This is a genomic window from Acidovorax sp. NB1, assembly GCF_005405905.1.
In the GTDB taxonomy this organism is placed as follows: domain Bacteria; phylum Pseudomonadota; class Gammaproteobacteria; order Burkholderiales; family Burkholderiaceae_C; genus Acidovorax.
The window spans coordinates 222,150-279,820 of sequence record NZ_BJHU01000057.1 but is presented as its reverse complement, the minus strand read 5'-3'; the positions used below and the strand labels follow the sequence as shown (position 1 = coordinate 279,820).

Genomic DNA, 57,671 nt, shown 5'->3' with positions numbered 1-57,671 from the left:
CCATGAAGAACAAGGTACGCTGGACCGCTGGTTCACCAAGGTGATGCCTGCAGGCGAAACGGTGCCTGAGCGCGAGAAGCTCCACATCCCGCTGTTCAAGCTGCCCGCCCAGTCGCAGCTGCAGATGCATTACTACTACGACGTGGTCAAACAGGGCGCCTGCAAGGACGTTCCGCTGGACAACGTGCGGGGCTCGGTGGAGGCCGATTCCACCATCGACATCTCCGGCTTCCCGCACTTCATCGCCATGCCGGACCTGGCCGCGTTCGGCAATGCCGGTTTTCCGTTCACCCGCATGGCCGACCTGTCGGAGTCGGCCGTGGTCATGCCCGACAGGCCGGGTGTGCAGGAGCTGGGCACCTACCTGGGGCTCATGGGCCTCATGGGTCGCGTCACAGGGTTCCCGGCCCTGGGCGTGACCGTGGCGCAGGCCCAGCAGGTCGAGCGCCTGAGCGACAAGGATCTGCTGGTCATTTCCTCGGGTGGTGGCAACCAGCCCCTGCTCAAGCAGTGGGCCAGCGCCATCCCGGCGGCGCTGCAGGGCGAGGCCAAGAGTTTCCAGCTGGCTGACCTGGCCCAGCGGGTGCTGCGCTGGTGGGGCTTCGAGGATGAATCGGGCACCCGCGCACACCGCAGCCAAGTGGCGTTCTCCAGCAGCAGCACGGACGCGTTCATTGCGGGGTTTGAATCGCCCCTGCGCAACGGCCGCAGCGTGGTGCTGGTGGCCAGCAACCAGCCTGCGGGCCTGGGCCAGGTGATGGATGCGCTGCTCGATGCCGATGCGGTCACCAAGGTGCAGGGCAGCACCACGGTGATCCGGGGCAAACAGGTGGACAGCCTGGTGGCCGAGAAAAACTACCATGTGGGCAAGCTGGGACCGCTGCTGTATGCGCAGTGGTACCTCTCGCGCAATCCGCTGCTGCTGATTGTGCTGGGGGTGTCGGCCGCGGTGCTGGTGGCCATCATCATGTACCTGTCGCTGCGGGCCCGCGCACGCGCCCGGTTGAAGCAAAAGGGCTGAGGCCGTGCCCGGCACGCCCCGCTGAGTCGGAATCACGCAACACCCTCCCGGCCCCGGTGGCCGGGAGACTCGCAGGAGAAGGAAGGCATGTCCTCCAAACGTCGTCACCACCACACACTCGCCATGGGGCTGCTGGCCTCGCTGATGGCACCGGCTGCTGCCTGGGCGCAAACTGGGGCTGAACAGACTCTGATGGACCAGGGACAGTACTGGCAGGAGCGCGGTGACACTGAACGCGCGGGAGAGGCCTGGCAGAAGCTGCTGCGCCTGAACCCCCAGAACGCCCAGGCCCTGTATGGCATGGCGTTGGCCGAACTCAACGCCCAGCGCCCCGAAGGCGCGCAGCGCTACCTCACGCAGCTGCAGGCGGCCCATCCGCGCAGCCCGTTGGTGAGCCGCTTGCAGGAATCCATCCGCACGGGGCGCAGCGCGCCCCAGATCGAAACCGCACGCCAGCAGGCCCGCAGCGGCCAGGCCAGCCAGGCGCTGAGCACCTACCAGGCTGCGCTGGGTGAACGCCCACCCACCGGGCCGCTGGCCCTGGAGTACTACCAGACCCTGGGCGCCACGGCGGGTGGCTGGGATGAAGCCCGCCGGGGCCTCAGCCGCCTGGCGCAGGAGTCGCCCGAAGACCCGCAGATCGCACTGGCCCTGGCCCAGCACCTGACCTACCGCGAATCCACGCGCCGCGATGGCATCGCGCAGCTGGCGCGCCTGGCGGGCCGCCCCGATGTGGGCAAGGCCGCGACGGAAAGCTGGCGCAAAGCACTGGCCTGGACCGGCAACCGCTCGGCCGATATCCCGCTGTACCAGGAATTCCTGCGTGCCAACCCCGGCGACACCGCCGTGCAGACACGTCTGACCCAGGCCCAGAACCTGCAAAAACAGAGCCAGGCCGCCGCCCGCCCGGTGGCGACAGACCCGCTGCGCTTGCGCACCACCGCCGGGTTCCAGGCGCTGGAGGATGGGGAGCTGGACGCGGCAGAAGCTGCGTTCCTGCAGGTGCTCGAAACGCGTCCCAGCGATGGGGATGCCCTCGGTGGCCTGGGGGTCCTGCGGCTGCGCCAGGAGCGTTTTGCCGACGCCCGGGGCCTGCTGGAGCGTGCCTCGCGCGCGGGCTCGGCCGCCCGCTGGAAGCAGGCGCTGGAGAGCGCCACCTACTGGAGCCTGGTCGAACAGGCCACCAGCGAGCGTGAGCGGGGCGACACCGCCGCCGCGCGCCGCACGCTGGAGCAGGCCGTGCGCCTCAATCCCGCCGAAGTGACGGCCGAGACCGACCTGGCCGACCTGCTCGTAGAGGCCGGGCAGTATGACGCGGCCGAGGCGGGCTACCGCCGGGTGCTGGCGCGCCAGGCGGACAACCCGGACGCCGTGCGTGGCCTGGTGGGCGTGCTGGCCCAGAACAACAAGGCTGCCGAGGCGTTGGCACTGGTCGAGAAGCTCTCGCCCTCACAGCAGGAAAAGGTGGGTGCCCTGGGGCGCCTGCGCGCTGCGCAGGCCCTGGGCCAGGCCCGCGCCGCCACGGAGCGCGGCGACCTCGCGGCCGCGCGCGCGGCGCTGGAAGACGCGCTGCTGAACGACCCCGCCAGCCCCTGGGTACGCCTGGACCTCGCCCGCCTGTACCTGCGGCTGGGCGCCGTGGCCGAGGCCCGGGGCGTGATGGACGGCTTGCTGCTGTCCAACCCCAACATGCCCGAGGCGCTCTATGCCAGCGCGCTGCTGGCGTCCGAAGCCAGCGACTGGCCGGGCGCCCTGGCTCTGCTCGACCGCATTCCTGAAAAACACCGCACGCGCGACATCGCCGCGCTGCAAAAGCGGGTCTGGGTGCATGTGCAGGCGGCTGCCGCATCGGCGCTGGCGGCGGAGGGCCGGCAGTCTGAAGCGCTGGCCACCCTGGCCCAGGCTGAATCGTTTGCCACGCAGGACACCGAGCTGCTGGGTGCACTGGCCCTGGCCTATGCCGATGCGGGCGAGCCGCAGCGCGCGCTGGGCATGGTGCGCCAGGTGCTGGCGCGCACGCCCCGGCCCGATGTGGGGCTGCGGCTGCAGTACGCGGCCACGCTGCTCAAGACCCAGCAGGACGTGGAGCTGTCGGGCATCCTGCGCCAGCTGCAGAACGCACCCATGAGCGAACGCGAGCGCCGCAGTTTTGCTGATGTCCGCCGCGCCTACATCGTGCGCCAGGCCGATGGCCTGCGCGAGGCGGGCGACCTGGTGGCGGCCTACGACACCATCGCTCCGCTGCTGGCCGAGCAGCCCGACGAGCCCCAGGCGATGACGGCCCTGGCCCGCATGTATGCGGCCAACAACGACTACGCGCCCGCCCAGGCGTTGTACGCGCGCCTGCTGGAGCGATCGCCCACTGACGTGCCCCTGCTGCTGCAGACAGCGGCCATGGCCACAGGGGCCAAGGACTACGCCTATGCGGAGTCGCTGCTGTCCGTGGCGCTGGCGCGTGCGCCGCGCGATCCCGAGGTGCTGACGGCGGCCGGGCGCCTCTACCGCGCGCAGGGCAAGAACACCAAGGCCACCGAATTCTTCACGGCTGCCGTGGCTGCCGAAAACGCCCAGCGCGATGCCGTGCTGGCCGCCAGCGGTGTGGCTGCAGGGCCTGCGCGCGCAGGCAACCCTTTTGCACAGCGTGCGTCTGGCCAGCAGCGCCCGAACAACGGCCTGTCGGTGCCCCTGGCGGCGTCGCCCGGCGGAGCGGTAGCGCGTTCCCCCGTGGGCTACACGCCCATGCAGTACGCGCCGCAGCCTGCGGCCCGCAGCAATGCACCGGCGGGGCTCTTCATCCCCGACCCGGCCGGGGCCAACCGCTTCGCCCAGGCGCTGCCCCTGCCCTTGCAGGCGCCGCCCATGACCCCTGCCAGCTACTACCCGGAAGTGGCCAGCCCGGCGCTGGCCACTGCTCCGGCGCCCACAGCCAACGGCCAGCGCAGTGCCGGGACGGCCTCCCGCGCCGCCACCGCACCGGCAGCGCGTGTTGCACCCGCCGCTTCGGCCGCAGGGCTTGCCGCGCCCGTGGCACCGGTGGCGGCGGCCGTGCCCATGGGGTACATCGCACCTGCACAGCAGGCCCCGGTTGGCTATGGAGGCATGCCTTTGCCCTCCGCCCTTCCGGCGCAGCGTGCAGCGGCCGTGGCGCCACAGCCCTCCGCCTGGGCCACCGCAGGCACCCTGGGCACCGTGCCCGACCCGACACGCCCGCGCACGGTGCGCGATGAGCTGCGCGAGGTGCAGCAAAGCCAGATCTCCACGTTCTCGGTGGGCATCGCGGCACGTGCGCGCCAGGGCGAGGCGGGCATGAGCCAGCTGTCCGAGATCGAAGCCCCCGTGCAGCTCAAGATGAGCGTGGGCGATGGCCACCTGATCCTGGGCGTCACGCCCACCGGGGCCAGCGCGGGCTCGCCCGGCACGCCCTACGGCACCCTGAGCCGGTTTGGCGGCGGCCCCGTCACGGCGCTCGACATGCCGCTGCGCGCGCCGGGTTCACAAAGCGACAGCGGCATCGGCGTGAGCGTGGGCTACGAATCCGGTGGGCTCAAGGCCGACATCGGCAGCACCCCGCTGGGTTTTGGCCAGGCGGATGTCACGGGTGGTGTGCGCTACCGCATGCCCATCAATGACCAGCTGACCATGGCCGTGGACCTGTCGCGCCGCCCTGTGAACGACAGCCTGTTGTCGTTTGCCGGCGCGCAGGACGCCCGCACCGGTGACCGCTGGGGTGGCGTGTCGGCCACGGGCGGCCGTGTGGACATGACCTGGGATGACGGCGAGCTGGGCTTGTACGGCTATGGCTCCCTGCACGGCCTCACCGGCACGCGGGTGCGCAGCAATGCGCGCGCCGAGCTGGGCGGCGGCATGTACTGGCATGTGCACCGCACGTCCAACGCCGACCTGACCGCCGGGATGAGCTTCACCGGGCTGTCCTACCAGCGCAACCTGCGCTACTTCACGGCGGGCCATGGGGGCTATTTCAGTCCCCAGCAGTTCGTGTCCTTTGGGCTCCCTGTGGAATGGGCCCAGCGCAATGGCCGCCTGTCCTACCAGCTCAAGGGCTCGGTGGGCGTGCAGTATTTCAAGGAGGACGCGGCCCCCTACTTCCCCAACAGCCCCTCGCGCCAGGCCGCGGCCGTGCTCGCGGCCAGCGATGCCCTGGCGTTTGGCGAAACCGGCGCCACGGCCATGTACCCCGGCCAGTCGCGTACCGGCCTGGGCTACAACCTGGGCGCGGCCATGGAGTACCAGATGCATCCACAGGTGTTCCTGGGGGGGCACCTGGCGCTCAACAACGCGCGCAACTACCGCGAGTTTGCGGGTGGCCTGTATGTGCGCTACGCCTTCCAGCCCTACAACGGGCTGCAGGTGTTCCCGGTCAACCCGCTGCGCTCGCCCTACGGCAACTGAGCCTGGCCCGGGCTTCGGCCCGGCTGCCCACATCCAAAGAAAAGGCCCGTTGCGCGGTGTGCGCAACGGGCCTTTTCTTTTGGCTCAACCCCCCGCCGCAGGGGCGGGGAGTTGGACCTTTACGGCGTGACCTGCTTGGCGCCCACAAACACCGTGCGTGCCCGGGTGCCTGCCACCGAGAGCCCGGCGGTCAGGATGCGCAGGCCGATCACATTGCCATTGGCATCAAACTGCGCCGATGCCGATCCGGACTGGGGTGGGCCCGATGCCAGCTCGCAGGTGATGGGGCCGTTGGGGCTCTTGAGGTAACCAAACGCCTCGACGCGGTACAGGTTCAGCCCGCTGCCCAGTTCACCCAGCAGCTTGCCCGCCACCTCGCAGCCACTGGTCGTGAGGCCGGTGATGGCGCCGTCGGCAAACACCTTCAGCGTTGTGGTATCCCCGCCGAAGCCCGTGCCCGCCATCTTGTAGGTGCCCACGATCATGGCCGTGGTGGCAACCTTGCCTGCAGGCAGGGCGTACAAAGGGTCGGGGGTCACGCTGAAGCGCGTGGGGAAGCCGCCCGGCTGCGTGGGGTAGCTGAAGCTCCCGCTGAACAGGCTGGCGTTGCCCGAGCCGTTGCTGCTTTGCAGCGTGCCATCGATCAGCACGGCCTCGTTGTAGGTGCCCGTGTTGCCCAGCAGGCGGTTGAAGAACACGCCGTCGTTCGCGGTCACGAAGCGGTTGTTCGTGGCGTTGTTCTCGTAGCGGATGAGTCGGCCATACAGCGCGTTGTGGTCCAGGCTGCTGTTGGTATAGAAGAACAGGCCGCCGTCCGGCAGCACGCTGCCCCACACCGTGGTGTCACCAATCACCCCCGTGGGCAGTGTGAACGAACCCTGCCAGTTGCCAGCCACCGACAGCGGCGTGGCCGACGGCGGCACGGTGGTGCGTGGGTCGGCAATGCCGTTGAGGGTGTAGGTGTTGTCGGTGCCCGTGGCATTGCGCGTGAACGCCCAGATGCCGTTGGGCACCCCGGCAGCGTCGTAGCGCAGCACCGCAATGCCGGACTGCTGCGTGCCCGTGGCGCCGCAAGAGGTGGTGTCGCCCGACAGATTGATCGTGAGCGAGTACAGCGGTGAACCGGCCGCGCGCGGCGTGGCCGAGCCCGTGGCCAGGCAGCCGCCGATGCGGCCCGAGAGCTGGCCCTGGGGCGTGACGGTCAGCACCCAGCCGCCGCCAAACAGGCCCGTGCCCCGGTAGGTGCCTTCGATCAGGCTGGGGCTGGCGGTGTGGAAGTTGAGGCTGCTGTACGCCAGCTTCAGCGGCACCGTCGCCCCCGAGGCGGCGGCCGTCTGCACCGGGTCGCTGTAGTTGCCGCTGATGGCATCGGTGCGGCCAATCTTGCCGCTGTTCGAGGCCGTGCCGCGCAGGGTCAGGCCCGTGGCGAACTTGCCGTCCTGCACCGAGAAATACGTGACGCCCGTGGCCAGCACCGACGTGACGCTCACGTTCAGGCGCCCGTACAGCGCATCAAAACCTGCTGCGCCCGGGGCTTCGCGGGCCAGGTAGAACTCACCCCCGGTGCCCTGTGGGCCTGGGTCGATGTAGCCCACCACCTGGCGCTGCGCTGCGCCTGTGCCCACCGTGCCTTCCCACACGCCGCCGGGGTACTGCTGCACACCGGGGGCCGGGCCCACGTCTCCGCCATCGGACGAACCCCCGCCGCAACTGGCGAGCAGCGCGGCACAAGCCAAGGAAAACCAGAAGTATTGACTACGCATGTTGGACAAAGACAGGGTCAGTAGGTGGTGATGGGAAGAAGGCGCCAGCCCCCGCCGTGGCGTGGACCGTGGTGCAGGGCTCGCACGCTGCGTGCCTGCGGCCATCGGCACGGGTCCACAAGGCCCATTCGGGCGCAGGAGGGAGTCGCCTGACTGTGTCGAATTGTGCCAGCAGTGGCTGGTGCGGCCTGGGGCGTGGAGTGCGGCGGGTTGCCTCTTCGCCTGCAGGAGTTCAATTGCTATGTATTTGGTAGCGTGAAAATGATATTGGTCGCGCGCAGAGGCCTTTTTTTATTCACATTTCGCAGGCTCAAATGCAAAAAGCCGGAACCCATGGAGGACTCCGGCTTTTTGACTGCAGGCGCCCGGCGCCGGCGCTGCCGTGGCTTCAGTCGTCGTTGGTGGCCAGGCTGATCAGGATGCGCAGCACATACCAGAGCATCAGCGCGATCGAGGCAAACAGGTGCAGCGCTGCGCCTGCGGGGCGGTCGGCGGGGTAGTCGTGGATGATGCGCGAGGTGTCGTACAGCACGCAGGCGCCCGCAAACAGCACCATGATCCCCGAGAACCAGATGCCCAGCTTGAAGCCGAAGATGGCGCCCGCAACGATGGTGCCCAGCGCCACCAGGCCACCCACCTTCAGGATGCCGCCCAAAAAGGAGAAGTCCGTCTTGCTGGAGAACGCCGTCCAGGTGAGCGCGCCCACCAGCAGCAGCGTGATGAAGCCCGCCGCGCCAATGGCGCCGGGCGCCACGAGCTGGGCGATGCCGAACATGGGCGCAAAGATCAGGCCCTCGGCCAGTACATAGATGCCCAGGCCCATGAGCTGGGTCTGGGGGTTCTCGGCGTTGTCGGCCAGGTGGGAGGCCAGCCAGCCCACCAGCATGAAGGCGCCCATCACGCCCAGCCAGATGAACTTGTTGCCGCTGGCCATCAGCATCTTGGCCGTGGCGTTGGAAAAGCCGCTCATCATCAGCACGGCCGACAGCACGACAAAAGCCAGCATGGCCGCGCCCAGGTGCTTGTAGGTCGAAACAATGAAGTCGCGGCGCTCCATGGGCGCGCCGGACGGGGTCTGCGGTGAAAGTGCGTTGGGGTTCATGGTGCGGTCCTCCTTTGGATTTGCGTGTGCAAAAAACTCAGGAGGAGCGCCACGTGGGCGCCCCTCCCTCCCTCTCTTTGTTATGGGGTGTGGCCGTCAGGCGGCGGCCAGTTGCTGGGCCTCGTCGGCCGCGCGCAGCTTGCGGTTGGACCAGACGCCCGCCGCGCCCACCAGCGTCAGCAGGATCGCCAGGACCCAGGTGCCTGCGCCGCTGAAAGACTGGGCCGACGACGTGGCCTCGGCCTGCAGGCGCTGCTTGGTGGTGTCGTAGCTGATGACGGTCGCTCCGCCTGCCGACACTTCATAGACCAGGTCGTGATCGCTGCTGTCCACCAGGGCGGTGACCTTTTCATCGATCAGGTTGCCCACCAGCTGCTGCGGCGTGCTGTAGTCGATGCGCAGCTTGCGCACCTCGGCACCGGCGGTGTCGGGCTGCACGCTGATCTCGTAGTAATGCTTGGTGGAGCGGCGCTTGCGCTTGACGGTGACCTCGGCCGCCTGCGTCACGGTGCCTGAGACGGTCTGCAGGCTTTCGCGTGCCACGTAGGCGTGGTCCCCCTCGGCCTTCCAGCCGCTGTACACCGACAGCCCGATCAGGCCGGGCCCGGCCAGCAACAGCAGCCAGGCATAGCCGGTGATGAAAATCAGAATCTTGCGGACGAATCCAGGCATGGCAACCCTCTCTCTTCAGTTGGAATATTGATTTTTGGTAACTGCTTGCCGCCGGGCTTTGCGCCTCTTTGCGAGCAAGGCCGCGATGATCTGCGAAATTTCCGTATCGAATGTAAGAAGTTGTTGATCCGTGGCGGCGCTGCCGCACTGGACACATTGGAGAAGTGGCGCGCCTGTGCTCCGGTGTAAAAGCACGCGGACGGCGCAGGGAGCGCGCTGTTTGGCACGCTGTTTTTCCGCACCCTGCGAAGTGATTCTTGTTGCGAGTTGCTACGTTTTGAAGTGCAGCGCCCAAAGAAAAAGGCCCACACCTTGCGGGTGTGGGCCTGGGGTTCGACGCGTTGCCGGGGGGTCAGAACGGAATGTCGTCGTCCATGTCATCAAAGCCGGACGCTGCGCGCGGGGCCTGGGCCACCGGTGCGGGGGAGGGGCGGGGCGCGGGCGCTGCCATCGGCCGGGGTGCAGGGGCTGCACGGCGCGGGGCCTGGTCGTAGCCGCCCTGGTCGCCGCCGTAGCCGTCGTCATAGCCGCCGCCTTGCTGGCCACCGCCACCCTGGCCGCCACCGCCCATGCCCTGGCGGCTGCCCAGCATCTGCATCTGGTCAGCACGGATCTCGGTGCTGTACTTTTCCACGCCGCTCTGGTCGGTCCACTTGCGCGTGCGCAGGCTGCCTTCCACATAGACCTGCGAGCCCTTGCGCAGGTACTGGCCGGCGATTTCGGCCAGGCGGCCGTTGAAGACCACGCGGTGCCACTCGGTGGCTTCCTTCATTTCGCCGGATTGTTTGTCTTTCCACTTGTCGGTGGTGGCAATCGTCACGTTGGCCACCTGGTCGCCACTGGGAAAAGTGCGCATTTCAGGGTCGCGGCCCAGGTTGCCGACGATGATGACTTTGTTTACGGATGCCATGGTGCTGTCTTTGCCTTAAAAGGAGGAAAGCGCCGGATTTGGAGAGGGATTCCGGGCGCCAAACGCGCCATTGTGCCGCAACCGGGGGTGAAAGGGGCACGCCCCGGCCGGGCGTGGGCGCCGGTTTCAGTGCCCGCCGCGTCCTACAGGGCGCAGCGGCCAGGTCAGCACCAGCCACAAGGCCGTGAGGGCGGCGGTGGTGGCAAACAGCCCGGGGGCTCCGGCCCATTTCACCAGTGCGCCGCCCAGGGCACCCCCCGCAAACAGCCCGAGCGACTGCAGGGTGTTGTAGGTGCCCAGTGCCGCACCACGCAGCTGCGGCGGCGCCATGCGCGACACCAGGCTGGGCTGGCTGGCCTCCAGCGCATTGAAGCCGCAGAAGAACACAAACAGCAGCGGCCCCAGCACCCACAGCGTGGCGGGAACCCCGCTGGCTGCCAGCAGCCCCAGCCCCGCCTGCACCACCAGCACCAGGGCAATCGCCCCCAGCAGGGCAGCGCGCAGGCGCCCCGCGCGCTCCAGTGCGAACAGCCCGCCCATGGCCACAAACGACAGCACCACGGCGGGCAGGTACACCTGCCAGTGCGCGTCCTTGGCCAAGCCCGCCTGTACCAGCATGGCAGGCACGGCCACCCACATGGACAGCTGCACCGTGTGCAGCACAAACACGCCCAGGTTCAGGCGCAGCAGGTCCGGCTGGGTCCAGACATCGGCCAAGCGGCCCCGGGCCGCGTTCTGGTGCTGAGCAGGTTCGGGGGGCACCCACCACACCACCACCGCCACACCGGCCAGCGCCAGCGCGCAGGTCAGGCCAAACAGCCCCGCCAGCCCGATCCGGGCGGCGAGAACGGGCGCCAGCACCAGTGCCACGGCAAACATCAGGCCAATGCTGCCGCCCACCAGCGCCATGGCCTTGGTGCGCACGGCGTCCCGCGTCTGGTCCGCCAGCAGGGCCGTGACGGCGGCCGACACCGCCCCCGCGCCTTGCAAGGCGCGGCCCAGCAGCAGCCCGGTGAGCGAATCGGCCAGCGCCGCCAGCAGGCTGCCCGCCGCAAACACCAGCAGGCCGAGCACGATCACGCGTTTGCGGCCAAACCGGTCTGACGCGATGCCCAGCGGCAACTGCAGCACCGCCTGCGTCAGGCCATAGATGCCCATGGCCAGGCCCACCAGCGCCGGGTCGTCACCCCCGGGGTACTTGCGGGCTTCCAGCGCGAACACGGGCAGCACCAGGAACAGGCCCAGCATGCGCAGCGCAAAAATGAGGGCCAGGCTGACGCTGGAGCGGCGCTCCAGCGCGGTCATGGGGGTGGCAGGGGCAGAAGGCTGCGGGGCAGCTGCGGCTGGCAGGGAGGAAGAATCCGGCACGGTGTGCGCTAAGGCCCAAAAAAGCAAAAGCGGGATTTTCGCCCATTGGCCCCCGGGCTGCCGATCAGAGCCGACCCGGCGGCTCGGGCTTTCAGTGTTTGTCCCGCCCTGGAGGGTGATCCATCCACCGATCCATCCACACCACCCAGGCGGCCAGGGCGGCCAGCAGCCCCAGCGCCCACGGGTTGTCGATGGGGGTGGGGATGTGGGAGCCGTTGTGCGACCGGGGGCCACCGCTTGCCTGGGGTGCCTTCAGTGCACGGGGCTCCCCAGCTGCCGAGCCTTCGGGGGTGGACAGCAGGGCGACCGTAGTGTTTTCAAGGGGCGGTGGGGACGCTGGTGGGGTCTCGGCCCGGGCCCCTGCCACCAGGGCCACGCACAGGACCACCACGGCGGGCACGCCCACCCATGCCCGGGGGCGGCCATACAAGGCGGTGCATGCACTGCAGCGGGGGTGTGGCGGGGGCGACGGGGCAATGGCGGGGGGCATGGGGCAGGTCGGTAGCACAGGGCTTGGCCCATGCTAGGGGCGGCGCCCGGCTGTGGTTTGCCCCTGCGTTTGCGTTTTGTTGACCTTGTGTCCCACCTCTGCCTGGCCCCGGTGGGCGTGGAGCCGGGTCAGCCGACGGCGGCGCCCGCCCCTTGCAGGCCCCGCACCCAGGCCGCGTACTCGGCAGAGCTGCCCTGTGCCCCGGGCTGGTGGGCCTCCCCGGCGCCCATGCCACCGGGGGCCCGCACATCCGACGGCGCGATGCCAAACGCCGTGCGAAAGGCGCGGCTGAAATGGGCATTGCTCGCAAAACCCACCCGCGTTGCCACCTCGGCCACGCGCAGGCGGTGGTTGGCCGGGTTGGCCAGTGCATGGTAGGCCGACAGCAGCCGCCGCTGCTGCACATGGTGGGCCACCCCACCCAGGGGTTCAAACAGGCGGTACAGCGCACTGCGCGACAGGCCAAAAATGCGGCACAGGGCATCGGCGCTCAGGTCCGCGCCCAGGTGGCGGTGGATGTGCCGCTGGATGCGCTGCAGCGTCACACCCTCCAGGGCGCCCTGGGCGCCGTGCAGCGTGTGGGTGCTGGGCAACACGCAGGCCGCCAGCATCTGCACGCTGGCACGGGCGACGGCGGGGGCGTCGTCCAGCGCAACACCGGGCAGGCGGCGCTGCAGCGACAGCAGGTGGTCGCTCAGCAGGCCGCCCAGTGCCGAGCCGCCGCGCAGCACCGTGCCGTGCAGGTCCGAGTCGCGCACCCCCAGGGCCTCGTGGAGCAGCTCGCGCGGCACGATCAGGGTCATCACATGCGAGGGGCGTGCAAAGGTGCGCAGGGTGCGGCCCAGGTCCAGGATGGCGATGTCGCCGGGGCGCACTTCAAGGTCCGTGCCGCCATCGCGCTGGCCCACAAAGCCGCCCGTGCGGTACCACTGCACCAGGTAGTGGTCGAGCCCATCGCGCACCACCCGGGGCTGCGAACGCAGAAATTGCTGCCCCGCAAAGTGCAGATCGCCCACCAGCAAATGCCCCAGATGGGTGGCCTGCACCGACGCCTGGAACGCCGCAATGCCTTCCGGCGCCAGCGGCGCCACGTCAAACACCACCGAGATGCTGTTGCGCCATGCCTCAAAGCGGGCCTCACCGGCTTGCTGGTCGGTGGTGAACAGGGTGGAGGGCAGGGGCTGCGGGGCGGTCATGGCGCGCCCATTATGTGGGGGCTGCGCGCCAAGGGCGGGTGACCTATCATGGTGGGTTTTCCTGCACCGAGCCCGCCCGTGACCCCTCCCCCCGTTGCCGACGACCGATCCGCCGATGGTGTCTACCTCGCCCGCGCCCTGCGCGAGCAGCGCATCAGCATCCGTGGCGCGCGCACGCACAACCTCAAGAACATCGACCTCGACATCCCGCGCAACCAGCTGGTGGTGATCACCGGGCTGTCCGGCTCGGGCAAATCCAGCCTGGCGTTTGACACGCTGTATGCCGAGGGCCAGCGGCGGTATGTAGAGAGCCTGTCGGCCTACGCGCGGCAGTTCCTCGGGCGGCTGGACAAACCGGATGTGGACCTGATCGAAGGGCTGTCACCAGCGATTTCCATCGAGCAGAAGGCCACCAGCCACAACCCGCGCTCCACCGTGGGCACGGTGACCGAGATCCACGACTATCTGCGCCTGCTGTACGCCCGCGCCGGCACGCCGTTCTGCCCCGACCACGGCCTGCCGCTGGCAGCGCAGACGGTGAGCCAGATGGTGGACGCCGTGCTGGCCCTGCCGGAGGACACCAAGCTCATGGTCCTGGCGCCCGTGGCGCGCGAGAAGAAGGGCGAGTTCACCGAGCTGTTCACGCAGATGCAGGCGCTGGGCTACATCCGCTTCCGGGTGGATGGCCAGATCTACGAACACGAGAACCTGCCCGCGCTCAAGAAGACCGAGAAGCACGACATCGACGTGGTCATCGACCGCGTGAAGGTGCGCGCCGACCTGCAGCAGCGCCTCGCCGAAAGCATCGAGGCCGCCCTGCGGGTGGGCGGCCACGACGGCAATGGCCGTGTGCTGGCGCTGGAGATGGACACGGGGCAGGAGCACCTGTTCAGCAGCAAATTTGCGTGCCCGGTGTGCAGCTACTCGCTGGCCGAGCTGGAGCCGCGCCTCTTCTCCTTCAACTCGCCCATGGGCGCCTGCCCCGCGTGCGACGGCATTGGCCAGCGCGAAGTGTTCGACCCGGCGCGTGTGGTGGCCTTCCCGTCCCTCAGTTTGGCCAGCGGCGCCATCAAGGGCTGGGACCGGCGCAACGGCTACTACTTTGCGATGTTGGAGAGCCTGGCGCGGCACTACGGCTTTGATGTGGAGGCGCCCTTCGAAACCCTGCCCGCCACGGTGCAGCACGCCGTGCTGCATGGCTCGGGCGAGGACGAGATCGCGTTCAGCTACATCCTGGACAGCGGCGCCAACAAGGGCAAGGTCTACACCAAGAAGCATGCGTTTGAAGGCATCCTGCCGAACATGGCGCGGCGCTACCGCGAGACGGATTCAGTGGTGGTGCGCGAAGACCTGGCACGCTTTCGCAGCACCCAGCCTTGTCCCGAATGCCACGGCGTGCGCCTGCGCCGCGAGGCCCGCCATGTGAAGGTGGGCGAGGGCGAACAGGCCCGCGCCATTTATGAAGTGAGCCATGCCACGCTGAGCGACGCGCATGGCTGGTTCCAGGCGCTCACGCTCACGGGCGCCAAGGCCGAGATCGCCGACAAGGTGGTGCGCGAGATCACCACGCGCCTGCAGTTCTTGAACGACGTGGGCCTGAACTACCTGAGCCTGGACCGCAGCGCCGAAACGCTCTCGGGCGGCGAGGCGCAGCGCATCCGCCTGGCATCGCAAATCGGCTCGGGCCTGACGGGGGTGATGTACGTGCTGGACGAGCCCAGCATCGGCCTGCACCAGCGCGACAACGACCGGCTGATCGCCACGCTGCAGCACCTGCGCGACATCGGCAACAGCGTGATCGTGGTCGAGCACGACGAAGACATGATGCGTGCCGCCGACCATGTGATCGACATGGGCCCGGGCGCAGGCGTGCACGGCGGGCGGGTGATGGCGCAGGGCACCTACGACGAAGTGCGCGCCAATGCGCAGTCGCTCACCGGCCAGTACCTGTCGGGCACGCGCACCATTGCCGTACCCCAGCGCCGCACGCCCTGGCTGCCAGTGCTGGACCAGCCTGCGCCCGTGGTGGAGGCCAAGACCAAATCGCGCTTTCCGCAGACCGAAGCCAGCAAGCGCCGCGCCGAGCGCATGGCCGAGCACCATGCACGCCAGGGCGCCGTGCAGGCGCTGCGCGTGGTGGGCGCCACGGGCAACAACCTCAAGGGCGTGACGGTGGACTTCCCGGTGGGCCTGCTCACCTGCGTGACGGGGGTCTCGGGTTCGGGCAAGAGCACGCTGGTCAACGACACGCTGTATGCCGCCGTGGCGCGGCAGATTCACCGCGCACACGAGGAGCCTGCCGCGCACGAAGAGATCGTGGGCATCGAGTATTTCGACAAGGTCATCAACGTGGACCAAAGCCCCATTGGCCGCACCCCACGCAGCAACCCCGCCACCTACACCGGCCTGTTCACCCCCATCCGCGAACTGATGGCCGAGACCAACACCGCCAAAGAACGCGGCTACGGCCCGGGGCGCTTCAGCTTCAACGTGTCGCAATCCTCCGGCGGTGGCCGCTGCGAGGCCTGCCAGGGCGACGGCGTGGTGAAGGTGGAGATGCACTTCTTGCCCGACGTGTACGTGCCCTGCGATATCTGCCACGGCCAGCGCTACAACCGCGAGACGCTGGAAGTGCAGTGGAAGGGCAAGAACATTGCGCAGATTCTGGAGCTGACGGTGGAAGACGCGGCGGCGTACTTCAAGGACGTGCCCACCATCGCCCGCAAGCTGCAGACGCTGCTGGATGTGGGCTTGAGCTATATCCGTCTGGGCCAGGCCGCGACCACGCTCTCGGGCGGCGAGGCGCAGCGCGTGAAGCTGGCGCAGGAGCTGAGCAAGCGCGACACGGGCCGCACGCTCTACATCCTGGACGAGCCCACCACCGGCCTGCACTTTGCCGACATCGACCTGCTGCTCAAGGTGCTGCACCAGCTGCGCGATGCGGGCAACACCATCGTCATCATCGAGCACAACCTCGACGTGATCAAAACGGCCGACTGGCTCATCGACATGGGCCCCGAGGGCGGCGCAGGGGGTGGCACCGTGGTGGGTGTGGGCACGCCCGAAGAACTGGCGGCCAACCCGGCCAGCCACACGGGGCGGTATCTGGCGCCGTACCTGCAGTCAAAATTGCAATAAAAAAGGCCGTTTGCGCGCGTTGGGCTTACTTTTTAAGCTATCAAAATGATAGTTTTTACGCCCTGCCTCAGGGCAGGCGCCGCGCCACCTCGGCATCCAGCGAGCCCATGAAGGCCTCCACCGCCCGGGTGTAGGGGCTCTCCAGCCCCAGCTGGGCGTTGATCTCGCCGTGGCTCAGGTCCTGTGGCAGCACCTCGGCGCGGCCGCCCAGGCTGTGTACATGGCGGGCCAGGGCCTCGGCCTGGTGGCAGGGCTGGTCGGCGCGCTCGGTGGAGCACACCATCTGCACCGGCGGGGCGCCCGCCGTCCACTGGTGCAGGGGCGACAGCAACCGCCAGTAGGCCGGGTCGGCGCCAAACGCGTCGTCGTACAGCGGCATGTGGGGTGCGCGCATATAGGCGGGCACGTTCATCACCGCGCTGTCGAGCACCACCGTGCCCAGCCAGGGCCAGGCGCCTTCGCGCAGGGCCTGCGGCGCGTGGGCATTGAGCAAGGCCACCAGGTGCGCCCCTGCCGAGTGGCCCATGAGGATGAAGCGGCCCGGGTCGCCGCCCCAGGTGGTGGCCCGCTGCTGCGCGGCCATGAGGGCGGCCTGCACATCGCGCTCCTGCACGGCCACGGGGGCATCGGGCAGCATGCGGTAATTGATGGAGATGAGGATGAAGCCCTTGGGCACCCAGCGGTTCACCTTCTCCTGCACCACGCGGCCCATGGCCTTGTCGCCATGCCGCCAGCCGCCGCCATGCACCATGAAGATGACGGGCGCGCGCACGGTGCTGGCCAGCAGGCTGTTGGTTCCTGTGGTGGGGCTGGTGGGCACATACACGTCCATGCGCTGCGCCGGGTCGGTGCCATAGGGCACATCGGCAATGCGCTGCACGCCGGTGGGCAGCGCGGCGGCCTGTGCCTGGGCCTGCTTCTGGGCGATGAGCGCGCGCAGGCGCCCGCCCTGGGGTGCGTCGGACGGCTGGGCCTGGGCGCAGGCCGTGGCGGCCAGGGCCAGGGCGGCGACGAGGGACAAGGTGCGGTGGGCCGTGGGCATGGGCAAAACTCCTGCAAAAGTGGTGGGGGCTGCGGCCTGGTGCTGCCGATGCCCCACTGTCGCACCGGTGGATGTGCCCAACGTTGCAGCGCCGCGCCCAATGATGACAAAGCGTGACAAACGCGCAGGGCTTGTCACAGGCTGTCATCACCCCGGCCCTGGCGCTGCGGGGGGCCTGCCCGGGCACTGCGGGGCGCGCCGTACCATCGGGCCTGTGGCCTGCCTGGCCGAGAACCCCCGCCCCATGACCGACACCCTCGCCAAGATCCTGGTTGCCGACGACGAGCCCGAGCTGCGCGCGCTGCTGCAGCGCTACCTGAGCGACCAGGGCTACACCGTGCGCACGGTGGATGGCGCGGGCCCGCTCGATGCGCTGCTGCAGCGCGAGCGTTTTGATGTGCTGGTGCTCGACGTGATGATGCCCGGCGAGGACGGCCTGGCCATCTGCCGCCGCCTGCGCGCGCAGGGCGAGACCATTCCTATCCTCATGCTCACCGCGCGCGGCGACCCGGTGGACCGCATCGTGGGCCTGGAGATGGGCGCCGACGACTACCTGCCCAAGCCCTTCAACCCGCGCGAGCTGCTGGCCCGCATCCAGGCCATGGTGCGCCGCCAGCGCCTGCTGGGCGCACACACCGGGCCGCGCCAGGCGGGCGGCTGCATCACCTTCGGCGCGTTCACGCTGTGGCTGGACGAGCGGCGGCTGCAGCGCCACGGCGAAGACCTGCCCCTGACCACGGGTGAATTTGCGCTGCTGCAGGCCCTGGCCCGCCAGCCCCACCGGCCCCTGGGGCGCGACCGCCTCATTGCACTGGCCTATGGGCCCGACCACACCGCCACCGACCGCAGCATCGACGTGCAGGTGATGCGGCTGCGCAAGCTCATCGAGGCCGACCCGGCGCAGCCGCGCCACATCCGCACCGTGTGGGGCGTGGGCTATGTGTTTGTGCCCGACGGCGCAGCGCCGGGCTGCGGAGGCAAAGCATGACACCCTCCGCCACACTCAACCCCACCCGGGGCTGGTGGCCGCGCAGCCTGCTGGGCCGCAATCTACTGCTGATGGCGGTGCTGATCGTGCTGGGCCAGCTGGTGGCGGCCATGCTGGTGCGGCAGATGATCTTTCAACCCCGCGTGGCGCAGGTGGCCGACGGCGTTGCGCGCAACGTCGGCGCGCTGCGCGCCGGGCTGCAGGCACTGCCCCCGGCACAGCGGGCCGCATTCGTCGAGGCCTTCAACCAGCAATCGGTGCGGTCGGCCCCGCCGGTGGCGGCGGAAAGCGCTGCGCGGCGTGCGCTGCTGTCGCCCATGGAGCGGCAGTTTGTGCAGGCGGTGTCGCACCGCCTGGGAGTGGACGATGCGGCAACACCAATATCGCAGTCATCACAACCCGTATGGCGCCGTGACAGCACGGGCGTGCTGGCCCTGCGCATAGTGCACCAGGGGCCGGAGGGGGCAGAGACCTATTGGCTGAACCTGCCCAGCGTGTTCCCCACACGCGCCTTCACCGGCGCCTGGCTGGCTGCCACGCTGGCCAGCATGCTGCTGGCGCTGCTGGGCGCGTGGTGGCTGCAGCGCCACATCCACCGCCCGCTGGCCCAGGTGGTGGGGGCCGCGCGCCAGCTGGCGCAGGGCCAGGCCCCTGACGTGCTGCCCGAGGCCGGGCCGGAGGAAATCGCCACCGTGGCCCGCAGCTTCAACCACATGGCGCAGAGCCTGGCCGCTGCCGACCACGAACGGGCGCTGATGCTGGCGGGCGTGTCGCACGACCTGCGCACGCCGCTGACCAAGCTGCGCCTGGGGGTGGAGATTGCGGGCGCACAGATCGATGCGCCCCTGGCCGCCAGCATGGCGCGCAGCATTGACGAGATGGACGGCATCGTCGGTCAGTTCCTGCAGTTTGCGCGCAGCGCCGAGGCCGAGGCGCCCACCCGCGCATCGCTCAACGACCTGGCCCAGGCCGTGGCCGAGGCCCAGGCCGACCATGGCCGCGCGCTGCCCCTGGAGCTGGTGCCCTTGCCCGACGTGCCCGTGCGCCCCCAGGCCCTGCGCCGCGCGCTGGACAACCTGGTCGAAAACGCCTGGCGCCACGGCGCGCCGCCCGTGGTGCTGCGCACCGGGGTCGATGCCGACAGCGTGTGGCTGGAGGTGCAGGACCAGGGCCGGGGCATTGCCCCCGCCGACCTCGACCGCATCCGCCAGCCCTTTGCGCGCGGCGATGGGGCGGCGCGGTCAGGCGCACCGGGTGCGGGCCTGGGCCTGGCCATCGTGGAGCGTGTGGCGCGCAGCCACGGCGGGCGGCTGGAGCTGCACAGCGCACCCGGCCAGGGCCTGCGGGCGCGGCTGGTGTTGCCGGTTCAAGCAAAAAAGGGCGCTACCGTCTGATGGTATTGCCTCAATAGCTATCAAATTAATAGCTTTTAAATCAACAGCTATGGGGTGGAACGCCCGCCCAGCTTGCGGTACAGCGTCTGGCGGCTGATGCCCAGCTGGCGCGCCGCCTGCGACATGTTGCCGCGTGCGGCCTGCAGCGCCTGGTCGATGGCGGCCTGGGAGAGTTGCTGCAGGTTCAGCGCGGCCGGGTTGGCAGCCGATTCGTTCTGCGCGGGCGCAGGGGCAGGCGCCGCCGTCAGCGCCTGTACCAGGTCGTCGGGCATATGGTCCCAGCCCAGGGTGTCTTCGCCCTCGGCCAGCATGGCGCAGGCGGTGCGCAGCACGTTGGCCAGCTGGCGCAGGTTGCCGGGCCAAGGGTAGACGGCCAGGCGGGCCAGCAAATCGGGCGCCACCTGCACCTCAAAACCCAGGCCCTGCTCGGTGGCCAGGTCGGCCAGCAGGCGCTGCGCCAGTGCCACGAAGTCGCTGCGCTCGCGCAGCGCGGGCAGCTGCACCGTAAGGCCGTTGATGCGGTAGTACAGGTCTTGCCGAAAGCGCCCCTGTTCGGCCGCCTGCAGCAGCTGGTTGTGTGTGGCGCAGACCAGCGCAAAGTCCACCGGCACGGCCTTGCTGGCGCCCACGGGGGTCACGCTGCGCTCCTGCAGCACACGCAGCAGGCGGGTCTGCAGGGCCAGCGGCATGTCGCCAATTTCGTCGAGGAACAGCGTGCCGCCATGGGCCTCGCGCAGGCGGCCCAGGTGGCCCTCCTTGCGCGCACCGGTGAAGGCGCCCGCCACATGGCCGAAGAGTTCGGATTCGATGAGGTGCTCAGGGATCGCCGCGCAGTTGATGGCCACAAAGGGTGCATCGCAGCGCGGGCCGCTGGCGTGCAGCGCGCGCGCAAACACCTCCTTGCCCACGCCCGACTCGCCCTGCACCAGCACCGCAATCGGCTTGCCCACCACGCGGCGGGCCTTGTCGGCGGCGCTGCGCCAGCGGGTGTCGCCCGTGTCCAGCTGGGCCAGCGCGTCATGCGCGGGTGTGGCGCGGGCTGCGGGGGCGGAGGGCGACGGGGTGACCCACGCGGCGGCGTCCACCTGCACCTGGGCAAACAGCAGGCCGCCTTGGGGTGTGCGCAGCGCCTGGGGCTGCTGGGGGCGGCGCTTGTGGTGCGAGAGCAGGTCATCGAGCCGCACATCCAGCACCCGCTCCAGCAAGGTGGCGCCCACGTCGCGCGCGTGCAGACCCAGCTGGGCCAAGGCCACGCGGTTGGCGCCCACGATCCAGCCGTCGGCCGACACGGCCACGATGCCTTCGGCCACGCTGCCGATGCCCTCCGGGTCGCGGTGCAGGTGCAGGCGGATGTTGCGTTTGCAGGTGGCGGCCAGCAGGCGGTTTTCGATCATGCGGGCGGCCGTGCTCACCAGGCCCAGGGCGTGCGCGTGGCCGTTGCGGTAGTCGCCCGAGATGTCGAGGATGCCCAGCAGGTCGCCCGTGGCCGAGAGGATGGGCGAGGCCGCGCAGGTGAGAAAGCCGTTGCGCTCCAGGTAATGCTCGCTGCCATGCACCTCCACCGCACAGCCCTCGGCCAGGGCCGTGCCGATGGCGTTGGTGCCCCGGTGCGCCTCGTGCCACGAGGCGCCGCTGGTCAACGCCACGCGCTCGGCCTTGCCGACAAAAACCGGGTCGCCCAGCGTGTGCATGAGCATGCCGCGCCGGTCGGCCAGCACCACCACGCTCTGGCTGTGGCGCACTTGTTCAAACAGGTATTCCATCACCGGCCGCGAGTGCGCCAGCAGCTCGGGGTTGCTGGCCAGCACCTGGCGCAGCGTGCCGCTGCTGGGGTGGTCGATGCCCTGGGGCCGCCCGGTGGGCACCAGGCCCGCCGCCAGGCTGCGCGACCAGGAGCGCGCCAGGCGCTCGTCCACCAGGCCGCTGGGGCACTGGCCAGAGTCCAGCAGGTGCTGGCGGGCCTGTCGCAGGGCGACGGGGGAGGTGTTGGGGCGCACGCTTTGTCTCCGTGCGGGCTCAGGGCGGCCCGCTTGTGGTGTATGGGCCAGTATGGCGGGCGCCACGGCGCGGGGCAAGGGCGGGGGCGCAAGCCGGGCGCCAACTGTTCCATTTCGTGACAGGTGTCGCGGCCCGGCACAGCGCGGGGGTGTCCGCTGCGACAGGTGGGCGCGGTGGGTGCAGCCCAAAAGTCAATGAAATCAACGGCCCACGCCCAGGCACAGGCTGGCATGTGTTTTGAGTAGGGGTGTGGCATCGGAATGGCCCATGCGGCCCGCCCGATGTCCACAACAACCGCAGGAGACAACGCTCATGACCGTTTACGCAGCCCCCGGCGCCGCTGGCGCGAAGATCACCTACAAGCCCCGTTACGACAACTTCATCGGCGGCAAATTCGTGCCGCCCGTCAAGGGCCAGTACTTTGATGTCATCACGCCCGTGAGCGGCAAGGTCTACACCCAGGCCGCCCGCTCCACCGCCGAAGACATCGAACTGGCACTGGACGCCGCCCACGCCGCCGCCGACAGCTGGGGCAAGACCGATGCCGCCACGCGCGCCAACATCCTGCTCAAGATCGCCAACCGCATCGAAGAAAACCTGGAGCGCCTGGCCTACGCCGAGACCGTGGACAACGGCAAGGCCATCCGCGAGACGCTGAACGCCGACATCCCGCTCACTGTGGACCACTTCCGCTACTTTGCGGGCTGCGTGCGGGCGCAAGAAGGCGCCTTGAGCAACATCGACGAAAACACGGTGGCGTACCACATCCAGGAGCCGCTGGGCGTGGTGGGCCAGATCATTCCGTGGAACTTCCCCATCCTGATGGCCGCGTGGAAGCTGGCCCCGGCGCTGGGCGCGGGCAACTGTGTGGTGCTCAAGCCCGCAGAGTCCACCCCCATCTCCATCCTCATCCTGGTCGAGCTGATTGCCGACCTGCTGCCGCCCGGCGTGCTCAACATCGTCAACGGCTTTGGCCGCGAGGCCGGCATGCCGCTGGCGCAGAGCAAGCGCATCGCCAAGATCGCGTTCACCGGCTCCACCAGCACCGGCCGCGTGATTGCCCAGGCCGCTGCCAACAACCTGATCCCCGCCACGCTGGAGCTGGGCGGCAAGAGCCCCAACATCTTCTTTGCTGACGTGATGGACAAGGACGATGCGTTTCTGGACAAGGCCATCGAAGGCCTGGTGCTGTTCGCGTTCAACCAGGGTGAGGTCTGCACCTGCCCGAGCCGCGCACTGATTCAGGAATCGATCTACGACAAGTTCATGGAGCGTGTGCTCAAGCGCGTGGCCGCCATCAAGCACCAGAATCCGCTGGACACCGACAGCATGATGGGTGCACAGGCATCGAAGGAACAGCTCACCAAGATCCTGAGCTACCTCGACCTCGGCAAACAGGAAGGCGCCGAAGTGCTGGCCGGTGGCGGCCAAGCGCATCTGGGCGGCGACCTGGAAGGCGGCTACTACGTGCAGCCCACGCTGTTCAAGGGCCACAACAAGATGCGCATCTTCCAGGAAGAAATCTTCGGCCCCGTGCTGGCCGTGACCACCTTCAAGGACGAAGCCGAAGCGCTGGCGATTGCCAACGACACGCTGTACGGCTTGGGCGCGGGCGTGTGGAGCCGCAACGGCAACGTGGCCTACCGCATGGGCCGCGCGATCAAGGCCGGGCGCGTGTGGACCAACTGCTACCACGCGTACCCCGCACATGCGGCGTTCGGCGGCTACAAGGAGTCGGGCATTGGGCGTGAGACGCACAAGATGATGCTGGACCACTACCAGCAAACCAAGAACCTGCTGGTGAGCTACTCAGAAAACAAGCTGGGTTTCTTCTGAGGGGCGGCGGTTCACAGACCGTCCCTGGCGTCGTTGCTCCGTCTTGCCGTGGCGCTGCCACCGTCTGCGACGGAGACGCCTAGCCAGGGACGGCTTGTGGATAGCTGGAAACGTTTCTACTGACGCGGCTCGTTGTTCCAACTGGCCGCGTTTGCTTTTTGCATCGCACGCTGGAGACAACCATGGTCGAAAAAGTCGTCGCCACCCCCGCCGCGCTGGAGCTGGTGGCCTTTCTGCAAACCAAACATGGCCCCGATCTGATGTTCCACCAGTCGGGTGGCTGCTGCGACAACAGCGCAGCCAACTGCTACCTGCCGGGTGAGATCACGATGGGTGCAGGCGACGTGTACCTGGGCGATATCGGCGGCTGCCCGTTCTACATCGGGCGCGCGCAGTACGAGACCTGGAAACACACGCAGCTCATCATCGATGTGATCGAAGGCACGGGCGGCACCTTCTCGCTGGAGGGGCCCGAGGGCAAGGCCTTTCACACCCGCTCGCGGGTGTTCACGGCGGCGGAGCTGGATGCGCTGGGCATTGCCCCGCCTGTGACCTGAAATTCTCAAACCAAAATGGCCGCCTGCGCGCGACCAGTATGCCTTTTTGGCTATTGAAGTCGTAGCATTCCGGGCCCGCCACCGATGCCGCCGGTGGGGTTGCCATCACCCCCCAGGCGGAACACCGACACCACCTGCACCAGGTCCTCGGCCTGGTTCTGCAGGCTGCTGGCGGCGGCGGCCATTTCTTCGACCAAGGCCGCGTTCTGCTGCGTGACCTGGTCCATCTGTGTCACGGCCTCGCCCACCTGGGCCACGCCCAGCGACTGTTCGTGGCTGGCCGCGCTGATCTCGCCCACGATGTCGGTCACGCGGCGGATGGACGCCACCACCTCGGTCATGGTGCTGCCTGCGCGGTCCACCAGGGCCGTGCCCTGCTCCACGCGCTCCACGCTGGCGCTGATGAGGGTCTTGATCTCGCGCGCGGCCTCGGCACTGCGCCCGGCGAGGTTGCGCACCTCGCTAGCCACCACGGCAAAGCCCCGGCCTTGCTCGCCCGCGCGGGCGGCTTCCACGGCCGCGTTCAGCGCCAGGATGTTGGTCTGGAAGGCGATGGAGTCGATCACGCCGATGATGTCCGAGATCTTCTGCGACGCGGCATTGATGCCCTGCATGGTGTTGACCACCTGGGCCACGACCTCGCCACCCTGGGTGGCCACGGTGCTCGCGCTGGCGGCGAGCTGGCTGGCCTGCTGGGCGCTGTCGGCGTTCTGGCGCACGGTGGCGTTGAGCTGCTCCATCGAGGCAGCGGTCTGCTCCAGCGCGCTGGCCTGGCTTTCGGTGCGGGCCGATAGGTCGGTGTTGCCCTGTGCAATCTGCACGCTGGCCGTGGCCACGCTCTCCGACCCGCCGCGCACCTGGCGCACCACCTGCGTGAGTTGGCTGCGCATTTGCTGCAGCGCCTGCAGCAGCTGGCCGACTTCGTTGGTGCCGTGCGGGATGGGCGCACCGCTCAGGTCCCCCTGTGCCACGGCGCGCGACAGCGCCACGGCCTGCGACAGCGGCCCGGTCATGGAGCGCACAAACACCAGGGCCATGGCGCTGGTGGCCGACAGCGTGAGCACCAGGGCCAGGGCCACCCACAGCAGGTTGCGCTGCAGCCCCGCCACACGCGCCTGCAGGGCCTGGTCCAGGCTGGCCATCGACAGGTTGTTGAGCGCGTTCAGCGCCTCGATGGTGCGGGTGAAGGCGTCGAAGTAATCCTTGGACGCGAGCTGCAGCTCGGTGGCGTTGATCACGTCGCGCTCGGCCATCTGCAGCGACTGCTGGATCTGGCCCTGCACCGCCTGCACGCTGCTGCCCAGTGCGCGCTGCAGGTCGGGGTTGCCCTGCAGGGCGCGGTCCAGGCCGCGGAAGGTGTCGGCCTGCAGCTCGGCCACACGCTGCTGCAGCACCAGCAGCTGGCCCTTGCCCTGGGGCGTCAGCTCGCGCTTGCCCAAGGCGCTGGCGCCCTGGGCGCGCAGCATGCCCAGCTTTTCGCCCAGCATGGGCGCCTGCGCCAGCGATGCCTGGACCAGCGCATGGGTGTCGGCCTCGGGGTCGATCTGCAGGCCATAGGCGTGCACCAGGGCCTCGTTGAGCTGCAGCAGCTGGGCAATCAGCTGCGTGTGCTGCGCCGTGCTCTGCGCCTGCTCGATGCTGCGCGCGCCCACGGCCTGCTCCAGCGTGCGCCAGGTCTGCTGCGCCTGGGTCCAGGCCGCCATCTGCGCTGCGGGCACCTTGGCGGCGGCAAAGCGGGCGCTCACGTCGTCCAGCGCGGTGTTGACCGCATCGCGCGCGGCAGGGCGGCGCGCGGCCAGCGACTCGTCGCCCCCCAGCATGCCCACAGACAGGCCACGGTGCACCTGCATGCGCTGCACCAGCAGCGTGAGCGCCTGGGCGGGGGGCACGCCCTGCGCCTCCAGGCGCGCGTGGTCGATGGCATGGAGGGAGTCGCGCACCACCAGGTAGGTGGGCAAGGCACTCATCATGAGCCCGATGGTCCCCAGGATGAGGAATTTTTCGAGCAGGTTCAACCGGTGAAGCAATGACATGGCAATGGACGCAGGCCACACGGCGTGCGCTTTAGAGTAGGCCCCAGGGGCGGGTGTCGGCACCGCCGACTGGAGGGCGGCCCCTGTGAACCTGAGGACGATCGCATGGGAAAATCGCCCCACCGGCACCGAGGGCCAAACGGAATGGTTCTCAATGTAGGGACGCGTTTGCAGTAGGGTTTTGACTCAGGTCAAGTGGCGCAGAGCTTCGCCCACGCGGCCGCATCGCGAGCGCTGGGCTGCGTTCGGGGACGGGTGGAGGCTACGGCAGCCGGGGCGCTGGAGAATAATGAACGCCTCCCCATCCTTTGGAGCCCCGGCATGCACTCAACCACCCTGCGCTTCCTGGCGTCCCAGACCACGCTGCCCCAGGCAGGCCGCATCCCCGGCGGCACGGTGCTGCGCTGGGTGGACGAAGCCGGGTTTGCCTGCGCCAGCGCCTGGGCCAAGGGCGCCTGCATTACCGAGTTTGTGGGCGGCGCCCACTTTGTGCGCGCCATCCGCCCGGGGGACCTGGTGGAGGTGCACGCGCGCCTGGCCTACACCACCGACACCAGCATGTGCCTGGCCATGGAAGTGCGCAGCGGCGCAGTGCACGGCGCACCGCTGGAGGACGTGGTGCACTGCGTGGCCGTGTACACCGCCGTGGATGCCAGCGACCAGCCGCGTACCGTGGACAAGTGGAGCCCCGAGACCCCCGGTGACATTGCGCTGGCCCAGCGCGTGAAGGCGCACATCGACGCAGCGCGCGCGGCGCAATGAGCGGCGCTGTACAAGTCGCATCCGCCACCAGCCCGCTGCGCGCGCGCGACCTGTTCGCAGCGCTGGTGGTGGTGATCCTCTGGGGCGTGAACTTTGTGGCGATGAAGTGGGGGCTGCGCAGCTTCAGCCCCTTCCAGCTGGGCGCTGCGCGCTACCTGTGTGCAGCGCTGCCGCTGGTGCTGCTGGTCCGTCCGCCGCGCATGCACTGGCGCTGGGTGCTGCTGTTCGGGTTGTTCCAGGGTGTGGGGCAGTTCGGCTTTTTGTTCATGGGGCTCAAGGTGGGCATGACGGCTGGGCTGGCTAGCGTGCTGCTGCAAACCCAGGTGTTCTTCACGGCGCTGCTGGGCTTTGCACTGTTGCGCGAGCGGCCGGGGCTGCCGCTGCGCGTGGGCATGGGGCTCGCCGCACTGGGGCTGGTGTGTTTTGCTATGAACTATGTGGGCCCGGGCTCCGGCGTGGGGGTGGCGGCGGCCACCACACTGGCGGGCCTGCTGCTCACGCTGTGCGGCGCGGCGATGTGGGCATCGTCCAACATCGTGGCGCGGCTGGCGCAGCAGCACAGTCCGGGGTTTGACCCCTTGGCCTTTGTGATCTGGAGCAGCCTGGTGCCGGTGCTGCCGTTCATGGCGCTGTCCGCCCTGTTCGACCCCGACGCCGCGCGCTGGCTGCAGTGGCAGACGTTGGCCAGCGTGCCGCTGCTGTCGTGGGCGGCGGTGGCCTACCTGGGCTGGGCCGCCACCATCGTGGGCTACGCGCTATGGACCAACCTGCTGCAGCGCTACCCCGCCAACCGCGTTGCGCCCTTCAGTCTGGCGGTGCCAGTGGTGGGCCTCACCGCAGGCTGGCTGCTGCTGGACGAGGGCGTGGCGCCCTGGCAGTGGGCAGGCATTGCGCTGGTGGTGGCCGCGCTGGCCTGTGTGGTGCTGGGGCCCCGACTACAAGCCAAATGGCCGGTAGCGCCAGTTGAACATGCCTTAGTAGCTATCAACTAGATAGCAAACAACGACAGTACTGCCTACAGCAACCGGCGCCGCGCAAAGCGCACCACGGTCACCCCGGCACGTGCCTGGCGCACCGAGGGCATGACGAGCACGCAGTCGTCGTACGGAGTGACCACCGGCACGCCGTCGTTGTCGCCAATCACCGTGCCCGCCTTCTCGAACACTTCGAGGCCCGTGTACGGCGCCACAAACCGGAAGGCGCTGCTGGTGGCGACCACGGGGCCGGTCACCTCCAGCGCCCACTGGCACGGTGCGTCGGGCAGGCGCCAGCCGGGCAGCTGCTGCGCCAGTGCGTCGGCGCTCAGGGCGCCAGACTGCTCGATGAAACGCACGCACTGGTCCTGCGCCACGGCGCGGCTGGCCGGGTCGCCATGGAAGCCACATTCGATGAGCAGCGAGCGGGTGCCGTTGTCGTCCAGGTCGCCGAACCGGCCGTAGTCGCGCATGCGCACACCGTCCTTGTGGCCCGCGTCCACCACGGTGTATTCGGGCGAGCGCATGGCACGCGCCAGCGCCCGGTTGCGCGGCTGGATGCCGGTGAGCAGCAGCGGTGCCGAGGGCTCGTGCATCGAATGGATGTCGAGCAGCCAGTCGGCCTGCGCCACCCACGGGCGCAGCGCGGCGGCGCGGCGGCGTTCGTTGGTGTCGGCCGCATCGATGCGCGCGTCGATCCACTGGCGGTTGAGGTCTTCGTCGGTGAAGCGCGAGGCATCGTGGTTGCCGGGGTCGAAGCGGTCGAAGGCGTCGAGGTTGCAGAAGGCGAGTGTGAGCGTGCCCTGCGCAGGGCGCACACCGGCTTCGAGCAGGCCCTTGAGCGCCCAGGCGCCGCACAGCTCGTTGCCGTGCACCAGGGCGCTGATCATCACGTGGCGGCCGGGCCGGCCCGAGTCGAAATGCCACACGCCTTCGGTGCCGGTGTTGCCGGCGCGCCAGGCGCTGATGTCGGGGGCGGGCAGTTCAAACACCAGGGGGGGCACGGCGGTGGGGGTGAGCTCGGTGGGGTTCATTCTTCGATCTTGGCGAATTCAACGATCTTCTTGTACTTGGCCACTTCCGTAACCAGGAACTGGTCGATGTTCACGGTGGGCGAGGCCACGGTGGACCCGCTGGCTTCCATCTTCTTGCGGAAGTCCGGCGATTGCAGGCTGTCGGCCAGCGCCTTCTTGAGCTTGTCGGTCACAGGCTTGGGGAGGTTGGCAGGGCCCATGAGCGCAAACCACACGCTGATGTCCACGTTCTTGTACTGCGGCGACTCGGCCAGCGCGGGGATGTCGGGTGTGGTGGCCGAGCGCTTGGCCTCGGTGGTGCCCAGTGCAATCACCTTGCCGCTCTTGATGTGCGGCAGGCCGCTGGAGAGCACGAACACGCCGTACTCCAGGTTGTTGCCCATGAGGTCGCTGGTGAGCGGCGCCACGCCCCGGTAGGGGATGTGCGTCATGAACAGCTTGCCCTGCTCTTTCACGGCCTCGCCCGCCAGGTGCAACGCTGTGCCTACGCCCGAGCTGCCGTAGCTGAACTTGCCGGGGTTCTTGGACACCTTCTGCGTGAACTCCGCCATGTTCTTGACACCCGCCCCGGTGGAGGCCACCAGCACGAGCGGCTGCGAGGCAATGAGGCCGATGGCGGTGAAGTCCTTGATGTCGTACTTGACCTTCTTGGTCACGAGCTTATTGATCGCGATCTCGTTGTTGGCGCCCACCAGCAGGGTGTAGCCGTCGGGCGCGGCGTTGGCCACCTTCTGCGCGCCGATCGCGCCACCGGCACCACCCAGGTTCTCGATCACGACTGGCACGCCGAGCTTGTTGCCCAGCTCGGTGGCCACCGTGCGCGCGGTCAGGTCGGTGCTGCCGCCGGGCGGGTAGCCCACCACGATGGTGATGGGCTTGCTGGGGTAGGTGTCCTGCGCCAGCGCAGGCGCGCTGAGCAGGGCCAGGCCGCACAGGAGCGCCACGCGGCGCAGGGGGAGTGTGGGTTGCATGGGGTGTCCTCGTCGTGGATCGGGGGGTTGTGGCCCGATTGTGCGAAGCCCCTGGCGCTGGTCTGGTGCCGAAATGGCACCAGGTCTTGCCAATTCTGTTCGGTGCCCTGATGAAAACCCTGCGTCTGTGCCCGGAGGTCGGGCCCGGCTTCAGCGCTGCGCCAGCGCCTTCCACAGTGCTTCGGCCAGGGGGCCCAGACGGCGTTTGGGGCGGTACAGGCGCACGTCAAAGCGCACCTCCATGCGCGCATCGCCCGCCAGGGCCATGCGTTGGGCCTGGCAGTCGGCAAACACCATGGACCAGGGCAGCCAGGCCACGCCCAGGCCCTTTTGCACATATTCATAGTGCGCGTCGGCCGAGTCGCATTCGACCACCCGCTGCAGCCGGGGCGCGTGCGGGTTCTGGGCCAGGTGGTCTTCCACCAGGCGCCCCAGGGCCAGTTGCGGGGCATAGGCCAGGTAGGGCACGCGCGTGGCGTCGGGCCCGAAGCGGTGCAGCGCCTGCCCTTGCGCGGTGGCGCGTGACACGGGCACCAGCCGGTCCGAGGCCACGGTCACGTGCATGAACTGGCGCGCGTCCAGGCGCACGGCCAGCGTGGGGTGGTGGTAGACGAGGGAGAAGTCGGCCTCGCTGCGCTCCAGCATGGCCACGGTGTCGGCCAGCGCGCGGGTGCGGATGCACAGCTCGCCGCCCTGCAGGATGGGCTGCAGGCGCACCAGCCAGTCGGCCACCACGGTGCGCGCCAGCGTGCGGCCCGTGGCCAGGGTCACGGTGCGGGCCTGGCGCCCGGCCAGGCTCTGCAGCTCCTCGTGCGACTGCGTGAGGTTGCGCACCATTTGCCCGGCGGTGTCCAGAAAACTCTGCCCGGCGGGCGTGAGGGTGACGGGCCCCCCGCCCCGCTCCACCAGCGGCGTGCCCGCCCAGACCTCCAGCGCGCGGATGCGCCGGCCAAAGGCGGGGTGGGTCACATGCCGCAGCTCGGCGGCGCGGGTGAAGCTGCGCTCCTGCGCCAGCACGATGAAGTCCTCCAGCCACTTGAGCTGCATGGGCGTGTGGTGTGGCTGCGGGGGGCTGGGGAAGGATGGCGCGTGGTGCTTAGCGGCTGCGCGAGGCTTCAAGCACCGCGCGGGTGTGCTGGGCGGCGGTGCGCGCTGCGGCCGCAAAGTCCGCACCCTGGGAGGCGTACAACACGGCGCGCGAGGAGTTCACGATGATGGGGCCGTCGTTGCGCAGCCCGGCGCGCACGGTGGCGGCGGCGTCGCCGCCCTGGGCGCCCACGCCGGGGATCAGCAGGGGCAGCGTGGGCGCGATGGCACGCACGCGCTCGATCTCCTGCGGGTAGGTGGCGCCCACCACCAGGCCGAGCTGGCCGTTCTTGTTCCAGGGGCCTTGCGCCAGGCGGGCCACATGCTCGTACATGAGCGGCTGGCCTTCGATGCTGGCTAGGCGCTGGTTCTGCAGGTCGTCCCCGCCCGGGTTGGAGGTGCGGCACAGCAGGAAGGCGCCCTTGCCGTGGTAGGCCAGGTAGGGCTCAATGGAGTCAAAACCCATGAAGGGCGACAGCGTCACCGCATCGGCGCCATAGCGCTCGAAGGCTTCCTTGGCGTATTGCTCAGCGGTGGAGCCGATGTCACCGCGCTTGGCATCCAGGATCACCGGCACCTGGGGCGCATTGGCGCGCATGTGCTGCATCAGGCGCTCCAGCTGGTCTTCGGCGCTGTGGGCGGCAAAGTAGGCGATCTGGGGCTTGAAGGCGCAGACCAGGTCGGCCGTGGCGTCCACGATGGCGGCGCAAAAGTCGTAGATCTTGCGCGGGTCACCCTGCATGCCCGCAGGGAAGCGGGTGGGTTCGGGGTCCAGGCCCACGCACAGCAGGGAGTTGTTCTGCGCCGTGGCGCCGCGCAGCATGTCGGTGAAGTTCATGGGGCGTGATTTTAGTGGGCGGGTCCTTGGGGATCCCATCGGGGGGCCTGAGGCGCTGCGGCGCACCTTGTGTGGGCGGGTTGCCAAGGGTCCTGCAGGCATAAAAAAAGGCCGTCGAAACGGCCTTTTTGTTGGAGCAGGTGGGGAACACCTGCGAGTGCAAGCAGCAGCTCAGCGTGGCACGGCCAGCAGGCGCTGTACGTCGCGGTCGTTGGGCAGTGCGTAGTCGTGGCCGCGCACGATGCGGCTGTCTTCGGTGCGCACCAGCTTCAGGCTCACGTAGGTGTAGTTGGCGGCGGCCGAGTAGGTGCCCACCAGCACCATCGAGGCGTTGTGGTTGCGTGCGATGTCCTTGATCTCGCGCGACAGCAGCAGCTCGCCCTGGCCTTCGCGCACGAACACGTCGCCGCGCAGCTTGATTTCCTTCACGTTGAAACCGCTGGCAGCCATGCTGGTGGCGTATTGCTCGGACAGCGTGCGGCCCAGGGGGGCCGCGCGGCTCAGGTCGTTGACGTTGACCACGGTGGCCACCAGCACGGGGCCTGCGCCCAGGGCGGTCATGTCAAAGCCGGTGGTCAGCTTGGTGACGGCGTCGCGGCTGGTCTGGATGAACTGGCTGCTGGCGGCTTCCTGGTAGGTGGGCTCGACGCGCGTGGGCGCGGCATTGTTGGCGCAACCGGCCAGAACCACGCCGGCCAGCACCGTCAGAAGAAGTGCGGGGGTTTTCATTGCGAGACAACCTTCATGTTGACGTTCTTGTACGAGGGGCGCGTGAACAGCGGGGTGTCAGCGTTTTCCAGGTAGTACACGTCGGTCTTGCGTGCCAGGTACTGGCCACCGCGCGTGACGGTGGTGGTCAGAATCAGCTCGGTGTTGGTCGGGCCGCCTGAGTTGATGCTGTTGGCGTAGTCAGCGGCGATCGACAGGCCCAGCCCAGCGGCCAGTTGGGCATCAACATGCTCGTGGCGCAGGCCGTAGGCGGCAAACAGGCCAGCAGCGAGCATGGTGAACTGACCGGGGATGAAGCGGGGGCGTTCGCTGTTGTGGCGCACGACCTGGATGCCGTAAGAGACGTCCAGAGCCTGACCGGGGCTTTGTTGCACCACGGCACCGTTCTGGACCAGCTTGGTGATCAAGAACTCGCGGAATGCGGTTTCGAACTGCGTGGCATTGGCAGGCAGCGACACATGCATGGGGGTGCCTGGGGCCACACCGGCCTTGTCCAGGGTGCCCAGCGTCTGGCCCACCACGTCGCGCGACACCAGATCCCAATGGCCTGCGGAGCGGACCTTGGGTTGCGAGGTGTATTCGAAATTTTCCGCAACGGGAATTGGCGCTTTCTGTGCGCACCCAACCAAGGTTGCTACAGCGCCAGCCAGAACGGCCAAGCTGATTGCCTTTGAAAACGACATGATTCCCTCCTACGGACTAGATTTGCGAGGATCTGGACAGATACGGCCCGCACGATTGAAAAATAATTCTGGGCGGGTTCCTCAACAAAAACAAGAAAAAATTACGCTAACTGCGCTCCGCCGTACACAGTTCGTTGTTTTTGGTCACAGTTGTGTGTTGCTGCAAGGCACGCGGTGCCAAATAGCCCGGTTTGCCTTGCATTTGCTTACATGGTGGCGACGGCGCGCTGCTCCAGGATGTCAAAAGCGGGCAGTTTTTTGCCTTCCAGCACTTCCAGGAAGGCGCCGCCGCCGGTCGAGATGTAACCCACCTGTTTCTCAATGCCGTACTTGGCAATGGCGGCCAGGGTGTCGCCACCGCCCGCAATGCTGAACGCTGCCGATTCGGCAATGGCCGTGGCGATGGCGCGGGTGCCGTTCTCGAAAGCGGCAAACTCGAACACGCCCACGGGGCCGTTCCAGACGATGGTACCTGCGGACTTGAGCTGGGTTGCCAGGCGTGCGGCAGTGTCGGGGCCAATGTCCAGGATCAGGTCATCGGGCGCCACATCGGTCGCGGCCTTCACGGTGGCGGGGGCATCGGCGGCGAACGCCTTGGCCACGACCACGTCAGTGGGGATCGGCACTTCGGCGCCCCGAGCCTTCATCGCGGCCATCACGGACTTGGCAGCCTCCAGCAGGTCGGGCTCGGCCAGGCTCTTGCCGATGGGCAGGCCTGCGGCCAGCATGAAGGTGTTGGCAATGCCGCCGCCCACGATGAGCTGGTCCACCTTGTCGGCCAGGCTTTGCAGGATGGTGAGCTTGGTGGAGACCTTGGAGCCTGCCACGATGGCGGCCAGGGGGCGCTGGGGCTGGGCCAAGGCCTTGGTCAGGGCGTCGATTTCGGCCGACAGCAGCGGGCCTGCGCAGGCCACGGGGGCAAACTGGGCGATGCCGTAGGTCGTGCCTTCGGCGCGGTGGGCAGTGCCGAACGCGTCGTTCACGAAGATGTCGCACAGGGCGGCCATCTTGCGCGCCAGTTCTTCCTTGTTCTTCTTTTCGCCCACGTTCAGGCGGCAGTTTTCCAGCAGCACCACCTGGCCGGGGGCCACGGTGACGCCGTCCACCCAGTTGGCCACCAGCGGCACGTCGCGGCCCAGCAGCTCCGACAGGCGCTGGGCCACGGGGGCCAGCGAGTCCTCAGGCTTGAATTCGCCTTCCGTCGGGCGGCCCAGGTGGCTGGTGACCATCACGGCAGCGCCCGCGTCCAGTGCCATGCGGATGCAGGGGATCGAGGCGCGGATGCGCGTGTCTTCGGTGATGCGACCTGCGTCGTCCTGCGGAACGTTCATGTCCGCACGGATGAAAACGCGCTGGCCTTGGGCCTTGCCTTGGGCACACAGATCGGAAAAGCGGAGGATGTTCATAGCAGAGGTGTAAGGGGGAAGGAGGGCTCTCGCGGCGGCCATTTTAGTGACCGCAGTGGAGGGAGCCCTTCTCCTTCTGTCTTTGCCAGTGCTCCCGTGGAACGGGCTTTGCCAGGCCACGGGGTGCGTCCCCCGCAGGGGGATGGCGCCGAAGGCGACTCAGGGGGAGCCTATTTTCACCAGCCCCAGCCGATGTGCAGCGGCAGGTACACCGCCATGCCCACCAGGATCGTGCCCAGGATGCCCCGGCGCCAGAAGTAGTAGGCGCTGGCGCACACCACGGCGGGCAGGCGGGCGTCCATGAAGGTGTCGATGAGTTCGCCTTGGGTCATGACGATCTCGGGCGCAATCACGGCGGTGAGTGCCGCCAGGGGGGCGTACTTGAGTCCGCGCTTGAGCCAGCCAGGCAGCGGCAGCTCGCGCTCAGGGATCATGAAGAAGGAGCGGGACACCACGGTGATGACCGCCAGGCCCACGATGGCCAGCACCGGTTCGATCCAGGATCCGTTCATCATGGATGGCGCTCCTCACGCAGCGGCACCACGTCGCCCGCCGCGACATGTTCGCGTTCTTCGGGTGGCATGACGCTGTCGGCGGGCACCAGCAGCAGTTCGGGCTTGTGGCGGCGGCGGTCCACCGCCTCCATCAGCAGCCCGGCGGCCACAGCAGCGGCCAGGGCCACCAGGATGTTGAGCTTGAGCGGCAGCGCGAACGCGGCAATCGCGGCCGTGGCCGCCACGCCCGTGGCCAGCCAGGTGGCGCGGTCGAACAGCAGCGACAGCAGCACGCCCAGCAGCGCCAGCACCCCGGCAAACCCCAGCCCCCAGGACAGCGGCACGGCATTGGCCAGCAGGATGCCCGCGATGGACGGCACCTGCCAGGCCAGCCAGTTGGTGCTGGCAGCGCCCCAGAAATACGGTACCTGTTCGGGCGCGGGGCGTGGTTCGGGGAAGCGCTTCATGAAGGCCACATAGATCACGTCGCCGCTGAAGTACCCGAGCGCGAGGCGCTGGCGCAGCGGCAGGTGGGCAAAGTAGCTGCGCCACATGCTGCTGAAAATCACAAAACGCAGGTTCACGCAGGCGGCGGTGAGCCAGATGACCCACAGCGGCGCGCCCACGGACAGCAGCGGGATGACCGCCAGCTGTGCGCTGCCCGCGTACACCAGCAGCGACATGAACACTGCCATGCCCACCGGCATGCCGCTCTTGACCATGGCCACGCCCGTGACCAGACCCCAGGCGGCGATGCCCAGCGATGTGCCTGCCATGTCCGTGGCCGCGAGCCGGAACGACGGGTGGCGCACGGTGCTGCGCAGGGCAGCGAGTGTGCTCATGCGGTGGCGGTGCCCAGCACCATGCCGGGCTGCAGCGCAAAGCCGCGCAGGAAGTCGGCCGCAGGCAGGCGCTTGCCGCCCGCGCGCTGCAGCGTGGTCAGGCGCAGGGCCGTGCCCGCGCCGCACGCCACGACCACGCCGGTGTCGTCTGCAGATAAAACAAGGCCTTTGCGCGCGTCTGTATTGCCTTTTAAGCTATCAATAACATAGCTCCAGATCTTGATGGTCTCGCCGCTGCACTCGGTGCTGGCGCCCGGAAACGGGTCGAACGCGCGGATGCGCTGGCCGATCACGCTGGCGGGTTGGGACCAGTCGATGCTGCTTTCGGCCTTCTCGATCTTGTGGGCGTAGGTGATGCCCTCGGGGGGCTGGGCCACGGGCTGCAGGCCGCCGCATGCTGCCAGCTCCAGGGTTTCCACGATCATGCGGCCGCCCAGGTGGGCCAGTCGGTCGTGCAGCGCCGCCGTGGTGTCGTCGGCGGTGATGGCCAGGCGCTCGGTGAGCAGCATGTCGCCCGTGTCCAGCCCGGCATCCATCTGCATGATGGTTACGCCGGTTTCGGCATCGCCTGCTTCGATGGCACGGTGGATGGGCGCCGCGCCGCGCCAGCGTGGCAGCAGGCTGGCGTGGATGTTCAGGCAGCCCAGGCGCGGCATGTCCAGGGTCCACTGCGGCAGGATCAGTCCGTAGGCGGCCACGACCATCACATCGGCCTGGGCGGCCAGCAGCGCGTCGCGCGCGGCAGCGGCGTCTTCGGGGTACTTGCCATCTAGGCGCAGGCTGCGCGGCTGTGCCACCGAAATGCCATGGTCCAGCGCGCACTGCTTGACCGGCGATGCCTGCAGCTTCATGCCCCGGCCCGCTGGGCGGTCGGGCTGGGTGAGCACCAGCGGGACGGTGAACCCCGCAGCCAGCAGCCGCTCCAGCGCCACGCGGGCAAATTCGGGGGTGCCGGCAAAAATGACTTTCATGGATGGCTGCATGCGGATATCTGGGGGCACGCTCAGTCGCGTGCGTTGTCAAAGTGGGGGAGTTCGTCGGTGAACAGCACCTTCTGCACCACACCCTGGCGGTCGAGGTGCACATGGGCCAGGCGCAGGTCGGAGTTCTGGCGGAAGCGGTAGGTCCAGATGTCGCCATCAAACCGTGCCACGCGCTCCACCCGCAAGGGGGCACCAAAGGTGCGCTCGACATCCGCCCGGGTCCAGGCACCGAGCGGAAGGTTGTCGAAACGTGCCTGCGTCAGCACCTGCTCGTTGCGCAGCAGGCGGCCGCTGGCATCGAAGTCGAGGGCGTGGGCTTCAAAACCTGCAGGCAGCTCGGAATACAGCAGCCGCTCACCCGACGCCAGTGCAAACGTGGCACTGGGCGGGCCCAGGCGGGCCAGGACCTCGGCGCGCAGTGCGCCGGGCTGTTCGCGGGCAGGAAGCGCACAGCCCGCCAGCTGAACCACCAGCGCCGCGAGCGCCACACGCGCCAGCACTCCGCCGCCCCACAGGGCGCAGAGCGCTGCCCGCTTCACCCGCGGGCCTCCCGTTGCTGCTTGATCATCTTGGTCTTGATGCGGTTGCGCTTGAGGGGGGAGAGGTATTCCACAAACACCTTGCCCATCAGGTGGTCCATCTCATGCTGGATGCACACGGCCAGCAGGCCGTCTGCCTCGATGACACGGGACGCGCCCTGGGCGTCAAGCGCCTTCACGTGCACGGCGTCAAACCGCTCCACGCCGTCGTAGATGCCGGGGACGGACAAGCAGCCTTCGTCGTTCAAGTGCTTTTCTGCGCTGGTCCAGACGAGTTCGGGGTTGATCAGCACCAGGGGCTGGTCACGCTCTTCGGACACATCAATCACCACCAGGCGCTCGTGCACATCCACCTGGGTGGCCGCCAGGCCGATCCCGTGGGCGTCGTACATGGTGGCCAGCATGTCGGCCACCAGCGTACGGATGCGATCGTCCACCACCGCGATGGGGCGTGCGACCTTGTGGAGCCGGGGGTCCGGGTAACAGAGAATGGGAAGGATTGCCATGGCTGCAGGTAGAAGATGTCGCTATTTTCGCCACTTTTGCGGCCTGCCGCAGGGTTGCAGGCCAATAATCGTTGCCGAATCAAGGGCTTGAGCAGAGAATCTAAGAAGGTTTGTAACGTAGTTACCCGGGCGCCCGCATGCTGCAGGCGCCGGGTTGCCAGTGAGGGGGCGTTTCACAATGCATGAGAAAAGGAACAACATGACGGCATTCACCAGCGTGCGGCGGACCGCCCTGGGCGCGCTCACCATCATCGCTGGCGCCCTGCTGGTCATGCCGGCTCAGGCGCAGAACTACCCCATCTCCAGCAGCCAGCGCGCCACGGCGCAGCAGGTGTCCGAGCGGGGCGTGCCCCTCGAAGAGCTGGCGCCCAACGCACCCGACAGCTACACCGTCAAGCGCGGCGACACGCTCTGGGGTATCTCTGGCATGTACCTCAAGCGCCCCTGGCGCTGGCCTGAACTCTGGGGCATGAACCTCAAGGCCATTCCCAACCCGCACTTGATCTTCCCGGGCCAGACGCTCTATCTGGAAAAGGACGGCGGTTATGCCCGCCTGAGCACCAGCCGCCCTGGCGGCACCGGCGAGCCCGAGACCGTGCGCGTCTCGCCACGCACACGCAGCGACAGCCTGATGGATTCCGCACTCCCCACCCTCAAGCCGCACCTGATCGAGCCCTTCCTGGTCGAGCCGCTGGTGGTGGACGAACAGACACTGCTGCGCGCCCCGCGCGTGATCGCCACGACCGACGAGCGTGTGCTCATGGGGTCGGGTGACCGCGTCTATGTGCGTGGAGATGCCGCCTCGCCCATGCTGTCTGAAGCTGGTGAACCGCGTTACTACCGCGTCTTCCGCAATGCGGTGGCCCTCAAGGACCCGATGACGGGTGCAGTGCTTGGCTACGAAGCGCAGTACGTGGGTAAGGCCGAACTGGTGCGTGGCGAATCCTTCGAAGAAACCCCCAATGGCAAAGGCGGATACAACGCCGAGTACGTGCCCGCCACGGTAGACCTGTCGGCCACCAAGGAAGAAGTCCAGGCGGGTGACCGCCTGCTGCCCGCACCCGCACGCGCCTTCATGAGCTACACGCCGCGGGCGCCCGAGGTTGAGGTGGACGCCCGTGTGGTGTCCATCTACGGCAGCTCGGCTGTGGCCTACGCTGCGCAAAATCAGGTGGTGGCCATCAACATGGGCTCGGAGGACGGTGTGGAGCCTGGCCATGTGCTCAGCCTGATGACCAAGGGCGACCGCATCAAGGACACCACCGACAAGTCCAAGGCGATGGTCAAGCTGCCCAGCGAAGTCAACGGCACGGCCATGGTGTTCCGCACCTTCGAGCGCGTGTCTTATGCGCTGCTCCTTGAGATTCGCAACGGCGTGCGCGTAGGCGATCGCCTCGTCAATCCCAAGTAAGCCATGCGCGCTCCGGCGCGGAAGGGGTGTCGCCGCTTTGGTGTGAAGCGGTAGCGCCGTGTTATTCCCGGGCGGATTGAAACCCATGGACCATGAAGAGTTGGGCGCCTGGCTGCGTTTGACGCTGACCCCTGGCGTGGGCAATGGCGCCGCGCGGCGGCTGCTGGCCCGTTTCGGGCTCCCGCAAGCGATTTTCCAGCAGTCCGAGGCGGCGTTGCAGCAATGTGTGACCAATGCCCAGGCACGGGCTTTGTGTGAGATCCCTGCCGCCTGGCAGGCCTTGTGGGACACCACGGCCCAGTGGTTGTTTGGCGCGGATCCGGGAAGACCGTCGCGCACGATTGTCACGCTGGGTGATGTCCGCTATCCGCAGGCCTTGCTGGACACTGAAGACCCCCCGCTGATGCTCTACCTCACAGGGCCTGAGCATCTGCTGGCGCACCAGCCTTTCCCGAGTGATCGCTGCCTGGCAGTGGTTGGCAGCCGCAACCCCACGGCCCAGGGCGCGGAGACCGCCCGCCTCTTTGCGCGGTCGCTGCATGGCGCCGGGCTGACGATCGTGTCGGGGCTGGCGCTGGGGGTGGATGCTGCCGCCCATGAGGGCGCGCTGGATGCGTCTGTGGCGGACGCTTCGGCTGCGGCCACCATCGCTGTGGTGGGAACCGGCCTGGACCGCGTGTACCCCCGCAAGAACCTCGACCTGGCCCGCCGCATTGCAGCCCGGGGGCTGCTGGTCAGTGAATATCCTCTGGGCACGCCCCCGCTGGCGCCCAATTTCCCCAAGAGAAACCGCATCATCTCGGGCCTGTCCCAAGGAACCCTGGTCGTCGAGGCTGCGCTGGCCTCGGGCTCCCTGATCACGGCGCGGATGGCGGTCGAACAGGGCCGGGAGGTTTTTGCCATTCCCGGCTCTATCCATGCCCCCCAGTCTCGGGGCTGCCACGCCCTGATCCGCCAGGGGGCTAAACTGGTCGAGTCTGCGCAGGATGTCTTGGAGGAGCTACGGCTCCCTGCCACCACAGTGCCGGGCTTGCCGGACATGCCCGCTGAGCGTGATGGGGCTGCTGTGGAGCTGCCCCACACAGAGAGTGAGCCCGAAAACAACCCGGTGCTCGCGGCACTGGGGTTTGATCCCCTGGGCCTGGATGCGCTGGTGGCGCGCACCGGCATGGACACAGCTTCGCTGCAGGTGATGCTGCTGGAGTTGGAACTGGCGGGCAGCGTGGCCCGTCTGCCCGGGGGGCTGTTTCAGCGTCTGGTGCGAGGCTGAAGCCGAGAAACTCGAGGCGAAGGCACGGGGCCCTGCCTGGGGTTCTGAGGCAGGCGGTTGGAAGTTACCGTCAGTCCAGCAACCGTTCGGGGTTGGCATCGAGCTTGGCCAGCGCGTCGCGTGTGGCACGCAGCGTCAGGCCCTCCTCGTCCTGGGCCACCAGCAGGCCCGCCTGCAGGTAGGCGGCCAGGCGGCGCAACTGGATCAGGTAGCTGCTGCCATCGACCGCCGCGAACAGGTGCAGTTGCTTGCGCTGGCTCTGCCAGGCGTACTGGACCTGGGCCGATGCGCCGTTGTGGTCCAGTGTGTACCAGGTGCCGGGCTGCAGTTCCTGGGCCCAGGCCACCATGGCGTCATCCACGGGAGCGCCGTTGTCGGCCACCACATGGATGGACGATGCATCAATGCCCAGCATCATCTCGATGTTGTCGGCATTGAGTGGCATGTCACCCAATGCTGCGTCGCTCATGAAGTCCTCAAGATTGGCCAGGCGCTTCGCCATGGCTTCGATGTGCGCTTGCGGGATCGAGGCGGTCTTGGACAGGAAGGCATCGGCCAGCGTGTCGGTCAGGGTCTTGACCTGCGTGTCCTGCTCGGCACCGTTGACGCCGAGCAGCGTGAGACCCTGGCGCAGGCGCTGCAGCAGGCCCGGCAGGTTCTGGATCACCTGGGCCCGGTCGCTGCGGTTGGGTTTGGCGCTGGCGGCCCAGACCAGGTCGGCAGCCGTGCGTTTGAAGGCCACGGTGTCGGCGTGCTGCGGGCCATCACGCACTGCGGACAGGGCCAGCACCTCCGCCCAGGTCTTGAACAGGAACTCCCGGATTTCGTCGCGTACCGGCATGTCGCGCAACATCGTCCGCAGCTCAATGGTGTACTGGATGGCCAGGGTTTCCCGCTGTTCCACCTGTTGGGCCACGCTGACAAGGCGGGACGTGGCCTGCTTTTCGGTGAGGAACTTGGACAGGAATTTCTCGAATTCGTCGTACACAAGCTGGAATACCCGCCGCCCCGTTTCGGGGTACTGTTCAATCACCTGCACCACGCGGCGGATTTCGGTCTCCAGCGCACTGCCATTGATGCTGGTGGAATCAAAGCCCAGCACGCAGGCGCCCATGCGGTCGATCAGCTTGCGCGCGGGGTGGTCCATGTTACTGAAAAACTCAGGCTCTGCGAGCGCCACCCGCAGCACGGGCACCTGCAGGCGCGCAAACCACACGCGCACCGCCGGGGGAATGCGGTCTTCGGCCAGAATGCTCTGGAACATCAGCGCCACCACTTCGATGATGGCCTTCTCGCCGGTGGTCGTGGCCTTTTTCTTGAGTTCCGTGGACCGTTCCCGCACCGTACCGGCCAGCTGGACCACTGCGGCCGGGCTGTAATCTTCCATCAGCGTTGCGACACTGCTGTAGTAGGTATCGGCATGCACGCGGTGGGCGGTGAGCGCATGGGCCAGCGCCGCCGAGGCGGGCGGGGCATTGACCATATCAAACCCGGTGGCGGGCTGGGTAAGCAGGCGGCGCAGTTGGCCCATGACCCCTTGTGCACGCTGGCGGGCGCGAGCTAGCGGGGTCATGCCCGTGGCAAAGGCAGTGGGCATGCCGTGCCGGGGATAGCCGGGCGGCAACTGGGGTGGGCGTGCCATCTGTGCTGGGAACGGGGCGGTGCCACGCGCTGCCGCCATGGCCTCGCGGGTCTGCGCCAGAGCCTGCGAGGCCAGGCCACCAGAGCCGGAGTCGCCGCCTCCGCTGCCTGTCACGGCCCCACCGCTGGTACGCCGCACACGGGATTTCAGGTCTGCCTGCGGGGTGATGCCCTGCTCGACATAGAACACATTGACGGCCTGGTAGTGCTTCTGGAGCAGATTGGCCAGGTCACGCTGCAAAGGGTCCACCACGGTCTGCAGGTCGGTGCGCGACAGGCCGGACTCCACCCACTGCTCCACCAGCAGCAGGCACACAGCGTCCGGCCGAAGGATGTCGTTGCCATCGAGTTCCTGGCCCTCCAGGGACTGTGTGCGCTGGCGCAGGGTGTCGAACTGGGGGCCGACCTGCTCGGTGATCGTCAGGGCCATGCGCGAGGCCAGGATCTTGTTCTCCACCACATCGTCGCTGAGCAGCTCGAACTGGTTGCCCACCGCGCCTACGGCGAGTTGTCCCCGGGTGCTGCTGACGTGGGGCGCCAGGGCTTCCTGCCAGGCCTTGGCAGTGCGCTGGATCCAGGGGCCGTGCAGCTGCTGGTACTGCCTCCATGCGTCCCGGCGCGACTGCATTTCGCGTGCCGTGCCCGTCTGGGTCATCAGGGTGGCCAGGAACTCCTGAACGGTCTTGCCCAGTTCAGGGAGTCCGGAACACAGGCCCTCTACGAACTTCTGGCGCGCCTGGCGGGCCAGGCGACGCTGTGGGACCGAAGAGGGCGTGGGCTGCATAGGCAGATATTAGCGGGTCAAACCGTCGCTCCGGCATGGGGATCGTTGGGATCCCCTTCCTTTTTGGCAGGCTTGACAAGATCCTCGCGCTTGACCCCGAGCCACATGGCAATGGCAGCGGCCACGAACACAGACGAATAGATGCCGAACAGAATCCCGATGGTCAGCGCCATGGCGAAGTAGTGCAGGCTCGGGCCACCAAAGAAGAGCATCGACAGCACCATTGCTTCGGTAGAGGCATGGGTGATGATCGTGCGGCTCATCGTGCTCGTGATGGCGTGGTCGATCACCTCGTGGGTGTTCATCTTGCGGTATTTGCGGAAGGCCTCGCGGATCCGGTCGAAGATCACGACCGACTCGTTCACGGAGTAGCCCAGCACTGCGAGCACGCCTGCCAGCACCGCCAGCGAGAACTCCCACTGGAAGAATGCGAAGAAGCCCAGGATGATCACCACGTCGTGCAGGTTGGCAATGATGGCCGCGACGCCGAACTTCCACTCGAAGCGGAAGGCCAGGTAGATCACGATGCCCACGACCACCATGGCCAGTGCCATCAGGCCGCCGTGCACCAGCTCCTCGCCCACCTGCGGGCCCACGAACTCGGTGCGGCGCAGCGTGACTTCGGGGTCGGCGGCCTTGAGCGCGCCCAGCACCTGTTCGCTTTGCTGCGCAGAGGTCACGCCCTTTTGCACCGGCAGGCGGATCATCACGTCGCGCGCGGTGCCGAAGTTCTGCACCTGCACGTCGGTGTAGCCCAGGCCGGAGACGGTCTCACGGACCTTGGCCAGCTCGGCAGGTTGGCTGTAGGCCACTTCCATCACGGTGCCGCCCGTGAACTCCACCGACAGGTGCAGTCCGCGCGTGACCAGGAAGAACACGGCGAGCGCGAAGGTGATGAAGGAGATCGCGTTGAAGATCAACGCGTGCTTCATGAAGGGGATGTCTTTTCGGATGCGGAAAAATTCCATGATTCTTAACCTTGTGCTGGAATTTTCAGAGGAAGCTCATATGCGCGCAGCGCATGTGATGCTGGAACTAAGAATTCCATGGTCTTCCTCCTTTAGTTCGTCTTGGCCACAGCGCTATCGGGTTCAGGCTTCCACACCTGGCCGATCGACACGCTCTTGAGCTTCTTCTGGCGGCCGTACCACAGGTTCACCAGGCCGCGCGAGAAGAACACGGCCGAGAACATGCTGGTCAGGATGCCGATGCAGTGCACCACGGCAAAGCCGCGCACCGGGCCGGAGCCGAAGGCCAGCAGCGCCAGGCCCGCGATCAGCGTGGTCACGTTCGAGTCCAGGATCGTGGCCCAGGCGCGTTCGTAACCCGCATGGATGGCCGCCTGCGGCGAGACACCGTCGCGCAGTTCCTCGCGGATGCGTTCATTGATCAGCACGTTGGAGTCGATGGCCACACCCAGCGCCAGCGCCATGGCGGCAATGCCGGGCAAGGTCAGCGTGGCCTGCAGCATGGACAGGATGGCCAGCAGCAGCAGCACGTTCACGGCCAGCGCCACGGTCGAGAACACGCCAAACAGCGCGTAGTAGATGCACATGAACACCGCAATCGCCACCATGCCCCAGACCACGCTGTGGATGCCACGCTCGATGTTGTCGGCGCCCAGGCTGGGGCCGATGGTGTATTCCTCGATGATTTCCATGGGCGCGGCCAGGGAGCCGGCGCGCAGCAGCAGCGAAGTGTCATTGGCCTCGGCCGTGGTCATGCGGCCAGAGATCTGCACGCGGCCGCCGCCGATTTCCGAGCGGATCACGGGGGCGGTGACCACTTCGCCCTTGCCCTTTTCGAACAGCACGATGGCCATGCGCTTGCCGATGTTCTCGCGCGTGATGTCCTTGAAGATGCGCGAGCCCTTGGCGTCCAGCGTGAGGTTCACGGTGGGTTCCTGCGTCTGGCCGTCAAAGCCGGGCTGGGCGTCCGTCAGGTTTTCGCCGGTCAGGATGACCTGCTTCTTCACGATCACGGGCTGGCCACTGCGCTCCAGGTAGCGTTCGGAGCCGAACGGCACGGGGCCCCGGCCGGTTTCGGCGGCGCGGGCTTCGGTGCCTTCGTCCACCAGGCGCACTTCCAGCGTCGCGGTGCGGCCCAGAATGTCCTTGGCCTTGGCGGTGTCCTGCACGCCGGGCAGCTGCACCACGATGCGGTCCAGGCCCTGCTGCTGGATCACGGGCTCGGCCACACCCAGTTCGTTGATGCGGTTGTGCAGCGTGACGATGTTCTGCTTGAGGGCCTGTTCCTGCACGCGGCGTGTGGCCTCGGGCTTGATGGAGGCGCGCAGCTTGAACTCGCTGCCTTCAGGCGTGCTGGTGACCTGCAGGTCGGTGAACTGGTCGGCAATCAGGTTGCGGGTGGCCGTGAGCGTGGCTTCGTCGCGCACCTTGATGTCGATGTTCTGGCCTTCGCGGCTGATGCCGCCGTGGCGGATGCTCTTGTCGCGCAGCGCGGTGCGGATGTCGCCCGCGTACGACTCGGCCTTCTTGGTCAGCGCGGCCTGCATGTCCACCTGCAGCATGAAGTGCACGCCACCGCGCAGGTCCAGACCCAGGTACATGGGGTTGGCGTGCAAGGCCTTGAGCCACAGGGGCGAGCGCGACACCAGGTTCAGCGCCACGATGTACGAGGCGTCGTTGGCATCGGGCACCAGGGCCTTCTGGATCGCGTCCTTGGCCTTGAGCTGGGTGTCGGGCGTGTCAAAACGTGCACGCACCGAGTTGCCTTCCAGCGCCACGAAGTCGGGCGTGACACCGGCGGCCTTGAGGGCTTCTTCCACCCGCTGCTGCACGGCGGTGTCCACCTTGACGGTGGCCTTGGCCGACGACACCTGCACCGCAGGGGCTTCGCCAAAGAAATTGGGCAGGGTGTACAAGGCCCCCACCAGCAGCACGATCACCAGGATCGCGTACTTCCAGACCGGATAACGGTTCATGTTTACGCCTTTTCCACGCCCTGCCAGCCAATGCCGTGCAAGGGCCGCCCTGCTGCGCTGGCTCCGTCACCCGTTCTGCGCGCTGCGCAGGCGACGGGAGGCGGTATGCAGCGCCCGCAGGGGCTGTTCATTGATTACTTGACGGAGCCCTTGGGCAGGACCTGCACCACGGCGCTGCGCTGGATCTGCACTTCCACGTTGCTGGCGATCTCGATGTGCAGGAAACCTTCGGACAGGCGCGTGACCTTGCCCAGGATGCCCCCGGCAGTGGCCACTTCATCGCCCTTGGCGATGGCGTCGATCATGGCGCGGTGTTCCTTCTGGCGCTTCATCTGGGGGCGGATCATGACGAAGTACAGCACCACGAACATGAGCACCAGGGGCAGCATGCCCGTGAGCGTGGACATCATGTCGCCGCCACCAGCGGCTGCGGCAGGTGCGGTTTGGGCAAAAGCGGAAGAAATAAACACGGACGGGACTCCACAACGGATGGTCAAAATACACAAAAACCGCCAACAGCCAGCGCCAACGCGCCCGCCAGGGCGGAACAGGACATTGTATGCGGCGCCTTGCCCGCCCCCCAAGGGGTAAGACCCAGGCCTGCACCGGGTGTTTGTGCAGGGGGGCAAGGCGCAACAGGTGGGCAGTCAAAAATCGTTAAAAATCGGCCTCACCGCGCATTGGATAAGCGCTAATAGCTCTCATTTTGATAGTAAAAAAGCCCGCGCAAGCGCGGGCTTCTCTGCAAAGGTGCTGCTGGTTCGCAGAACTTCAAGCCGCCTGACGGTGGCTGGAGGTTGCCTGGCCGCTGCGCCACTGGGCCATCAGGCCGTCCCACTTGGGGCGGGCGGCGGCCAGGTGGCGCTCCTTCACATGGCCGTAGCCACGGATTTCTTCGGGGATGCGGGCAATCTCCACCGCCAGGGCCAGGTTGTCGGCGTTCAGGCGGGCCAGCAGCTCGTCGATGCAGGCGCGGTACTCCACGATCAGCCCACGCTCCATGCGGCGCTCCTCGGTCTTGCCGAAGATGTCCAGCGCCGTGCCACGCAGGCCCTTCATCTTGGCCAGCACGCCGAACGCGCTGTGCATCCAGGGGCCGAAGGGTTGCTTGACCAGCTCGCCCTTGTCGTTCTTCTTGGCCGTGAGCGGCGGCGCCAGGTGGTGCACCAGCTTGTAGTCGCCTTCGAACATATTGGCGATCTTGTCCGTGAAGGCCTTGTCGGTGTGCAGGCGCGCCACTTCGTACTCGTCCTTGTAGGCCATGAGCTTGAACAGGTAGCGGGCCACGGCCTCGGACAGGCGGGTGCTGCTGCCCAGCTTGGCTTCTGCCGCCTTCACCTTCTCGACAAACGCCTGGTACTCGGACGCGTAAGCGGCATGCTGGTAGCCGGTCAGGAACTCCACCCGCTTGGCCACCATGTCGGTGAGCGAAGGCTTCTTCACAAATTGGATCACCTGCGCTGCCTGGAACAACGCCTGCACCGACGCCAGATCGTGCGCGCAGCGGCGGCCCCATTCAAACGCGGCCTTGTTGTTGTCCACCTGCACGCCGTTCAGTTCCATGGCGCGCATCAGCGACGCCAGCGTGAGCGGCACGCGGCCCTTTTGCCAAGCGTAGCCCAGCATCAGCGGGTTGGTGTAGATGCTGTCGCCCAGCAGCTGCGTGGCCACCTGTTCGGCGTCAAAGCTGCCCACACCGCCTGCACCCACGGCCGCCGCAATCGCGCTGTCGCAATTGGCTCCGGGGAACTGCCAGTCCGGGTTGGTCACAAAAGCCGCCGTGGGCGTGCTGTGGGTGTTCAGCGCCACAAAGGTGCGGCCCGGTTGCATCACCGTCAGCGTGTACTTGTGCGCGGCCACGATGGAGTCGCAGCCGATCACCAGGTCTGCCTTGGCGGTATCGACCTTGGTGGTGTAGATGGCCTCGGGCCGGTTGGCGATCTGGATATGGCTCCAGGTAGCGCCGCCCTTTTGCGCCAGGCCACCGGCGTCCTGCGTGATCACGCCCTTGCCATCCAGGTGGGCCGCCATGCCCAGCAGCGAGCCGATGGTGATCACGCCCGTGCCGCCCACACCGCCCACCACGATGCCCCAGGCGGCCTCGGCCACCGGCAGCACCGGCTCAGGGATGGTGGGTAGCGCCGACAGGTCGCCCTTCTTCTCCTTCTTGGGCTTCTTGAGCTTGCCGCCTTCCACTGTCACAAAACTGGGGCAGAAGCCGTTGACGCAGGAGTAGTCCTTGTTGCAGGTGCTCTGGTTGATGCGGCGCTTGCGGCCGAACTCCGTCTCTACCGGTTCGACGGACAGGCAGTTGGACTTGGTCGAGCAGTCGCCGCAGCCCTCGCACACCAGGTCGTTGATGACCACCGTCTTGTCGGGCGTGGCCAGCGTGCCGCGCTTGCGGCGGCGGCGCTTTTCGGTGGCGCAGGTCTGGTCATAGATGATGACCGTGCAGCCCTTGATCTCGCGGAACTGGCGCTGCAGCGTGTCCAGCTCGTCGCGGTGGTGCACCGTCACGCCATCGGCCAGCGCCACGCCGTCGTACTTCTGCGGCTCGTCGGTCACGATGATCAGCTTGACCACACCTTCGGACTTGAGGCTGTTCATGATCTGCAGCACCGAGTGTCCCTCGGGCCGCTCGCCCACGGTCTGGCCGCCGGTCATGGCCACCGCGTCGTTGTAGAGCACCTTGTAGGTGATGCTGGTGCCTGCTGCAATGCTCTGGCGGATGGCCAGCAGCCCGCTGTGGAAGTACGTGCCGTCGCCCAGGTTGGCGAACACATGCTGGTCGGTGGTGAACGGCGCCTGGCCCACCCAGGTCACGCCCTCGCCACCCATCTGCGTGAAGGTGGATGTCTTGCGGTCGGGCATCCAGTTGGCCATGTAGTGGCAGCCGATGCCGGCCACGGCGCGCGAGCCCTCGGGCACGCGGGTGCTGGTGTTGTGCGGGCAGCCGCTGCAGAACCACGGAGCGCGCTCGCCCGTGTCCACCTTCAGTTCCGCCATGCCGCGCTCGCTCGCCTCGATCACGGCGATGCGCGCATCCATGCGGGCGATGATGTCGCCGGAGACGCCCAGCTTCTTCAGGCGCTTGGCAATCGCCTTGGCGATGATGGCGGGCGTCAGGTCGGCCTTGGCGCGCAGCAGCCAGTTCTGGCTGGGGTTGGGCATGGACCATTCGCCGCCGGTGGCGTCGCCCTCGGGCTCGTCGAACTTGCCCAGCACGTGGGGGCGCACGTCCGAGCGCCAGTTGTACAGCTCTTCTTTCAGCTGGTACTCGATGACCTGGCGCTTTTCCTCCACCACCAGGATTTCCTGCAGGCCCTCGGCAAAGTCGCGCGTGATGGTGGCTTCGAGCGGCCAGACCACATTGACCTTGTGCACACGGATGCCCAGCTGGCGGCATGTGTCGTCATCGAGGCCCAGGTCCACCAGGGCCTGGCGCGTGTCGTTGTAGGCCTTGCCGCTGGCGATGATGCCGAAGCGGTCGTTCTTGCCTTCGATGACGTTGTAGTTGAGCTTGTTGGCGCGGATGTACGCCAGGGCCGCGTACCACTTGTAGTCCATGAGGCGCGCCTCCTGCTCCAGCGGCGCGTCAGGCCAGCGGATGTGCAGGCCGCCGGGCGGCATCGCGAAGTCCTCGGGCATCACGATCTTCACGCGGTCCGGGTCGATGTTGATGCTGCTGGAGGACTCCACCACCTCCTGGATGGTCTTCATGCCCGACCACACGCCCGAGAAGCGGCTCATGGCGAAGGCATGCAGGCCCATGTCCAGGATTTCCTGCACGCTGCTCGGGAAGAACACCGGTGTGCCGCAGGCCTTGAAGATGTGGTCGCTCTGGTGCGCGGCCGTGCTGCTCTTGCTGATGTGGTCGTCGCCTGCGATGGCGATCACGCCACCGTGTTTGGCCGTGCCGGCCATGTTGGCGTGCTTGAACACGTCCGAGCAGCGGTCCACACCGGGGCCCTTGCCGTACCAGATGCCGAAGACACCGTCGAACTTCTTGCTCTGCGGGTACAGGTCGAGCTGCTGCGTGCCCCAGACGGCCGTCGCGCCCAGTTCCTCGTTCACCCCAGGCTGAAAGACGATGTTGTTGGCTGCCAGGTGCTTCTTGGCTGCCCACAGTGCCTGGTCATACGTGCCCAGGGGCGAGCCCCGGTAGCCGCTGATGAAGCCCGCCGTGTTCAGGCCGGCAGCGGCATCGCGCTGGCGCTGCAGCATGGGCAGGCGCACCAGGGCCTGCACCCCGCTCATGAAGGCCCGGCCGTGGCCCAGGGAGTATTTGTCGTCGAGGGTGACGGTTTCCAGCGCCTTGCGGATGGATTCGGGCAACGGGGCATTCATGGCTATGTCTCCAATGGCTTCTTTGTGGGGCCGGGCCTTGTGGGCCGGTGGGGCAGGGGCCATCCGCCCGTTTAGGGCAGCGGCTCCAATGTGGAGGTAAGTGTATGTCTGCGTGGCTGATATGTCTTTGCGTTGTGTGCCGTGTTTAGGCTATTCTGAGAAAGGATCTTTCTCTTATTAGCCGCTTTGTGAACACTCTCGACAAATTCGATATCGCCATCCTCAACGAGCTGCAGGCTGACGCCCGCCTGACGAATGCCGAGCTGGCCCAGCGCGTGGGCCTGTCGGCCGCGCCCTGCTGGCGCCGCGTGCGGGCGCTGGAGGAGCAAGGCTTCATCAAGGGCTACCGCGCCGAGATCGACCGGCACAAGATCGGCCTGGGGGTGCTGGCCTTTGTGCGGCTCGATGCCGACCGCAGCACCGGCAACCTCACGCGCAAGATGGAGGAAGCCATTCGCCAGATCCCCGAGGTCGTGTCCTGCCACTACATCAGCGGCACCGGCACCTTCGAGCTGCAGGTGGTGGCGCGGGACCTGGACAGCTTCTCGCAGTTCGCGCGCGACGTGCTGCTCAACCTGCCCAACGTGAAGGACATGCACACCAGTTTCTCGCTGGGCGAGGTCAAGGCCAGCGGGGCACTGCCACTGGCGCACCTCGCACGGGTCAAAGGGTAGATGCTTTTTATTGATAGCTAGTGGCGCTTGATGGACGCGCGGAAGGGCCTGTTTTGGCATGTCATCCCGGCAGAACAGACCCCCTCCCCAAGGTGAGGGGCGCGATGTGGGCGGGCGCCCTGCAAGGTAACAAGGCGTTAGGGCGTGGTTCCTGCGCGGGGTGTGCTGTATAAGCCTGCGGAACCACAGCGGGGCTGCCAAGCCGCCGCACGCACCTTCTTCATTACCCGCCCGCTAGCTGGCGGCGCGAGCAGTTGCCGGTGGGTCTACCAATAGAACGGCTCCTCTCGCGCACAGGCCCAGGGCCTGCCGACCGGAGCCCACCAAGAGGGCGAGGGCGGCATGATCATCTGGGGCATTTTCTGGGGCGCGGTGCTGGGGTCGTGGTTTGGCGGCTACGGCGACTTCGGGCCGTTTGTGGGCGGCATCCTGGGCTTTTTCGCCGGGCTGTCGCTGCGCTGGGCGATCCGCTCCGCCATCCGCACCGAGCTGCAGGCGCAGGCCGCCAAAGTCGCAGCCCAGCCCACGCGGGCGCCGCAGGCAGCGGTTGCCGAAGACCGGCCTGTGGCGGCAGCGCCCCTGCCGCCAGGGCCCGCGCTACAGGCGCCCCCTCCACCGCCCACCCGCAGCGACGACCCCCGGGACGCGGACGACGCGTTCTGGACCGGCGAACTCACACCCCAAGGCCTGCCGCGCGTCCCGGCTTCCACCCCAGCCGCCGCACGTGCGGACGCGCCCATCCCGCCCGCCGCGCCCCGCAAGACGGCACAGCCCAACCCCATCGACCTGGCCGTGCTCGCCGCCAAAAACTGGCTCCTGGGCGGCAACACCATCGTGCGGGTGGGGCTGGTGATTCTGTTCATCGGCCTGTCCTTCCTCGCCCGCTACGCCGCCTCGGCCGGGCTGCTGCCGGTCGAGTTCCGCCTGGCGGCGGTTGCGGCGGTGGGCATTGCGTTGCTGGGGGTGGGGTTCCGCAAGCGCGCCGACAAACCCGGCTTTGCGCTGGCCCTGCAGGGCGGCGGCGTGGCGGTGATGTACCTCACCGTGTTTGCGGCCTTCCGGCTCTACGGGCTGTTGCCGCCGCTCTGGGCCTTCGGGCTGATGATCGCGGTCTGCGCGGCCAGCTGTGCGCTGGCGCTGCTGCAGGACTCGCGCGCGCTGGCGGTGGCGGCGTTTGCGGGCGGCTTTGCGGCGCCCATCTTGCTGTCCACCGGCCAGGGCAGCCACGTGGGCCTGTTCAGCTACTACACGCTGCTTAACCTGGCCATTCTTTTCATCGCCCACCAGCGCGCCTGGCGCGTGCTCAATGTGGTGGGCTTTGTCGCCACCTTTGGCGTGGCCTCGGCCTGGGGGGCGCTCAAATATGTGCCGGATCACTACGCCAGCACGCAGCCCTTCCTTGCGGTCTTTGTGCTCATCTACCTGTTCACCGCCATCCTGTATGCGCGCAACACGCCGACCAAGCTGGGCCACACGGTGGACACCATGCTGGTCTTTGGCACGCCACTCGTGGGCTTCGGCCTGCAGGCGGGGCTGGTGCAGCCCTTCGAGCTGGGTGCGGCTTTCTCGGCGCTGGCCTTTGCGGCGGTCTACCTGCTGACCGCGACCGTGCTGGTGCGCCGCGCGCACGCCAGCTGGCGCCTGCTCATTGAATGTTTCATCGCCATCGGCGTGGGTTTTGCCACGCTGGCCGTGCCGCTCGCGCTGGATGCGCAGTGGACCTCGGCGGTCTGGGCGCTGGAGGGCGCAGGCGCCTTCTGGGTCGGAATGCGCCAGGCGCGCTGGATGCCGCGTGCCTTTGGCCTGGTGCTGCAGGGCGTGGCGATGCTGGTTTTCATGTCCGGTGTGGACGGCGGCGGCCTGCAGGTCTCGTCCCTGCCACTGGCCAACCCGGCCTTCATCGGCGCCCTGCTGATTGCGCTGCCCGCGCTGCTGCTGGCCTGGTGGCTGCGCCAGCCGCTGCCACACAGTGGCTCATCCTGGGCGCGGGGCTATGCAGGCGTGGAGGCGCAGCTGTCCAGCCCGGCCTACCTCTACGGTTTTGTGTTCTGGTGCCTGGCCTGGTGGCTGGAGATCACGCGCAGCGTGCCCGCCACCGAGGCGAACCAGTGGCCGGTGCCGGTGTTCTCGGGCCGCGTTGCCGAGCTGCTGGGCATGCTGGCCGTGGTGGTCAGCGCCGCCCTGTCGATGGTGCTGGGCCTGCGCACGCGCTGGGCCGTGGCCACCTGGCCCGCGCGCGGCACCATCGCCGTGCTGGCGCTGGGTTTTGTCGCGCAGGTGGTGGATGGCCACCGCGTGCTGACCACGCCCGCCTGGGCCGTGTGGCCCGTCGTGCTGGCGCTGCATGGGTGGATGCTGTTGCAGACCGACCGCTTGCAGGCGGCGGGCGCGGAGGGCTTGCCCTCCCATGGCGCCTCGCGCTTCGGCTGGTTCCACGCCGCCACCGCCTGGCTGGTGACCTTGCTGCTGGCCGACTGCCTGTGGTCCGGCATCGCCAAGGGCGAGCTGTGGCGCACTTCGTGGGCCGGTGTGGTCCTGCTGGTCAGCGCCATTGCGGTGCTGATGCTGCTGGCGCTCTGGGCGGGGCGTGGCCACCAGCCCGCTGCGCGCGCGGCGCTGCGCTGGCCACTCAACCCCCATGCCGAGGCGTACTACGGTCTGGCCGCCCTGCCGCTGGCGGTGCTGGTGTTTGGGGGCGCACTGCTGGCTGCCGTGCACTCGTCGGGCCACACCGCGCCGCTGCCCTACATCCCGCTGCTCAACCCCACCGACCTCACGCTGGCGCTGGCGCTGGGCAGCCTGGTGTTCTGGCGGCGGGTGCTGCTGTCTGCGGCGCCGCCCCCGGTGGGCACGGGCTGGGCCACGGGGCGCCACGCGCTGGTGGCCCTGGCGCTGCTGGCGTTCATCGTGATCAACACCGTGTGGCTGCGCGTGGCCCACCACTTCTTCGGCGTGCGCTGGGATGCTTCGGCGCTGTTCAACAGCTTTGTGGTGCAGACCGGCTACGCCATCCTGTGGACGCTGCTGGCGCTCAGCCTGATGGTGCTGGCGCACCGCCGCACGCAGCGGCCGCTGTGGCTGGTGGGCGCGGGCCTGCTGGGCGTGGTGGTGGTCAAGCTGCTGCTGATCGATCTGTCCAACGCGGGTGGGGCCGAGCGCATCATTGCCTTCATCGCCGTGGGTGTGCTGATGCTGGTGGTGGGCTACTTTGCGCCTCTACCTCCGAAGTCGCCACCCAAGTCGGCCGCCCCAGCGGAGCCTGCTGCGCCACCGCTGGCGCCATCGCAACCAGAAACACTGCAATGAAGAAGTCTGTCGCCCTGAACCTGCCCCTGGTGCTGGCCACGGCCGCCTTGTCCCTGTGCGCCGGTGTGGCCCAGGCGACGACCGATGCCAGCAGCCCTGCGGCCTACGCCATCCGCATCCCCGTGGCGCTCGCGGCCGATGCGCCGCTGCAGCGCGTCGCCCTGCCCGCCGAGGTGCTGGTGCGCCTGCAAAGCCCGGGCTATGCCGACCTGCGCCTCTTCAACGGCGCGGGCCAGCCCGTGCCCATGGCCCTGGCGGGTGCGGCGGCGGCCCCTGCGCCAGAGGCATCGGTGGTGCTGCCTGCCTACCCCATCCTGGGCTCGGCCACTATGGCGACTACGGCGGGATCGGCCCCACTCGAAGGCCTGTCGCTGCGCATCGAAGAGCGCCAGGGCCAGCGGGTGGTGCAGATCGACACGCCCAGCACGGCGGGTGCCCAGGCCGCCCAGGTCGTCCGGGGTGCGTTGCTGGATGCGCGCGGCTTGCAGCAGCCCGTGGCCCGCATGGCCCTGGATGCGGACCTGCCCGCCGGGCAGCCGGTCACCTTCCAGGTGCAGGCCAGCCAAGACCTGAAAACCTGGCGGCCACTGGCCGAAACGGTGCTCTACCGCGCCGATGCCGCCACCACCCCCGCCGCGCCGGGCCGCCTGGGCGCCGAGCAGATCGACCTGCACCGCACCAGCCTCCAGGGCCACTACCTGCGCGTGACCTGGGGCGACGCCGCCGTGACCCTGCGCGGCGCCACGCTGGTCACCACGCACAGCGCAGTGGCGCGCGAACGCGTCAGCGCCCGCCTGGCCATGCCCCCGCTGACCCAATTCCAAGCCCAACCCCGCGAGCTGGTGCTGGCCCTGCCGTTTGCCACGCCGGTGGCCGCGCTCGCCATCACGCCGCCCGGCAGCAATGTTCTGATCCCGGTGCGTGTGCTGGGCCGCAACCACCGCGAACAGCCCTGGTCGCCGCTGGCCAGCGCCGTGGTCTACAAGATGGTGTTGGGCGGAAAGGAACAGGCCAGCGGCCCCATCGAGCTGGGCGGCGCCTCGGTGCGCGAGGTCAAGATCGAGGCCGACCCCAAGACCCCCGGCTTTGCGGCCGCGCCCGAGGTGGCGCTGCAGTTCGAGCCCGTGCAACTGGTCTTCCTGGCCAGCGGGCAGGGGCCCTTCACCCTGGCGGCCGGGTTGACCGGCGCCACAGGGGCAGCCAGCGCCTTCTTGCCCCTGGCGAGCCTGGTGCCGGGCTACCAGCCCCAGCAAGAAAACAGCCTGCCCCTGGCGCAGGTCGATGTGGCGCGGGCCGACATCACCGGCGGCCCGCCTGCGGGCGGCGCGCTGGTGCCTGCAGCCGCCGTGAGCAGCGGCGTCTCCTTGCGCAGTGCCGTGCTGTGGGGTGTGCTGGTGGCAGGCGTCGCCGCGCTGGCGCTCATGGCCTGGTTGCTGCTGCGGCAGACCCAACAGGCGGACAAGCAGGCAGCGGCTGCGCCGACCGATGCGGCGTGACGAAGCGCAGGGACACGCCTGCAGTCGGCTATTGGGCGTTGAACCACCACGGCTGCGCCAACCGTCGCACAATGTGCAGACATGCCCCCTCTGCCGTCCCACGAAAGCCCGCGCAGCGTTGCGCCCCCGCCCTCCCCTGACCCGCAGGCTCTGAACCCGGGCGCCCCGCCGCAGGACGACGCAGCCGCAGACCGCGCCGCGCGCGCAGCAGATCTGGCCCATGGCACGGAGGAATCCGTCGCCGCGCAGCTCGGCGCTGGGGCTGCGGCGCTGAACCAGGCCGCCTCGCTCTCACCGCTGGCCCCGCTGTCCGTCCCCGTGTTCCGCATGCTCTGGCTCACCTGGGTGGCGGCCAACACCTGCATGTGGATGAACGACGTGGCGGCCGCCTGGCTCATGACCACGCTCACCACCTCGCCCGTGCTGGTGGCGCTGGTGCAGACCGCCTCCACGCTGCCCGTCTTCTTGCTGGGCCTGCCCAGCGGCGCGCTGGCCGACATCCTGGACCGGCGGCGTTACTTCATCGCCACGCAGTTCTGGGTGGCGGCCGTGGCGCTGGTGTTGTGTGTGGCCATCCTGGCCGGGGGCATGACGGCGCCGCTGCTGCTGGCGCTCACCTTTGCCAACGGCATTGGCCTGGCCATGCGCTGGCCGGTGTTCGCAGCCATCGTGCCCGAGCTGGTCAGCCGCCCGCAACTGCCTGCCGCGCTGGCGCTCAACGGCGTGGCCATGAACGCCTCGCGCATCATTGGCCCGCTGCTGGCGGGCGCCATCATCGCGAGTGCGGGCAGCGCCTGGGTGTTTGTGCTCAACGCGGTGCTGTCCATCGTTTCCGGCTTCACCATCATGCGCTGGAAGCGGGTGCACACGCCCAGCCCGCTGGGCCGCGAAAAGCTGACCAGCGCCATGCGCGTGGGCTTGCAGTTTGTGCGCCAGTCGCCGCGCATGCGGGCTGTGCTGTGGCGCATCTCCGTCTTCTTCCTGCACGCCACCGCGCTGCTGGCCCTGCTGCCGCTGCTGGCCAAGGGGCTCGAAGGCGGCGGCGCGGGCACCTTTACGCTGCTGCTGGCCAGCATGGGCGCGGGCGCCATCACGGCGGCCATGTTTTTGCCGCGCCTGCGCCAGGCCATGGCGCGCGATGTGCTGGTGATACGCGGCACGGCGCTGCAGGCCGCCGCCACGGGCGTGATGGCCGTGGCGCCCAACGTGTATGTGGCCGTGCCCGCGATGTTCGTGGCGGGCATGGCGTGGATCACCACCGCCAATTCGCTCAGCGTGTCGGCCCAGCTTGCCCTGCCCAACTGGGTGCGCGCGCGTGGCATGTCGATTTACCAGATGTCCATCATGGGCGCCACCGCGCTGGGCGCCGCCGTGTGGGGCCAGGTGGCCACGGTCACCGATGTGCATGTGAGCCTGGGCATTGCCGCCGCCACCGGCGTGGTGGCCATGCTGCTGGTGCAGCGTCTGGTGGCCGACCGCAGCATGGAAGAAGACCTCAGCCCTTCGCGCGCCTTCAAGGCCCCGGTGGCCGAAGTGCCGCCCGGCGCGGGGCATGTGGTGGTCACCATCGAATACTTCATCGACCCCGCCCGTGCCACCGAATTCCGCGCCGTGATGCAGGAAAGCCGCCGCAGCCGCCTGCGCCAGGGCGCATTGGGCTGGCAGCTGCTGCACGACATCGCCCAGCCCGCGCGTTACGTGGAGCGCATCGAGGACGAGTCGTGGACGGAGCACCTGCGGCGCTTCGACCGCGTGACCGCCTCGGACGTGGCGCTGCGCGACCGCAAGCTGGCCTTCCATGTGGGCGATGCGCCACCCCGGGTGACGCGGTGGTCGGTGGAGTAGGCGCCTGCGTGTGGGGTGCCTCCCGGCTTCGCCTACCATGGCGGCCTTCCCAGCCTGACCGCGTGCCCCTGGCGGGGCCGTCCATTCCGCATGCCGAGCTATTTGCGTTCTGCCCTCTGGGCCCTGGCCCTTGGGGCCCCTGCCATCCACGCCGCCGCGCCCGACCCCGCCCTGCTCGGCTGCTGGCG

43 protein-coding genes (2 of these 43 cut by a window edge) are annotated in these 57,671 nt (G+C 68.0%); 16 read left to right on the top strand and 27 right to left on the bottom strand.

Annotated elements, in window-relative coordinates; genetic code table 11:
* Positions 1-1,021: the 3' end of a cellulose biosynthesis cyclic di-GMP-binding regulatory protein BcsB gene (gene bcsB / locus AvAM_RS23960; RefSeq protein ID WP_137749404.1), read on the top strand. It extends 1,298 nt beyond the left edge of the window; 1,021 of the gene's 2,319 nt are visible here — the last part of the coding sequence; the start codon falls outside the window, past its left edge; the stop codon is at positions 1,019-1,021.
* 87 nt (positions 1,022-1,108) lie between these two features.
* Positions 1,109-5,431 (top strand): cellulose biosynthesis protein BcsC, encoded by a 4,323-nt coding sequence (locus AvAM_RS23955; RefSeq protein WP_249368360.1) that lies wholly within the window; start codon positions 1,109-1,111, stop codon positions 5,429-5,431.
* A 119-nt stretch (positions 5,432-5,550) separates the two neighbouring features.
* Here the strand turns inward: AvAM_RS23955 and AvAM_RS23950 are convergent, their stop codons facing one another.
* The 7 genes from AvAM_RS23950 to AvAM_RS23920 all read right to left on the bottom strand — a co-directional run bounded on the left by AvAM_RS23950 (position 5,551) and on the right by AvAM_RS23920 (position 12,932).
* Positions 5,551-7,194 (bottom strand): hypothetical protein, encoded by a 1,644-nt coding sequence (locus AvAM_RS23950; RefSeq protein ID WP_249368358.1) that lies wholly within the window; start codon positions 7,192-7,194, stop codon positions 5,551-5,553.
* A gap of 388 nt (positions 7,195-7,582) precedes the next feature.
* Positions 7,583-8,296 (bottom strand): Bax inhibitor-1 family protein, encoded by a 714-nt coding sequence (locus AvAM_RS23945; RefSeq protein WP_137749403.1) that lies wholly within the window; start codon positions 8,294-8,296, stop codon positions 7,583-7,585.
* A gap of 96 nt (positions 8,297-8,392) precedes the next feature.
* A complete protein-coding gene (locus AvAM_RS23940; RefSeq protein ID WP_137749402.1) occupies positions 8,393-8,968 on the bottom strand; it encodes a hypothetical protein in 576 nt (191 codons plus the stop codon).
* A gap of 352 nt (positions 8,969-9,320) precedes the next feature.
* Positions 9,321-9,878, bottom strand: a complete 558-nt coding sequence (ssb, locus tag AvAM_RS23935; protein WP_137749401.1) for a single-stranded DNA-binding protein — start codon at positions 9,876-9,878, stop codon at positions 9,321-9,323.
* A 126-nt stretch (positions 9,879-10,004) separates the two neighbouring features.
* A complete protein-coding gene (locus AvAM_RS23930; protein ID WP_137749400.1) occupies positions 10,005-11,183 on the bottom strand; it encodes an MFS transporter in 1,179 nt (392 codons plus the stop codon).
* A gap of 154 nt (positions 11,184-11,337) precedes the next feature.
* Positions 11,338-11,736: a hypothetical protein gene (locus AvAM_RS23925; protein ID WP_137749399.1), complete on the bottom strand. Its 399-nt coding sequence runs from the start codon at positions 11,734-11,736 to the stop codon at positions 11,338-11,340.
* 128 nt (positions 11,737-11,864) lie between these two features.
* On the bottom strand, positions 11,865-12,932 hold the full coding sequence (locus AvAM_RS23920) for a helix-turn-helix domain-containing protein (protein WP_137749398.1): 1,068 nt from the start codon (positions 12,930-12,932) through the stop codon (positions 11,865-11,867).
* Between the two features lie 48 nt (positions 12,933-12,980).
* On the opposite strand from AvAM_RS23920, the gene uvrA reads away from it, so the two are divergent.
* Complete coding sequence (gene uvrA, locus AvAM_RS23915) at positions 12,981-16,070, top strand: excinuclease ABC subunit UvrA (protein WP_249368356.1); 3,090 nt, start codon at positions 12,981-12,983, stop codon at positions 16,068-16,070.
* A gap of 67 nt (positions 16,071-16,137) precedes the next feature.
* On the opposite strand, the gene AvAM_RS23910 is transcribed toward uvrA, so the two are convergent.
* The gene (locus AvAM_RS23910; protein ID WP_137749396.1) at positions 16,138-17,112 is read right to left on the bottom strand and encodes an alpha/beta hydrolase; all 975 of its coding nucleotides are present in this window, start codon (positions 17,110-17,112) and stop codon (positions 16,138-16,140) included.
* Between the two features lie 244 nt (positions 17,113-17,356).
* Here AvAM_RS23910 and ompR point away from each other — a divergent pair, with 244 nt between their 5' ends.
* Together ompR and AvAM_RS23900 are read left to right on the top strand one after the other, a co-directional pair.
* On the top strand, positions 17,357-18,100 hold the full coding sequence (gene ompR, locus AvAM_RS23905) for a two-component system response regulator OmpR (protein WP_137749395.1): 744 nt from the start codon (positions 17,357-17,359) through the stop codon (positions 18,098-18,100).
* Entirely contained in the window at positions 18,097-19,494 is a 1,398-nt protein-coding gene (locus AvAM_RS23900) for an ATP-binding protein (RefSeq protein WP_137749394.1), read from the top strand. Before ompR ends, AvAM_RS23900 begins: the two co-directional genes overlap by 4 nt.
* Positions 19,495-19,541: 47 nt before the next feature.
* Here AvAM_RS23900 and AvAM_RS23895 read toward each other — a convergent pair whose 3' ends face one another.
* Positions 19,542-21,491 carry a sigma-54-dependent Fis family transcriptional regulator gene (locus AvAM_RS23895; protein WP_137749393.1) on the bottom strand — a complete coding sequence of 650 codons (1,950 nt, stop codon included), beginning with the start codon at positions 21,489-21,491 and terminating at the stop codon, positions 19,542-19,544.
* Between the two features lie 313 nt (positions 21,492-21,804).
* Between AvAM_RS23895 and AvAM_RS23890 the strand changes: the two genes are divergently transcribed.
* Positions 21,805-23,328 carry an aldehyde dehydrogenase family protein gene (locus AvAM_RS23890; protein ID WP_137749392.1) on the top strand — a complete coding sequence of 508 codons (1,524 nt, stop codon included), beginning with the start codon at positions 21,805-21,807 and terminating at the stop codon, positions 23,326-23,328.
* 182 nt (positions 23,329-23,510) lie between these two features.
* Complete coding sequence (locus tag AvAM_RS23885; protein ID WP_137749391.1) at positions 23,511-23,885, top strand: DUF779 domain-containing protein; 375 nt, start codon at positions 23,511-23,513, stop codon at positions 23,883-23,885.
* Positions 23,886-23,935: 50 nt separating this feature from the next.
* Here AvAM_RS23885 and AvAM_RS23880 read toward each other — a convergent pair whose 3' ends face one another.
* On the bottom strand, positions 23,936-25,918 hold the full coding sequence (locus AvAM_RS23880) for a methyl-accepting chemotaxis protein (protein WP_137749390.1): 1,983 nt from the start codon (positions 25,916-25,918) through the stop codon (positions 23,936-23,938).
* A 321-nt stretch (positions 25,919-26,239) separates the two neighbouring features.
* Here AvAM_RS23880 and AvAM_RS23875 point away from each other — a divergent pair, with 321 nt between their 5' ends.
* Positions 26,240-26,680 (top strand): acyl-CoA thioesterase, encoded by a 441-nt coding sequence (locus AvAM_RS23875; protein ID WP_137749389.1) that lies wholly within the window; start codon positions 26,240-26,242, stop codon positions 26,678-26,680.
* Complete coding sequence (locus AvAM_RS23870) at positions 26,677-27,672, top strand: EamA family transporter (RefSeq protein WP_137749388.1); 996 nt, start codon at positions 26,677-26,679, stop codon at positions 27,670-27,672. The genes AvAM_RS23875 and AvAM_RS23870 overlap by 4 nt, the downstream gene beginning before the upstream one ends.
* Before the next feature lie 23 nt (positions 27,673-27,695).
* Here the strand turns inward: AvAM_RS23870 and AvAM_RS23865 are convergent, their stop codons facing one another.
* The 12 genes from AvAM_RS23865 to def form a co-directional block, all read right to left on the bottom strand.
* The gene (locus AvAM_RS23865; RefSeq protein WP_137749387.1) at positions 27,696-28,688 is read right to left on the bottom strand and encodes a succinylglutamate desuccinylase/aspartoacylase family protein; all 993 of its coding nucleotides are present in this window, start codon (positions 28,686-28,688) and stop codon (positions 27,696-27,698) included.
* Positions 28,685-29,659 (bottom strand): tripartite tricarboxylate transporter substrate binding protein, encoded by a 975-nt coding sequence (locus tag AvAM_RS23860; protein ID WP_137749386.1) that lies wholly within the window; start codon positions 29,657-29,659, stop codon positions 28,685-28,687. The genes AvAM_RS23865 and AvAM_RS23860 overlap by 4 nt, the downstream gene beginning before the upstream one ends.
* A gap of 150 nt (positions 29,660-29,809) precedes the next feature.
* Positions 29,810-30,706, bottom strand: a complete 897-nt coding sequence (locus tag AvAM_RS23855; RefSeq protein ID WP_137749385.1) for a LysR family transcriptional regulator — start codon at positions 30,704-30,706, stop codon at positions 29,810-29,812.
* Positions 30,707-30,755: 49 nt separating this feature from the next.
* Positions 30,756-31,583, bottom strand: coding sequence for an orotidine-5'-phosphate decarboxylase (pyrF, locus tag AvAM_RS23850; RefSeq protein WP_094289675.1), 828 nt, complete (start codon positions 31,581-31,583; stop codon positions 30,756-30,758).
* 171 nt (positions 31,584-31,754) lie between these two features.
* On the bottom strand, positions 31,755-32,312 hold the full coding sequence (locus AvAM_RS23845) for a FlgO family outer membrane protein (protein WP_137749384.1): 558 nt from the start codon (positions 32,310-32,312) through the stop codon (positions 31,755-31,757).
* The gene (locus tag AvAM_RS23840; RefSeq protein WP_137749383.1) at positions 32,309-32,995 is read right to left on the bottom strand and encodes a hypothetical protein; all 687 of its coding nucleotides are present in this window, start codon (positions 32,993-32,995) and stop codon (positions 32,309-32,311) included. The genes AvAM_RS23845 and AvAM_RS23840 overlap by 4 nt, the downstream gene beginning before the upstream one ends.
* A 206-nt stretch (positions 32,996-33,201) precedes the next feature.
* Positions 33,202-34,401, bottom strand: a complete 1,200-nt coding sequence (locus tag AvAM_RS23835) for a phosphoglycerate kinase (RefSeq protein ID WP_137749382.1) — start codon at positions 34,399-34,401, stop codon at positions 33,202-33,204.
* A gap of 176 nt (positions 34,402-34,577) precedes the next feature.
* A complete protein-coding gene (locus AvAM_RS23830) occupies positions 34,578-34,913 on the bottom strand; it encodes an AzlD domain-containing protein (RefSeq protein WP_137749453.1) in 336 nt (111 codons plus the stop codon).
* Positions 34,913-35,737 (bottom strand): AzlC family ABC transporter permease, encoded by an 825-nt coding sequence (locus AvAM_RS23825; RefSeq protein WP_137749381.1) that lies wholly within the window; start codon positions 35,735-35,737, stop codon positions 34,913-34,915. The genes AvAM_RS23830 and AvAM_RS23825 overlap by 1 nt, the downstream gene beginning before the upstream one ends.
* Positions 35,734-36,708 carry a methionyl-tRNA formyltransferase gene (fmt, locus tag AvAM_RS23820; protein WP_137749380.1) on the bottom strand — a complete coding sequence of 325 codons (975 nt, stop codon included), beginning with the start codon at positions 36,706-36,708 and terminating at the stop codon, positions 35,734-35,736. Before fmt ends, AvAM_RS23825 begins: the two co-directional genes overlap by 4 nt.
* Before the next feature lie 32 nt (positions 36,709-36,740).
* Positions 36,741-37,259 carry a hypothetical protein gene (locus AvAM_RS23815; protein WP_137749379.1) on the bottom strand — a complete coding sequence of 173 codons (519 nt, stop codon included), beginning with the start codon at positions 37,257-37,259 and terminating at the stop codon, positions 36,741-36,743.
* Positions 37,256-37,765: a peptide deformylase gene (gene def, locus AvAM_RS23810; RefSeq protein WP_137749378.1), complete on the bottom strand. Its 510-nt coding sequence runs from the start codon at positions 37,763-37,765 to the stop codon at positions 37,256-37,258. Before def ends, AvAM_RS23815 begins: the two co-directional genes overlap by 4 nt.
* A 199-nt stretch (positions 37,766-37,964) precedes the next feature.
* Between def and AvAM_RS23805 the strand changes: the two genes are divergently transcribed.
* The gene (locus tag AvAM_RS23805; protein WP_137749377.1) at positions 37,965-39,176 is read left to right on the top strand and encodes a LysM peptidoglycan-binding domain-containing protein; all 1,212 of its coding nucleotides are present in this window, start codon (positions 37,965-37,967) and stop codon (positions 39,174-39,176) included.
* Between the two features lie 85 nt (positions 39,177-39,261).
* Positions 39,262-40,446 carry a DNA-processing protein DprA gene (gene dprA, locus AvAM_RS23800; protein ID WP_137749376.1) on the top strand — a complete coding sequence of 395 codons (1,185 nt, stop codon included), beginning with the start codon at positions 39,262-39,264 and terminating at the stop codon, positions 40,444-40,446.
* A gap of 70 nt (positions 40,447-40,516) precedes the next feature.
* Here the strand turns inward: dprA and AvAM_RS23795 are convergent, their stop codons facing one another.
* The 5 genes from AvAM_RS23795 to AvAM_RS23775 all read right to left on the bottom strand — a co-directional run bounded on the left by AvAM_RS23795 (position 40,517) and on the right by AvAM_RS23775 (position 50,162).
* Positions 40,517-42,871 carry a DUF1631 domain-containing protein gene (locus AvAM_RS23795; RefSeq protein WP_137749375.1) on the bottom strand — a complete coding sequence of 785 codons (2,355 nt, stop codon included), beginning with the start codon at positions 42,869-42,871 and terminating at the stop codon, positions 40,517-40,519.
* A gap of 17 nt (positions 42,872-42,888) precedes the next feature.
* Positions 42,889-43,839: a protein translocase subunit SecF gene (secF, locus tag AvAM_RS23790; protein ID WP_137749374.1), complete on the bottom strand. Its 951-nt coding sequence runs from the start codon at positions 43,837-43,839 to the stop codon at positions 42,889-42,891.
* Positions 43,840-43,931: 92 nt separating this feature from the next.
* Positions 43,932-45,815 carry a protein translocase subunit SecD gene (secD, locus tag AvAM_RS23785; RefSeq protein WP_137749373.1) on the bottom strand — a complete coding sequence of 628 codons (1,884 nt, stop codon included), beginning with the start codon at positions 45,813-45,815 and terminating at the stop codon, positions 43,932-43,934.
* Positions 45,816-45,949: 134 nt separating this feature from the next.
* Positions 45,950-46,285, bottom strand: a complete 336-nt coding sequence (gene yajC, locus AvAM_RS23780; RefSeq protein ID WP_094289651.1) for a preprotein translocase subunit YajC — start codon at positions 46,283-46,285, stop codon at positions 45,950-45,952.
* 301 nt (positions 46,286-46,586) lie between these two features.
* Positions 46,587-50,162: an indolepyruvate ferredoxin oxidoreductase family protein gene (locus tag AvAM_RS23775; RefSeq protein WP_137749372.1), complete on the bottom strand. Its 3,576-nt coding sequence runs from the start codon at positions 50,160-50,162 to the stop codon at positions 46,587-46,589.
* Positions 50,163-50,350: 188 nt separating this feature from the next.
* Between AvAM_RS23775 and AvAM_RS23770 the strand changes: the two genes are divergently transcribed.
* The 5 genes from AvAM_RS23770 to AvAM_RS23750 form a co-directional block, all read left to right on the top strand.
* Positions 50,351-50,836 carry an Lrp/AsnC family transcriptional regulator gene (locus tag AvAM_RS23770; protein ID WP_137749371.1) on the top strand — a complete coding sequence of 162 codons (486 nt, stop codon included), beginning with the start codon at positions 50,351-50,353 and terminating at the stop codon, positions 50,834-50,836.
* 342 nt (positions 50,837-51,178) lie between these two features.
* Positions 51,179-54,142: a DUF2339 domain-containing protein gene (locus AvAM_RS23765; RefSeq protein ID WP_137749370.1), complete on the top strand. Its 2,964-nt coding sequence runs from the start codon at positions 51,179-51,181 to the stop codon at positions 54,140-54,142.
* Positions 54,139-55,638, top strand: coding sequence for a DUF3999 family protein (locus AvAM_RS23760; RefSeq protein ID WP_137749369.1), 1,500 nt, complete (start codon positions 54,139-54,141; stop codon positions 55,636-55,638). The genes AvAM_RS23765 and AvAM_RS23760 overlap by 4 nt, the downstream gene beginning before the upstream one ends.
* Before the next feature lie 81 nt (positions 55,639-55,719).
* The gene (locus AvAM_RS23755; protein WP_137749368.1) at positions 55,720-57,483 is read left to right on the top strand and encodes an MFS transporter; all 1,764 of its coding nucleotides are present in this window, start codon (positions 55,720-55,722) and stop codon (positions 57,481-57,483) included.
* Positions 57,484-57,585: 102 nt separating this feature from the next.
* On the top strand, positions 57,586-57,671 hold the beginning of the coding sequence (locus tag AvAM_RS23750) for a hypothetical protein (protein WP_249368352.1). It continues 346 nt past the right edge of the window; 86 of the gene's 432 nt are visible here — the first part of the coding sequence; it begins with the start codon at positions 57,586-57,588; its stop codon lies off the right edge, out of view.

Excerpts from the sequence above, each read along its gene's own strand:
- AvAM_RS23955 (WP_249368360.1), top strand. The coding sequence starts at position 1,109 with ATGTCCTCCAAACGTCGTCACCACCACACACTCGCCATGGGGCTGCTG.
- AvAM_RS23950 (WP_249368358.1), bottom strand. The coding sequence starts at position 7,194 with ATGCGTAGTCAATACTTCTGGTTTTCCTTGGCTTGTGCCGCGCTGCTC.
- AvAM_RS23945 (WP_137749403.1), bottom strand. The coding sequence starts at position 8,296 with ATGAACCCCAACGCACTTTCACCGCAGACCCCGTCCGGCGCGCCCATG.
- AvAM_RS23940 (WP_137749402.1), bottom strand. The coding sequence starts at position 8,968 with ATGCCTGGATTCGTCCGCAAGATTCTGATTTTCATCACCGGCTATGCC.
- ssb (WP_137749401.1), bottom strand. The coding sequence starts at position 9,878 with ATGGCATCCGTAAACAAAGTCATCATCGTCGGCAACCTGGGCCGCGAC.
- AvAM_RS23930 (WP_137749400.1), bottom strand. The coding sequence starts at position 11,183 with ATGACCGCGCTGGAGCGCCGCTCCAGCGTCAGCCTGGCCCTCATTTTT.
- AvAM_RS23925 (WP_137749399.1), bottom strand. The coding sequence starts at position 11,736 with ATGCCCCCCGCCATTGCCCCGTCGCCCCCGCCACACCCCCGCTGCAGT.
- AvAM_RS23920 (WP_137749398.1), bottom strand. The coding sequence starts at position 12,932 with ATGACCGCCCCGCAGCCCCTGCCCTCCACCCTGTTCACCACCGACCAG.
- uvrA (WP_249368356.1), top strand. The coding sequence starts at position 12,981 with ATGGTGGGTTTTCCTGCACCGAGCCCGCCCGTGACCCCTCCCCCCGTT.
- AvAM_RS23910 (WP_137749396.1), bottom strand. The coding sequence starts at position 17,112 with ATGCCCACGGCCCACCGCACCTTGTCCCTCGTCGCCGCCCTGGCCCTG.
- ompR (WP_137749395.1), top strand. The coding sequence starts at position 17,357 with ATGACCGACACCCTCGCCAAGATCCTGGTTGCCGACGACGAGCCCGAG.
- AvAM_RS23900 (WP_137749394.1), top strand. The coding sequence starts at position 18,097 with ATGACACCCTCCGCCACACTCAACCCCACCCGGGGCTGGTGGCCGCGC.
- AvAM_RS23890 (WP_137749392.1), top strand. The coding sequence starts at position 21,805 with ATGACCGTTTACGCAGCCCCCGGCGCCGCTGGCGCGAAGATCACCTAC.
- AvAM_RS23885 (WP_137749391.1), top strand. The coding sequence starts at position 23,511 with ATGGTCGAAAAAGTCGTCGCCACCCCCGCCGCGCTGGAGCTGGTGGCC.
- AvAM_RS23880 (WP_137749390.1), bottom strand. The coding sequence starts at position 25,918 with ATGTCATTGCTTCACCGGTTGAACCTGCTCGAAAAATTCCTCATCCTG.
- AvAM_RS23875 (WP_137749389.1), top strand. The coding sequence starts at position 26,240 with ATGCACTCAACCACCCTGCGCTTCCTGGCGTCCCAGACCACGCTGCCC.
- AvAM_RS23870 (WP_137749388.1), top strand. The coding sequence starts at position 26,677 with ATGAGCGGCGCTGTACAAGTCGCATCCGCCACCAGCCCGCTGCGCGCG.
- AvAM_RS23865 (WP_137749387.1), bottom strand. The coding sequence starts at position 28,688 with ATGAACCCCACCGAGCTCACCCCCACCGCCGTGCCCCCCCTGGTGTTT.
- AvAM_RS23860 (WP_137749386.1), bottom strand. The coding sequence starts at position 29,659 with ATGCAACCCACACTCCCCCTGCGCCGCGTGGCGCTCCTGTGCGGCCTG.
- AvAM_RS23855 (WP_137749385.1), bottom strand. The coding sequence starts at position 30,706 with ATGCAGCTCAAGTGGCTGGAGGACTTCATCGTGCTGGCGCAGGAGCGC.
- pyrF (WP_094289675.1), bottom strand. The coding sequence starts at position 31,583 with ATGAACTTCACCGACATGCTGCGCGGCGCCACGGCGCAGAACAACTCC.
- AvAM_RS23845 (WP_137749384.1), bottom strand. The coding sequence starts at position 32,312 with ATGAAAACCCCCGCACTTCTTCTGACGGTGCTGGCCGGCGTGGTTCTG.
- AvAM_RS23840 (WP_137749383.1), bottom strand. The coding sequence starts at position 32,995 with ATGTCGTTTTCAAAGGCAATCAGCTTGGCCGTTCTGGCTGGCGCTGTA.
- AvAM_RS23835 (WP_137749382.1), bottom strand. The coding sequence starts at position 34,401 with ATGAACATCCTCCGCTTTTCCGATCTGTGTGCCCAAGGCAAGGCCCAA.
- AvAM_RS23830 (WP_137749453.1), bottom strand. The coding sequence starts at position 34,913 with ATGAACGGATCCTGGATCGAACCGGTGCTGGCCATCGTGGGCCTGGCG.
- AvAM_RS23825 (WP_137749381.1), bottom strand. The coding sequence starts at position 35,737 with ATGAGCACACTCGCTGCCCTGCGCAGCACCGTGCGCCACCCGTCGTTC.
- fmt (WP_137749380.1), bottom strand. The coding sequence starts at position 36,708 with ATGAAAGTCATTTTTGCCGGCACCCCCGAATTTGCCCGCGTGGCGCTG.
- def (WP_137749378.1), bottom strand. The coding sequence starts at position 37,765 with ATGGCAATCCTTCCCATTCTCTGTTACCCGGACCCCCGGCTCCACAAG.
- AvAM_RS23805 (WP_137749377.1), top strand. The coding sequence starts at position 37,965 with ATGACGGCATTCACCAGCGTGCGGCGGACCGCCCTGGGCGCGCTCACC.
- dprA (WP_137749376.1), top strand. The coding sequence starts at position 39,262 with ATGGACCATGAAGAGTTGGGCGCCTGGCTGCGTTTGACGCTGACCCCT.
- AvAM_RS23795 (WP_137749375.1), bottom strand. The coding sequence starts at position 42,871 with ATGCAGCCCACGCCCTCTTCGGTCCCACAGCGTCGCCTGGCCCGCCAG.
- secF (WP_137749374.1), bottom strand. The coding sequence starts at position 43,839 with ATGGAATTTTTCCGCATCCGAAAAGACATCCCCTTCATGAAGCACGCG.
- secD (WP_137749373.1), bottom strand. The coding sequence starts at position 45,815 with ATGAACCGTTATCCGGTCTGGAAGTACGCGATCCTGGTGATCGTGCTG.
- AvAM_RS23775 (WP_137749372.1), bottom strand. The coding sequence starts at position 50,162 with ATGAATGCCCCGTTGCCCGAATCCATCCGCAAGGCGCTGGAAACCGTC.
- AvAM_RS23765 (WP_137749370.1), top strand. The coding sequence starts at position 51,179 with ATGATCATCTGGGGCATTTTCTGGGGCGCGGTGCTGGGGTCGTGGTTT.
- AvAM_RS23760 (WP_137749369.1), top strand. The coding sequence starts at position 54,139 with ATGAAGAAGTCTGTCGCCCTGAACCTGCCCCTGGTGCTGGCCACGGCC.
- AvAM_RS23755 (WP_137749368.1), top strand. The coding sequence starts at position 55,720 with ATGCCCCCTCTGCCGTCCCACGAAAGCCCGCGCAGCGTTGCGCCCCCG.